General features: G+C 49.4%; 52 protein-coding genes, 1 tRNA gene and 1 pseudogene (1 of these 54 only partly in view). 28 read left to right on the forward strand and 26 right to left on the reverse strand.

What is annotated here, in order from left to right:
• Window positions 1–222 carry the 3' portion of an START-like domain-containing protein gene (locus GS398_RS02625; protein WP_160905172.1) on the forward strand. Its footprint begins 159 nt before the window's first position, so the window shows 222 of its 381 coding nt (coding positions 160–381); the start codon falls outside the window, past its left edge; its stop codon occupies window positions 220–222.
• 19 nt (window positions 223–241) lie between these two features.
• Here GS398_RS02625 and GS398_RS02630 read toward each other — a convergent pair whose 3' ends face one another.
• The 3 genes from GS398_RS02630 to GS398_RS02640 form a co-directional block, all read right to left on the reverse strand.
• The gene (locus tag GS398_RS02630) at window positions 242–1429 is read right to left on the reverse strand and encodes an acetyltransferase domain-containing protein (protein WP_160905173.1); all 1188 of its coding nucleotides are present in this window, start codon (window positions 1427–1429) and stop codon (window positions 242–244) included.
• A gap of 347 nt (window positions 1430–1776) precedes the next feature.
• Window positions 1777–2772, reverse strand: a complete 996-nt coding sequence (locus GS398_RS02635; protein WP_369410233.1) for an RHS repeat domain-containing protein — start codon at window positions 2770–2772, stop codon at window positions 1777–1779.
• 535 nt (window positions 2773–3307) lie between these two features.
• Window positions 3308–3381: transfer RNA gene (locus GS398_RS02640), tRNA-Asp, on the reverse strand.
• 197 nt (window positions 3382–3578) lie between these two features.
• On the opposite strand from GS398_RS02640, the gene GS398_RS02645 reads away from it, so the two are divergent.
• Genes GS398_RS02645 through GS398_RS02655 form a run of 3 tightly spaced genes read left to right on the forward strand, consistent with a single transcriptional unit; the run spans window position 3579 to window position 6196 of the window.
• On the forward strand, window positions 3579–4409 hold the full coding sequence (locus GS398_RS02645; protein ID WP_160905175.1) for a LiaF transmembrane domain-containing protein: 831 nt from the start codon (window positions 3579–3581) through the stop codon (window positions 4407–4409).
• Window positions 4410–4421: 12 nt separating this feature from the next.
• The gene (locus GS398_RS02650) at window positions 4422–5459 is read left to right on the forward strand and encodes a sensor histidine kinase (RefSeq protein WP_369410214.1); all 1038 of its coding nucleotides are present in this window, start codon (window positions 4422–4424) and stop codon (window positions 5457–5459) included.
• A complete protein-coding gene (locus tag GS398_RS02655; protein ID WP_160905176.1) occupies window positions 5456–6196 on the forward strand; it encodes a LytR/AlgR family response regulator transcription factor in 741 nt (246 codons plus the stop codon). Before GS398_RS02650 ends, GS398_RS02655 begins: the two co-directional genes overlap by 4 nt.
• An 18-nt stretch (window positions 6197–6214) precedes the next feature.
• On the opposite strand, the gene GS398_RS02660 is transcribed toward GS398_RS02655, so the two are convergent.
• The 4 genes from GS398_RS02660 to GS398_RS02675 all read right to left on the reverse strand — a co-directional run bounded on the left by GS398_RS02660 (window position 6215) and on the right by GS398_RS02675 (window position 9800).
• Window positions 6215–6703 (reverse strand): peroxiredoxin family protein, encoded by a 489-nt coding sequence (locus GS398_RS02660; protein WP_160905177.1) that lies wholly within the window; start codon window positions 6701–6703, stop codon window positions 6215–6217.
• A 149-nt stretch (window positions 6704–6852) separates the two neighbouring features.
• Window positions 6853–7485 (reverse strand): carbonic anhydrase, encoded by a 633-nt coding sequence (locus tag GS398_RS02665; RefSeq protein ID WP_160905178.1) that lies wholly within the window; start codon window positions 7483–7485, stop codon window positions 6853–6855.
• 303 nt (window positions 7486–7788) lie between these two features.
• The gene (locus tag GS398_RS02670) at window positions 7789–9384 is read right to left on the reverse strand and encodes a SulP family inorganic anion transporter (RefSeq protein WP_160905179.1); all 1596 of its coding nucleotides are present in this window, start codon (window positions 9382–9384) and stop codon (window positions 7789–7791) included.
• Between the two features lie 83 nt (window positions 9385–9467).
• Window positions 9468–9800, reverse strand: a complete 333-nt coding sequence (locus tag GS398_RS02675) for a hypothetical protein (protein ID WP_160905180.1) — start codon at window positions 9798–9800, stop codon at window positions 9468–9470.
• 173 nt (window positions 9801–9973) lie between these two features.
• Here GS398_RS02675 and GS398_RS02680 point away from each other — a divergent pair, with 173 nt between their 5' ends.
• Entirely contained in the window at window positions 9974–11515 is a 1542-nt protein-coding gene (locus tag GS398_RS02680) for an acyl-CoA carboxylase subunit beta (RefSeq protein ID WP_160905181.1), read from the forward strand.
• Window positions 11516–11638: 123 nt separating this feature from the next.
• Window positions 11639–12046 carry a GNAT family N-acetyltransferase gene (locus GS398_RS02685; RefSeq protein ID WP_202405935.1) on the forward strand — a complete coding sequence of 136 codons (408 nt, stop codon included), beginning with the start codon at window positions 11639–11641 and terminating at the stop codon, window positions 12044–12046.
• Here the strand turns inward: GS398_RS02685 and GS398_RS02690 are convergent.
• Window positions 12027–13004, reverse strand: coding sequence for a DUF6340 family protein (locus GS398_RS02690; protein WP_160905182.1), 978 nt, complete (start codon window positions 13002–13004; stop codon window positions 12027–12029). The genes GS398_RS02685 and GS398_RS02690 overlap by 20 nt on opposite strands.
• Before the next feature lie 197 nt (window positions 13005–13201).
• Between GS398_RS02690 and GS398_RS02695 the strand changes: the two are divergent.
• The 5 genes and pseudogenes from GS398_RS02695 to recA all read left to right on the forward strand — a co-directional run.
• Window positions 13202–13498: pseudogene (locus tag GS398_RS02695) on the forward strand (ORF6N domain-containing protein); the annotation flags it as partial.
• A 69-nt stretch (window positions 13499–13567) separates the two neighbouring features.
• A complete protein-coding gene (locus GS398_RS02700) occupies window positions 13568–14680 on the forward strand; it encodes a M42 family metallopeptidase (RefSeq protein ID WP_160905184.1) in 1113 nt (370 codons plus the stop codon).
• Window positions 14681–14874: 194 nt separating this feature from the next.
• Window positions 14875–15777 carry a nucleotidyltransferase family protein gene (locus GS398_RS02705; protein WP_160905185.1) on the forward strand — a complete coding sequence of 301 codons (903 nt, stop codon included), beginning with the start codon at window positions 14875–14877 and terminating at the stop codon, window positions 15775–15777.
• A 66-nt stretch (window positions 15778–15843) separates the two neighbouring features.
• Window positions 15844–18111, forward strand: a complete 2268-nt coding sequence (locus tag GS398_RS02710; RefSeq protein WP_237488066.1) for a glycoside hydrolase family 31 protein — start codon at window positions 15844–15846, stop codon at window positions 18109–18111.
• A gap of 146 nt (window positions 18112–18257) precedes the next feature.
• Window positions 18258–19265 carry a recombinase RecA gene (gene recA, locus GS398_RS02715; RefSeq protein ID WP_160905187.1) on the forward strand — a complete coding sequence of 336 codons (1008 nt, stop codon included), beginning with the start codon at window positions 18258–18260 and terminating at the stop codon, window positions 19263–19265.
• A gap of 97 nt (window positions 19266–19362) precedes the next feature.
• On the opposite strand, the gene prfA is transcribed toward recA, so the two are convergent.
• Window positions 19363–20436, reverse strand: a complete 1074-nt coding sequence (gene prfA, locus GS398_RS02720; protein WP_160905188.1) for a peptide chain release factor 1 — start codon at window positions 20434–20436, stop codon at window positions 19363–19365.
• A gap of 61 nt (window positions 20437–20497) precedes the next feature.
• Window positions 20498–21259, reverse strand: a complete 762-nt coding sequence (locus GS398_RS02725) for a UDP-2,3-diacylglucosamine diphosphatase (RefSeq protein ID WP_160905189.1) — start codon at window positions 21257–21259, stop codon at window positions 20498–20500.
• 57 nt (window positions 21260–21316) lie between these two features.
• Between GS398_RS02725 and GS398_RS02730 the strand changes: the two genes are divergently transcribed.
• Window positions 21317–23434 carry a prolyl oligopeptidase family serine peptidase gene (locus GS398_RS02730; protein ID WP_160905190.1) on the forward strand — a complete coding sequence of 706 codons (2118 nt, stop codon included), beginning with the start codon at window positions 21317–21319 and terminating at the stop codon, window positions 23432–23434.
• A gap of 6 nt (window positions 23435–23440) precedes the next feature.
• Window positions 23441–24466, forward strand: a complete 1026-nt coding sequence (locus tag GS398_RS02735; protein ID WP_160905191.1) for a dipeptide epimerase — start codon at window positions 23441–23443, stop codon at window positions 24464–24466.
• Here GS398_RS02735 and GS398_RS02740 read toward each other — a convergent pair.
• The gene (locus GS398_RS02740) at window positions 24463–24651 is read right to left on the reverse strand and encodes a DUF6358 family protein (protein WP_160905192.1); all 189 of its coding nucleotides are present in this window, start codon (window positions 24649–24651) and stop codon (window positions 24463–24465) included. The genes GS398_RS02735 and GS398_RS02740 overlap by 4 nt on opposite strands.
• A gap of 2 nt (window positions 24652–24653) precedes the next feature.
• The gene (locus GS398_RS02745) at window positions 24654–24971 is read right to left on the reverse strand and encodes a rhodanese-like domain-containing protein (RefSeq protein WP_160905193.1); all 318 of its coding nucleotides are present in this window, start codon (window positions 24969–24971) and stop codon (window positions 24654–24656) included.
• 123 nt (window positions 24972–25094) lie between these two features.
• Here GS398_RS02745 and GS398_RS02750 point away from each other — a divergent pair, with 123 nt between their 5' ends.
• The 5 genes from GS398_RS02750 (at window position 25095) to GS398_RS02770 (ending at window position 29060) form a co-directional block, all read left to right on the forward strand.
• A complete protein-coding gene (locus GS398_RS02750; RefSeq protein ID WP_160905194.1) occupies window positions 25095–26213 on the forward strand; it encodes a DUF4407 domain-containing protein in 1119 nt (372 codons plus the stop codon).
• 232 nt (window positions 26214–26445) lie between these two features.
• Window positions 26446–26895 carry a hypothetical protein gene (locus GS398_RS02755; protein ID WP_160905195.1) on the forward strand — a complete coding sequence of 150 codons (450 nt, stop codon included), beginning with the start codon at window positions 26446–26448 and terminating at the stop codon, window positions 26893–26895.
• 83 nt (window positions 26896–26978) lie between these two features.
• The gene (locus GS398_RS02760; protein ID WP_160905196.1) at window positions 26979–27548 is read left to right on the forward strand and encodes a hypothetical protein; all 570 of its coding nucleotides are present in this window, start codon (window positions 26979–26981) and stop codon (window positions 27546–27548) included.
• Complete coding sequence (locus GS398_RS02765; RefSeq protein ID WP_160905197.1) at window positions 27521–28294, forward strand: sensor histidine kinase; 774 nt, start codon at window positions 27521–27523, stop codon at window positions 28292–28294. The genes GS398_RS02760 and GS398_RS02765 overlap by 28 nt, the downstream gene beginning before the upstream one ends.
• A 49-nt stretch (window positions 28295–28343) precedes the next feature.
• Complete coding sequence (locus GS398_RS02770; protein ID WP_369410215.1) at window positions 28344–29060, forward strand: SAM-dependent methyltransferase; 717 nt, start codon at window positions 28344–28346, stop codon at window positions 29058–29060.
• 15 nt (window positions 29061–29075) lie between these two features.
• Here GS398_RS02770 and GS398_RS02775 read toward each other — a convergent pair whose 3' ends face one another.
• The 4 genes from GS398_RS02775 to GS398_RS02790 are packed head-to-tail and all read right to left on the reverse strand — an operon-like array spanning window position 29076 to window position 31792.
• Window positions 29076–29678 carry a MiaE family protein gene (locus GS398_RS02775; protein WP_202405936.1) on the reverse strand — a complete coding sequence of 201 codons (603 nt, stop codon included), beginning with the start codon at window positions 29676–29678 and terminating at the stop codon, window positions 29076–29078.
• Window positions 29679–29722: 44 nt separating this feature from the next.
• Window positions 29723–30295 (reverse strand): nicotinate (nicotinamide) nucleotide adenylyltransferase, encoded by a 573-nt coding sequence (nadD, locus tag GS398_RS02780; protein ID WP_160905198.1) that lies wholly within the window; start codon window positions 30293–30295, stop codon window positions 29723–29725.
• A 52-nt stretch (window positions 30296–30347) separates the two neighbouring features.
• Window positions 30348–30917 carry a guanylate kinase gene (gmk, locus tag GS398_RS02785; RefSeq protein WP_160905199.1) on the reverse strand — a complete coding sequence of 190 codons (570 nt, stop codon included), beginning with the start codon at window positions 30915–30917 and terminating at the stop codon, window positions 30348–30350.
• Complete coding sequence (locus GS398_RS02790; RefSeq protein WP_237488067.1) at window positions 30917–31792, reverse strand: YicC/YloC family endoribonuclease; 876 nt, start codon at window positions 31790–31792, stop codon at window positions 30917–30919. Before GS398_RS02790 ends, gmk begins: the two co-directional genes overlap by 1 nt.
• A 132-nt stretch (window positions 31793–31924) precedes the next feature.
• On the opposite strand from GS398_RS02790, the gene GS398_RS02795 reads away from it, so the two are divergent.
• Both GS398_RS02795 and GS398_RS02800 read left to right on the forward strand, forming a co-directional pair.
• Window positions 31925–33361 carry an LptF/LptG family permease gene (locus tag GS398_RS02795; RefSeq protein ID WP_160905200.1) on the forward strand — a complete coding sequence of 479 codons (1437 nt, stop codon included), beginning with the start codon at window positions 31925–31927 and terminating at the stop codon, window positions 33359–33361.
• 71 nt (window positions 33362–33432) lie between these two features.
• A complete protein-coding gene (locus tag GS398_RS02800; protein WP_160905201.1) occupies window positions 33433–34671 on the forward strand; it encodes a bifunctional 3,4-dihydroxy-2-butanone-4-phosphate synthase/GTP cyclohydrolase II in 1239 nt (412 codons plus the stop codon).
• Here the strand turns inward: GS398_RS02800 and GS398_RS02805 are convergent.
• Entirely contained in the window at window positions 34649–39058 is a 4410-nt protein-coding gene (locus GS398_RS02805; RefSeq protein ID WP_160905202.1) for a translocation/assembly module TamB domain-containing protein, read from the reverse strand. The genes GS398_RS02800 and GS398_RS02805 overlap by 23 nt on opposite strands.
• 112 nt (window positions 39059–39170) lie before the next feature.
• On the opposite strand from GS398_RS02805, the gene tsaD reads away from it, so the two are divergent.
• Together tsaD and GS398_RS02815 are read left to right on the forward strand one after the other, a co-directional pair.
• Complete coding sequence (tsaD, locus tag GS398_RS02810) at window positions 39171–40172, forward strand: tRNA (adenosine(37)-N6)-threonylcarbamoyltransferase complex transferase subunit TsaD (RefSeq protein ID WP_160905203.1); 1002 nt, start codon at window positions 39171–39173, stop codon at window positions 40170–40172.
• A gap of 9 nt (window positions 40173–40181) precedes the next feature.
• Window positions 40182–40409, forward strand: a complete 228-nt coding sequence (locus GS398_RS02815; protein ID WP_160905204.1) for a hypothetical protein — start codon at window positions 40182–40184, stop codon at window positions 40407–40409.
• A 9-nt stretch (window positions 40410–40418) separates the two neighbouring features.
• On the opposite strand, the gene GS398_RS02820 is transcribed toward GS398_RS02815, so the two are convergent.
• Both GS398_RS02820 and GS398_RS02825 read right to left on the reverse strand, forming a co-directional pair.
• Complete coding sequence (locus tag GS398_RS02820) at window positions 40419–41744, reverse strand: NADH-quinone oxidoreductase subunit E (RefSeq protein ID WP_160905205.1); 1326 nt, start codon at window positions 41742–41744, stop codon at window positions 40419–40421.
• The gene (locus GS398_RS02825; protein WP_369410216.1) at window positions 41741–42415 is read right to left on the reverse strand and encodes an RNA polymerase sigma factor; all 675 of its coding nucleotides are present in this window, start codon (window positions 42413–42415) and stop codon (window positions 41741–41743) included. The genes GS398_RS02820 and GS398_RS02825 overlap by 4 nt, the downstream gene beginning before the upstream one ends.
• A 134-nt stretch (window positions 42416–42549) precedes the next feature.
• Here GS398_RS02825 and GS398_RS02830 point away from each other — a divergent pair, with 134 nt between their 5' ends.
• Together GS398_RS02830 and GS398_RS02835 are read left to right on the forward strand one after the other, a co-directional pair.
• The gene (locus GS398_RS02830) at window positions 42550–42879 is read left to right on the forward strand and encodes a BlaI/MecI/CopY family transcriptional regulator (protein WP_202405937.1); all 330 of its coding nucleotides are present in this window, start codon (window positions 42550–42552) and stop codon (window positions 42877–42879) included.
• Entirely contained in the window at window positions 42872–43813 is a 942-nt protein-coding gene (locus GS398_RS02835; RefSeq protein WP_160905206.1) for a M56 family metallopeptidase, read from the forward strand. Before GS398_RS02830 ends, GS398_RS02835 begins: the two co-directional genes overlap by 8 nt.
• Here GS398_RS02835 and GS398_RS02840 read toward each other — a convergent pair.
• From GS398_RS02840 to GS398_RS02865, 6 genes are all read right to left on the reverse strand, one after another.
• Window positions 43796–45403 carry an ATP-dependent DNA ligase gene (locus GS398_RS02840; RefSeq protein ID WP_160905207.1) on the reverse strand — a complete coding sequence of 536 codons (1608 nt, stop codon included), beginning with the start codon at window positions 45401–45403 and terminating at the stop codon, window positions 43796–43798. The genes GS398_RS02835 and GS398_RS02840 overlap by 18 nt on opposite strands.
• Window positions 45400–46461 (reverse strand): ligase-associated DNA damage response exonuclease, encoded by a 1062-nt coding sequence (locus tag GS398_RS02845; RefSeq protein ID WP_160905208.1) that lies wholly within the window; start codon window positions 46459–46461, stop codon window positions 45400–45402. Before GS398_RS02845 ends, GS398_RS02840 begins: the two co-directional genes overlap by 4 nt.
• 73 nt (window positions 46462–46534) lie before the next feature.
• Window positions 46535–48718 (reverse strand): carboxy terminal-processing peptidase, encoded by a 2184-nt coding sequence (locus tag GS398_RS02850; protein WP_237488068.1) that lies wholly within the window; start codon window positions 48716–48718, stop codon window positions 46535–46537.
• Window positions 48719–48918: 200 nt separating this feature from the next.
• Window positions 48919–50016, reverse strand: coding sequence for a tetratricopeptide repeat protein (locus tag GS398_RS02855; protein ID WP_160905210.1), 1098 nt, complete (start codon window positions 50014–50016; stop codon window positions 48919–48921).
• Between the two features lie 122 nt (window positions 50017–50138).
• On the reverse strand, window positions 50139–51269 hold the full coding sequence (locus GS398_RS02860; protein ID WP_160905211.1) for a tetratricopeptide repeat protein: 1131 nt from the start codon (window positions 51267–51269) through the stop codon (window positions 50139–50141).
• Window positions 51270–51272: 3 nt separating this feature from the next.
• Entirely contained in the window at window positions 51273–51830 is a 558-nt protein-coding gene (locus GS398_RS02865) for a hypothetical protein (protein ID WP_160905212.1), read from the reverse strand.
• 386 nt (window positions 51831–52216) lie between these two features.
• Between GS398_RS02865 and GS398_RS02870 the strand changes: the two genes are divergently transcribed.
• The 4 genes from GS398_RS02870 (at window position 52217) to GS398_RS02885 (ending at window position 56933) form a co-directional block, all read left to right on the forward strand.
• Complete coding sequence (locus tag GS398_RS02870; RefSeq protein ID WP_160905213.1) at window positions 52217–55522, forward strand: vitamin B12-dependent ribonucleotide reductase; 3306 nt, start codon at window positions 52217–52219, stop codon at window positions 55520–55522.
• 215 nt (window positions 55523–55737) lie between these two features.
• A complete protein-coding gene (locus tag GS398_RS02875) occupies window positions 55738–56328 on the forward strand; it encodes a TetR/AcrR family transcriptional regulator (protein WP_160905214.1) in 591 nt (196 codons plus the stop codon).
• Between the two features lie 9 nt (window positions 56329–56337).
• Complete coding sequence (locus GS398_RS02880) at window positions 56338–56574, forward strand: hypothetical protein (RefSeq protein ID WP_160905215.1); 237 nt, start codon at window positions 56338–56340, stop codon at window positions 56572–56574.
• A 167-nt stretch (window positions 56575–56741) separates the two neighbouring features.
• Entirely contained in the window at window positions 56742–56933 is a 192-nt protein-coding gene (locus GS398_RS02885) for a hypothetical protein (protein ID WP_160905216.1), read from the forward strand.
• A 70-nt stretch (window positions 56934–57003) separates the two neighbouring features.
• Here GS398_RS02885 and GS398_RS02890 read toward each other — a convergent pair whose 3' ends face one another.
• Window positions 57004–57615, reverse strand: coding sequence for a C40 family peptidase (locus GS398_RS02890; protein WP_160905217.1), 612 nt, complete (start codon window positions 57613–57615; stop codon window positions 57004–57006).
• Window positions 57616–57671: the final 56 nt, after the last annotated feature.

Raw genomic sequence — 57671 nt, forward strand, 5'->3', positions numbered from 1 at the left:
CACAAGGCGAAACTGATCGCCATCAAAGAAAACAAGCTGGTAAAATTTAAGTTCCTCGATGACGAGCCGCAATGTTATTTCGAGCTCGAGATCGTACAGGACGAACTGACCAATGATGTAGCGCTTGCCATTACCGATTTCGCCGCCGAGGATGCCATTGAAGAGCGGAAACTGATCTGGGACAACCAGATCCAGTACCTGATCAGTGTGCTCGGCGCCTGATCCTTCGGCCCGAACGAATTTAGAGATAACTTAACCACCATTTCCGGTTTCGCTCTTTGTACCTGCCAAACCACCGGCATGGCCCATACAGGGCTGCAACCGCACAGGCCCAGATCAGGTATACCACCGGCAACTCATACCCGAATGCTGCCGGCCTGAAAAGAAACGGAATATTGGGGTCAGCCACCTGCCGGGTGGTGTAACCTGATGCGAAAAATAGTACCACCAGGATAAGATGCAGCAGGTAAAAGTGGAGCACGTAGTAAAAGAACGGGACCTTCCCGTATACAGACGCGACCGAAGCCAGTTTACTGCGCGTTTTTTCCAACCCCGACAAGATCATCAAGGCAGGCCCGAGCGTCATGCAAACATATAGCAGCGAGGGCGGATATTTGCTTGCATTGAGGAACGATAGTAAATTCTGCAGGAACGTGTCGTAGTGTTTCCAGGGCCGGGGATCGCCGTAGTGGTTTACTAACCGCAGCATGATGAACAACAACGTTAACCCGGTACCTGAGCCGAGCAGGATCCGGCGTCGCTTTGCGACATCAAAACCGGCCTGGAACAGGGGCCCAATGGCATATCCAACCATCATTACACCGGTCCATGGCAGGATAGTGTAAAACACCCCGATAAAGTGCGCGTTATCCCCGGCAGGTACCAGGGTGCCCCGGCTTGATAAAAACACCGTTAAGAACACAGCAGCCCCGCTATTGGGATCGGGATGCAGGTAGTCGGCCAGGTTATGTCCGAAAAAGAGAACAAGGCCCGTTGCCAATACCGCTTTATAGGAAAGCCGGCTTAGCAGTCCCAGGATGATCATGCTGGTGCCGATAGCCCAGATCACCTGCAGGATGATGATGTTAAAGAACGGATTAAAGGTAAGACCGAAGGTGATCACCACCACTTCAACAAAAATGAGCCAAAAACCCCTTTTGATAAGAAACAGGCTCGCTTCGTTACGACTTTTCTTCCGTGATGCCAGGAAGGCCGAGATCCCAGACAGGAATACGAATGTAGGTGCGCAAAAATGCGTGATCCAGCGCGTTAAGTACAAGGCAGGCGTAGTGGTTGCGGGGTTAAGCGGATCGGCAGAAAACGCCGTTACATGGAAAAAGTCCCGCGTGTGATCGAGGGCCATGATGATCATGACAATGCCCCGAAGGATGTCAATGGAGGAAACGCGGTAGGGTTTAGTCAGTTCCATATCAAAGGTAGGTTTAGCTAAGATACGAACTATCTTTGCTCTTTTTATAGTGAGATCGCAGTGTGATGATCCGTTTGCCACACAGGCGGGATGGGTTTCTCTAACCTGTTCCTCGGGCTCTCAAAATACTTTCCAGTCGCATACTGACAGCTTTAACTGGTTTTAATCTGCATCGCGTGGCGGGATAGGAGTTTAATGATTTATTTTGTTTACAAGTTTGCCTTCTAAGTAGGTTTCAATTTTTAATGTGTCTCCATTTTTATCCCGGTAAATCCAAGTACTGTCCCTCTTAAATAGTGATGAATCACAATTCTCGCAGTTTGCTTTATTCGCCTTCCAATATTTAATCACATTAATCTCGCCAGAGTTATAGAACCATTTTCCAAACTTAATGGTAACGGCATTTTCTGAATACGATCCAGAGGAGGCAATATGCGACTTAGACCCACCGGGCCATTAACAATTACCCAATCGCCATGCTGATTATCGAATTGGAATAATGTTACACCTGGTATAGCTGACATCTTGTTTTGTTGGTATGCGGCAAAGTCGTACTCGGTTATGCGTAGACCCTGACACTCGTTGGGATGTGCTTTTGCATAGTCGATAATTGCCTGGATCAATCCTTTCGCATAAGCGGATCCCATGCTGTGGGCGATGACTTTGATGCTTTCGGTAATAACACTCCCGGAGTGCTTTAGCCTCCGGATTATGTCTTTCACATCCGCCTTTCCTGCATCGTATCCTGCACTAATTCTGTCCTTTAAAAATAAGTTATTTCTTCCTTGGTCCGCATACTGTAAGTTTAAAAGGGAAAATGTATTACTCCACCCACCTAGACCGCCGTCATATAGGCGATATGATCTATCATTGAAGTGCTGTTGAACGCTTTTAAAAAAATCGATCCTTGAGTAATAGTCTTGAACTCCTCCGTCTACCCCATTATATTTATAGCCTCTCCAGTAATCTAATGTTCCTCCATCTCCTGTATTTTGCCCCGCAATAAAAATCACTAAATTACCGTCGGGGTCTACAGCGTTAACCGGAGTGTTGAGTGCATAATTGTAAGGAGACCAGTTAAAATACATCTCCGCCTTATTATCGATTCTTGTCCACCGCCCAATTACTGCATCATAGAGCCGTGCCCCAAAGTCATACATCTTTAAATCTAGCTCTACTTGCATTTCCTTCCCATTGTATTTGTACTGATTCAGCGGGCTAACAGTTACGCCGCCGGAATGATTCATCTCCATACCAAAGGCATAATAATCTGTGACCTCGCCAACAGTCCCATCCTGACGAACAATTGCCCTGGTATTGCCAAGATGGTCTTTTAGGAATATTCGTAGCTGCCTGAGATAACCCGTCCCTCAGCAGTATGAACGAGTCTATAGAAGTCCCAGAATACTCGATTGCGCCGACATAGTCACGCGTAGTAGTTCCGGCGTATATTTTCCGGAGCTTTCTTCCCGAAGCATCATAAATAGAGGACAAGGTGACCCCACTTTTAACCACTGTCTGCGGTAAATTTAACGAATTGGAAAAGGTTCAGAGAGATTTTCGATAACGAAGCTGCCATCGCTTTTTCTGGGAACTGGTGCAGATAGGGTTCGATACAACTCGGATCAAGCTGAATTTCTGGGGAGTAGTTTTGGCTCAGCTATCAGCATTCAGCCCGTAAGTATACCTTATAAGATAAGTAATTGACGTTGAGCTCTTCCTGAGTAGTATTCCAGGTTTGACAGCGTAATCAAAGCTGATTGCTGATAGCTAATAGCTCCCAAACTTTTAAGCCTGATCCCGCAACTCCTTGATAATGAGTAAGAACGTTCCTAATATATCAAAAAAACGGGGGAATTTTTCAATTCCCCCGCTCAGCGGTCCGGACGGGACTCGAACCCGCGACCCCATGCGTGACAGGCATGTATTCTAACCGGCTGAACTACCGAACCATTGTCCCTTTCGTTTCCGTTTGGGATTGCAAATATAGCGTCTTTAGCTTATTCCGCAACAAAAATTTGCAATTAAATTCCTGTCGTTCTTTTTTACCGCCAAAATCCCCCCTTTCACCGACATTCGGTTTCATCCCGCCAGTTTTCGCTTGGCTATGGAGGGTATAAGCGATACATTTGGTTATAACAAAATTGAGATGACTAATATTCAACATAAAAATTCCCGATCCGGCAAGATGTTTGCCGGGTTGATTCTCATTATATGGGGCTCCGTGTATATGCTGCGGCAGGTGGGCGTATTATTGCCGGGGTGGGTGCTGAGCTGGGGCACGTTCTGGATCGCCCTGGGGCTGTATACCGGTTCTAAAAGCCAGTTCAGGAAACCGGCGCCGATTATCATGATCGCGGTAGGCTGTTTACTGGTGCTCAACAGGATGGTGCCGAATATGGACCTCGACAACCTCATTTTCCCCGTGATACTGATCACGGCCGGCGGCTTTCTCATCATGGGCCGCAACAAAGAAGGCTGGAAGCACCAATTTAAAAAGAGCCCGGTCGATTGGGATACGCAAGCCCCGGCTCCGGGGGCGCAGCCTGGTGATTCCGGGCAGGATACCGAACATTTTGGCAGCAGCGAGTACGGGAACTCTTTCTCGGCTTTCGGAAAACAGAAGGGGGCATTTTCTACTGAAGACTATATCGATACCGTTTCCGTCTTCGGCGCGGTAAAAAAGAACATGGTTTCTAAGAACTTCAAAGGCGGCGAGATCGTCAATTTTATGGGTGGCGCCGAGATCAACCTGATCCAGGCGGATTTCCAGGGACGGATCGAGCTGGACGTAACACAGGTTTTTGGCGGATGCAAGATCATCGTGCCGCCGCACTGGCAGATCCACTCAGAAATGGCCGCTATTTTCGGGGGGGTTGAAGACAAACGACCGCTTCACCCCGACTCCGCTATCTCCGATAAAGTGCTGGTAATTAAAGGCACGTCGATATTTGGCGGGATCGACATCCGCAGCTTTTAACCGAACCTGTTTGTGGCAACCGCACTTCTATCCTCTCATCGTGTAAAGTTCATCTACCTGGTTTGCTGGGTAATATGGGCATGCATGCAAGCCGGGATCCTCTGGTGGCTGGGCGTCGACTGGGAGACGTCCATCATCGACGCCGCCGTAACCAACACGCTCCTGATGGCCGCAAGCGCACTCATCAGTAACAATCTCCAGTTTTACCAGCCGGAAAAAGGACGTTACCTGTATGTAGCCGTATGGTGCGTATTGCTGGCCGCTATCTGGGTGTTTGCCAGCCAGTGGACCGTAACGTATATCCTGCAGGGAAATGCTGAATACGTGAATATGTTCTTTAAATCGCTGCCGGTACGTTTCAGCTTTGGCTTCCTGATCATCGGCTGGGTGGCCATGCTCAGCATTATCTGGTACACGCGCCAGGACCAGCGGGAGGTAGAGCGACGCAAAGCGGATGCAGAAAAACTTTCCCGCGAAGCGGAATTGTACAAATTAAGACAACAATTACAACCACATTTCCTGTTTAACAGCCTGAACTCCATCAGCGCGCTGGTGGTGCGCAAACCGGAAGAGGCCCGGAAAATGGTACACCAGCTCTCCGACTTCCTCCGCGGCACACTGAAAAAAGAAGAAAATGAATGGGTAACACTCGACGAAGAACTCCAGCACCTGCAATTGTACCTGGATATTGAGAAGGTACGTTTCGGCCACCGGCTGGACACCGGGGTGGAGCAGGAAGAATCGTGCACGCATTTGCGTCTTCCGGCAATGCTGCTGCAGCCACTGGTAGAAAACGCCATCAAGTTTGGCCTCTATGATACCACCGGGATGGTAACGATCACGATACGAGCCGCCTGTGTAGATACCAACCTGGTGCTTACCATTACCAATCCTTATGATCCGGATACGGCTAACCCGCGCCGGGGTACGGGTTTTGGCCTTGGCGGTGTAAAAAGGCGGCTATATTTACTGTTTGCCAGGCACGACCTGCTGCAAACTCAGGGAGAAAAAAATATCTTTACCACGACGGTAAAAATCCCTCAACTATGATTAAAACTATCCTCATCGACGACGAGCCGCTTGCCCGTGAAGTAGTGAAAGAATATTTAGAAGCTTTTCCCCAGATTTCGGTGATCGCGGAATGTTCCGACGGTTTCGAAGGTGTAAAAGCGATCCAGCAGCTCCAGCCTGACCTGATCTTTCTCGACATCCAGATGCCGAAAATAAACGGTTTCGAAATGCTGGAACTGATAGAACATCGCCCTGCGGTGATCTTTACCACCGCATTTGACGAGTATGCCATCCGCGCCTTCGAGGCTTATGCGGTAGATTACCTGCTCAAACCCTTCGGACGGGAACGTTTCGAAAAATCGATCCATAAATGGCTCGACCAGCAACACATGGTGGAATCGAAACAGCACACGCAAACATTGATCAACGCGGTGTCGCAAACCTCAGAACAGGACCGCGTGGTGGTAAAAACGGGAAGCAAGATCACGATCATTCCCGTGCCCGACATCCTGTACCTGGAAGCCGACGACGATTACGTAAATATCCATACCGCTAACGGCTCGTACCTGAAGAACAAAACGATGGCCTATTTCGACCAGATCCTTGACCAACGGCAGTTTGTACGGATCCACCGGTCGTATATCCTGCGCGTTTCGGAAATTGTACGGCTCGATCCTTATGAAAAGGAAACTTATACCGCGGTTACACGTACCGGGAAAAAACTTCCCGTAAGCAAAACCGGCTATGCCAAATTAAAGCAGGTGTTAGGCATGTGAGCGGAGGTACCCCCCGGGCTATTTCAAGGCAGCTAACAGCTCATCGAGCTCCCGCTGGCCGTCCTTGTGCCAGACTAATTTTTGATCTGCGGAGAATATGTAAAGCCCCGGGAAACGTTCGGGGAAAAACGTTGGCACGAATGACTGTTCCGGATCGAGTAAGATGGTTACGCTCTTATTATTTTCCAGGTTACCGGCAAACCGTTTCATAAAACGTTCTACGGCAGGTTTCTTGTCCATGGAAACCAGGTAAAAGTGTACGTTCCTGAACTCGTCCAGCCGTTTGTTAATGGCGAGCATCTCCTGCTGGCAGTGTTCGCAGCCGGCGTCGAAAAATATCACCAGCGACTTTTTCCCTTTCTCAAAGTTCGCCTTACCAAAGCCGCTGGAGTCTGAAAGCTTGTAAAACTTAAATTTTGAGGGCATTTCGCTGTTTATAGCCAGCTGCGCGTGCGCACCTGCGGAAAGGGCGAGCACGAATAATAAAACCTGGATCTTCCTGAACATGGGTGAAATAGTTTGTACAAAGCTAAGGAATTTGGTGAGTTATCAGTAGTCGCCGGCACTCACCGCAAACCACAAAAGGCCCGGCTTGCGCCGGACCTTTGTGCTAAACTAAAATTTAAATCAACCGATGCAGGTATGAGGTGCAGCGGTTAGCTTAAAGCAAAAACTTTTCCCAGGTTCTCTGAGCTGTTGCACGATACCTTGAGGTCTTCGATGAGGCCTGTACTGATATCGACCACCCAGCCGTGAACCATAAGGTCTGTGCGCTCTTTCCAGGCATTCTGTATAATGGTGGTCTTACAAAGATTGAATACGCCTTCGATCACATTCAGCTCTACAAGCTTATTGGCACGCTCCCTGGGGTCTGAGATAAGGTCGAGCTGGTGCGCATGCAAACGGTACACATCCTTAATGTGCCGTAACCAGTTGTCGATCAGGCCGTGCTGGTTATTCCCCATTGCTGCGGCCACGCCGCCGCAACCGTAATGACCGGCCACGATCACGTGTTTCACTTTAAGCACGTTTACGGCATAATCGAGCACGCTGAGCATGTTCATATCAGAATGCACGCATACATTGGCGATGTTACGGTGCACGAAAACTTCTCCCGGGCGTGTGTTGGTTAGCTGGTTAGCGGGCACGCGGCTATCGGAACAGCCGATCCACAATACCTCGGGGCTCTGACCTTGTGCAAGTTTCGTAAAGTACTCGGGATCTACATCCAATTCTTTCTGCACGAAATCGCGGTTTCCCTGCAGCAGTTGTTCATAGGTTATACTCATGTTATTTGTTTCAGGTGATTTTATTTCAGGTGACTTTGTTTCGGACGATTTTATTCCTGGTGACATTTGGATACGAATTTAAAAAGGTTCAACATAGTGTTTAACAATGATTAATGCTAGCTCGCGGTTAGCCTTTTTATGATCGACCTGGCCTTTTTAGGGTATAAAAAACCTGTGAAAGCCGCAGCAACGCAGTCACCCAGGTAAAGAGGGCTTGTGTAATGCTAAAGTCGTTATTCAAAAGGAAAATCGAAAGCATAATGAAAGCTGAAAAATCATGTGCCTGTTTAAGGGAATTGCCGGTTAACCTTTATTCTTCTCATGATATACCATCTCGCGCAAAGCGGGAACATCGTAGTGGTCGCGAATGTTCACCAATTGCACGATGATGGCATTTGTATAGGCATTGTGTTTAAAATTGTGGATGATCTCCAGTACATCCCGGTCGATATACCGCGAATTCGTGCCATCAATGATCACGGTTGACTCCTTGGGCAGGTGGGTCAGCGTGTATTGGATGGCCGCTTTATTAAGGAAGGAAACTTCCTCCGCCAGGCGGATCGTGATACTGCCTTCTTCGGTGATCGTATAAAAGTAGGGATTGCGGAGGTTGGTACGCAGGATGAAGAATATCCCTACCGCCATGCCGATGCCCACACCGGTAAGCAGATCGGTAAGTACCACCGCGATCACCGTTACCAGGAAGGGAATGAACTGGTCGCGGCCATGTTTCCACATCTTTTTAAAGAGATCAATCCTTGCCAGCTTATAACCGGTGATGAGCAGGATGGCCGCCAGGCATGATAACGGGATCATATTGATCACCGATGGAATAAGGATCAGCGAAAGCAGCAGCCACGTACCATGTAAAATGGTGCTCATCTTGGTGCGGGCGCCGGAGTTCACGTTCGCCGAGGAGCGCACGATCACCGAAGTCATGGGTAAACCGCCCAGCAGGCCGCTTGTAATGTTACCCAGGCCCTGCGCAACCAGCTCGCGGTTTGTGGGCGAAATGCGTTTGATCGGGTCGATCTTATCCACCGCTTCGAGGCTCAGTAACGTTTCGAGACTGGCTACAATTGCGAGGGTAAAGGCAACCGTCCATACCTCCTTGTTACCGATCTGTGAAAAATCCGGCGAGCGGAAGAGATTGGTAAAATCGCTAAAAGAGCTCGCTTTCGGAATGTTTACCATCTGGTCTGCCTGCAGCGAAAGCCCGGTACCTTTAAAAACGATGGTTAGTACGATACCGATCAATACCACGATTAAGGGGGCCGGTATCCCGCTTAACTTCTTTACTTTGGGCCAGTAGATCATCACCAGCACCGAAAGAGCGCTGATAATGACCGCTCCGTAATTGATCCTGCTTAACGCCAGCTGAATGGCCGAAAACGTGTTATTCCCGGACTGCTGAAAGCTTTCGTCACCCTCAAAATCCGCGTCATATCCAACGGCATGCGGAAGTTGCTTTAAGATAAGGATGATCCCGATGGCAGCCAGCATACCTTCAATCACCGCAGAAGGAAAATAATTGCCGATCGTTCCTGCTTTAACCAGGCCGAGGATGATCTGCAGCACCCCCGCGATCAGCACGGACAGCAGGAAGGTCTCAAAGGTTCCCAGCTTCCCGATCGCCGTAAGCACGATCACGGTTAACCCGGCTGCAGGCCCGGTGGCGCTCAGCTGCGATCCGCTGGCCATGCCCACCACGATGCCACCGATAATGCCGGCCAGGAGACCCGAAAATAACGGGGCCCCCGATGCCAGGGCGATACCCAGGCATAGCGGCAATGCAACAAGAAATACAACGATACTGGATGGAATATCTTTTTTAAGGTTTTTCGGTAAAAAGTATTTCTTTAAATTCAAAGAAGAGGCAGACCATTGATTTGCGGCCATAAACAAGCGAATTAGATCAAATTAAACATACGGTTCCATGCAGGCGGCAAGAGGCTGTCTGCGATAATAGCTAAACGGGGTATTTAAACGTTTGGCGGGGGAGTGGGAACGGTAGGGTAAAATGTCTGCACGTGTTCGTCATCCTGAATGTCGGCCGGGGTGGAAGCCATAAACGTTAACGGGCTCACGAAGGTAAAGGAGAGCAGGTCGTTGCAATACTCCTTAAGAAGGGGCTCTTTCATCTTCTCAGAAGATTTCTCGGCGTTGTCTTCTATCTCGAGCTGCATGATCACCGCATTGATGACCTTGTTATCGTAATGCGCCAGGAAAAAAGGGATAGCAGAGATCAGCATCTTCGAAAAGAAGATCCCGATGAAGAAAATGCTGAACGCTTTTTGTACTACCTGTTTACGCATCGTTTACGATCTTTTCTGAAGTTATGTGCCTACTCCAGGACTGACCTTCGCAAAAGTAATTTTTTCGAACAGCTTTTAATAGGCGCAACTTAGTTTTTACAAAAAAATAACAAGTAATTTCGCGACAAGGATGCGATTAATGCTTCCTGGCTCATGATCAGCAACCCACTTCCGTGAATAAAAAAATAGCATTACTCCAGCAGAAACGCGACGAAGCACTAAAAGGCGGCGGCGAGCAGCGTATTGAAAGCCAGCACAAAAAAGGAAAGCTCACTGCCCGGGAGCGCCTCCATTTCCTGCTGGATGAAGGTTCATTCGAGGAGATCGGCATGCTGGTAACGCACCGGTCCGTTGATTTCGGTATGCAGAAAGAGCAATACCCCGGCGATGGCGTGGTAACCGGTTACGGCACCGTCAACGGGCGAACGGTATACGTATTTTCCCAGGACTTCACCGTTTTTGGCGGGTCCCTTTCTGAAACGCACGCCGAAAAGATCTGCCGCATTATGGACCTTGCCCTGCAAAACGGCGCACCCGTGATCGGGCTAAACGACTCGGGCGGCGCCCGGATACAGGAGGGCGTGGTATCGCTCGGCGGATACGCGGATATTTTTTATCGCAATACGCTGGCATCGGGCGTGGTCCCGCAGCTTTCGGCTATTATGGGGCCTTGTGCGGGCGGGGCGGTATATTCTCCGGCCATCACCGATTTTATCCTGATGGTGGAGCACACTTCCTACATGTTCGTAACCGGCCCGGGCGTGGTAAAAACAGTGACACATGAGCAGGTAACTTCCGAAGAACTGGGCGGCGCCGGCACCCATGCCACCAAATCAGGCGTGACCCACTTTGCCTGCGCGAACGAGATCCAGGCGCTCGATCGCCTGAAGCAGCTGCTGAGCTATATGCCTCAGAACTGTGAAGAAAGCGCTCCTTCGCTGCCTTATGAAGCTGCCGATGAGCGCCGCGAAAAATTGGACGATATCCTGCCCGAGAACGTTTCTCATCCCTACGACGTTCGCGAAGTGATTGGCGAAGTAATTGATGAAGGCACGTTCCTAGAAGTGCACAAAGATTTCGCCGAGAATATCGTGGTAGGGTTTGCAAGGCTGGCCGGGAAAAGCATCGGCATCGTAGCCAACCAGCCGGCTTTCCTGGCGGGCGTGCTCGACAACCACTCGTCGGTAAAAGGAGCCCGCTTTGTACGCTTTTGCGATAGCTTCAACATCCCGCTGCTGGTATTCGAAGACGTTCCCGGGTTTCTGCCCGGTACCGACCAGGAATGGAACGCTATTATTACCAACGGCGCCAAGCTGCTTTATGCATTTTGTGAAGCGACGGTGCCAAGGATCACCGTCATTACCCGCAAAGCTTACGGAGGTGCGTACGATGTAATGAATTCCAAACATATCGGCGCAGACATGAACTATGCGTGGCCTTCGGCGGAGATCGCCGTAATGGGTGCAAAAGGTGCTGCAGAGATCATTTTTAAGCGCGAAATTTCGGCCGCTGCCGACCCGCAGGCACGGTGGATCGAAAAAGAAAAAGAGTACTCCGATATTTTTGCCAATCCATACCGGGCGGCCGAACGTGGCTTTATCGACGAGGTGATCGAACCTTCGCAAACCCGTGCAAAACTTATACGGGCATTTAAGATGCTGGAAAATAAAGTGGTAAATAACCCCAGGAAAAAACATGGCAATATTCCCTTGTAGCTGCGGGATTAACAGGAAACGGGAAAATCCGTATCTTAGGGCGCTCTTATAATCGTGAATGTATTAGTTGTTCTGAACATCTACCCGTAACGTAGTGCTGCATTAACTCAAAAAAATCCCTGAATGATCTCTATACAACCCATCGAAGCAAAGCAGGCCTGGCCGATCCGGCATAAAGTAATGTATCCAGAAAAAGACTTTGATGATATTAAGCTTCCGCTTGATTCGGAGGGTTTACATTTCGGATTATTCGACCACGATCAGCTGATCAGCGTAGTTTCTTATTTCCCTGATGGCAACCAGGCGCAGTTCCGCAAGTTTGCTACGCTCGAAGAAAAACAGGGATCCGGTTATGGGGGAAAATTATTGCAGTTCATTATCGACTACAGCAAATCTGCGGGCATTAAAAGACTGTGGTGCAACGCGCGGAAAAACGCAGTTGGCTTCTACCAAAAATACGGGTTTACCGAAACCAACCGCACTTTTAACCAGGACGGTCACGAATTCGTGATCATTGAGCTTGGCTTATAAGCGCTTCGGGTGAGCGGCGCAAACCTAACATCACTTTAGCTTTCCGGTTATCTTTCTTTTTTAGCGACAGTTCCGCGAGGTCCATGGCAGAACTGGTGTTTCCCTGCATTTCGGCAAGTACGGCCATGTTGTAAAGCGACTTAGCGGCGAGGTCGTTATTCCCTGATCGCGCCAGCGGCTCCAGTAGGGCACGTGCGCGCTCATAATCCCCGGCCATAATGGCTTCCCCCGGTGCTTTCAGCGCGTCGGCAGCATATATTTCACGCAATATCGGGCGTGAGCCCCGTTTATAATAACCCGCGACATGACGGGCCGCGACTTTAGAAATATCCTGGATATCTGCCGCATTAGGCGTAATGGCGGGACCAAATGCCAGCAACGCGCTCACCACGCTCCTGCCGGAATGATACCGGCTGGCATTGCCGGTTAACTCCATAAATTTATTTTCGCGGATGTCGTACCAGGCCCAGGTACTTCTTGCGTAAACTGAGTAATGTGCCGTTTTGCTGGTAGATCCGTCCTGGTTCTTTACTTTTTCCACCTCATCCTGGTGAAAACCGGTAGTATAACTTTCCAATGACAGGACGTAATCTGCCTGGTATTTTTCTGCCAGTTTACTCAACTGGCCGGAGGTAAGAATGGTTGAGTCAGGCAGCAAATGAATATCGCGTGCCATCGTAACACTGTCGTATGCGCTGATCACGTTAACTTTCATACCAGCAAGCTCGTTCTCAACCGTCGCGAGCATCGCCAGGGAACCGCTGCGCACCGCGTTGGTTTTCTTAGCCCGTCTGAATTCGAGCTGGTAAGGATCGAAACGGTTAATGATCAGTATCGTGGCATGGGTGCTTTGTATATCGATCGCCGGGGGAACGGCCAGGGAATAATGAACATACCGTACACCGCAGGAAGTCAGCAATAACAGGAGCAGCATGGCAAAAACAAAAGTGCGTATCATATTCATGGATTATAGGTTAATTTTGCGTCCCTTTGGGTGAAGACGCAGGGGACACAAGATCAGTTGCAATGGAAAAGATATTTTAAACAGGGAGTTTGATAGCCTGGTATTCGGATTAAGGAGTTCAAAATTATGATCGATGCTGATCTTGCGGCGTTGTACGGAACGGAAACAAAAAATAAAGCAACAGCTTTAAAAGGAATATGGAAAGATTTCCGGCAGCCTTTATGTTCGAACTTACAAATGAAAAACAGCGGCTGGTCATAAATTGTGACCGGCTGGCAGGATCGAAACATTCAGGCACCAACCCGCTGGCATTTACCGGACAGGGAGTCGCGATGTTAAGATCTCCGAAAGCCGGCGAAATAACTATTGAAATTATGCGTGCATTTGTATATTACAGGCAGATTCTGCTGCTTAACAAAGAAATGCATCCGGAAGATAGCGGCAACGGACCGGAAGATCGACGAAGTATTCCGTTTCCTGCCCGATAAAACAGAAACAAAAAAGGCCGGGGGCGATGGAGCCTCCAGGATATAAAATAAGCAACACTAAGTAGTAACATGGAAGAAGAAAATAAGTCCAGGCACCAACCTGTAGTCACCGAAGAATCCGTTAAGTTTCTCGAAAAATATATCAACAACGCTTCTCCTACCGGTTTCGAGTGGGAAGGTCAGCGCTTATGGCTCGAATACCTGAAGCCTTATATCGACACCCATTACACCGATAACTACGGTACCGCTGTTGGCATTATCAATCCCGATGCACCTTATAAAGTAGTTATCGAGGCACATGCCGATGAGATCTCCTGGTTTGTAAATTATATCACCAAAGACGGATTGATCTATGTGATCCGCAACGGGGGGTCTGACCACCAGATCGCGCCGTCCAAACGGGTGAATATCCATACAGACAAAGGCATTGTAAAGGCCGTATTCGGGTGGCCGGCCATCCACACGCGCAGCGGCGAGAAAGAGGAAGCGCCCACATTGAAGAATATTTTCCTCGATTGTGGCTGTACCTCAAAAGAAGAAGTCGAGGCGCTGGGAATTCATGTTGGCTGCGTGATCACTTACGAGGACGAATTTATGATCCTGAACGACCGCTATTATGTAGGCCGTGCGCTCGATAACCGGGTGGGCGGCTTTATGATCGCCGAAGTAGCGCGCCTTCTGAAAGAAAACAATAAAACGCTTCCCTTTGGACTCTACATTGTGAATGCCGTACAGGAAGAAATTGGTTTACGCGGGGCCGAAATGATCGCGCACCGCATTAAACCGAATGTAGCCATTGTAACTGATGTTACGCACGACACGCAAACACCAATGATCAACAAGATCACGGCCGGCGATCTTGCCTGCGGAAAAGGCCCCGTAGTTTCGTATGCGCCCGCCGTACAAACCAACCTGAACAAACTGCTCATTAACGCTGCACAGGAGAATAATATTCCGTTCCAGCGGCAGGCGTCGTCCCGTTCCACCGGCACGGATACCGATGCGTTCGCCTATTCCAACGAGGGTGTAGCTTCCGCCCTGATCTCGCTGCCGCTGCGGTATATGCATACAACCGTTGAAATGATCCATAAAGAAGATGTAGATAACGTGATCAGGCTGATCTACGAATCGCTGTCAGATATTGAAGCCGGCCAGGATTTCAGGGCTTTTCAACAGATTTGATCTTTAACAAAATAACCCGCTGCAACTTGCGTTATATAGTCTCATAGGATTCTGAAAAGCGGCCGGGACACTCATTGTTCAGGCCGCTTTTTTACTTTTCTGGCACAATTATTTAGCCACCTACTGATCCGCTATACTACGTATAACGTATAACGCCGAACTACAACGTAAAAGCTTTTTACTAATTTAGTGCTATGAAACCAACCCTACTTATCCTGGCTGCCGGAATGGCCAGCCGTTACGGAAGCATGAAACAAGTTGACGGCTTTGGCCCTAATGGTGAAACGATCATCGACTACTCCATCTACGATGCCATCCGTGCAGGATTTGGCAAAGTAAGTTTTATCATCCGCGAAGAATTTCTCGACAATTTTAAAGGCATTTTCGAGCCGAAACTGCAGGGAAAGATCGAAACGGATTATGTTTTCCAGCGTTTCGACCTGAAGCCGTTCGGAATCGATAAAACCGTAGAACGTGCCAAGCCATGGGGAACCGCCCACGCCGTGCTCGCCGCACGCAACCAGGTAAAAGAACCTTTTTGCGTAATTAATGCCGACGATTTCTACGGCTATGACTCGTTCGAGAAAATGGCGAAGTTCCTTACCACGGAAGCCTCAGGAGACACCTATTCACTGGTAGGTTACCAGATCGATAAAACATTATCTGATTACGGCTCTGTTTCCCGCGGCGTTTGCAAAGTGAACGATGCGGGCGACATGGTAGAGATCAACGAACGTACCGAAGTATATTTCACTGCCGGCGGTGGTGTGGCTTATAAAGAAAACGGGGAAGAACACCCACTGCCAAATGATACCCGCGTATCCATGAATTTCTGGGGATTCACCCCGGAGGTTTTCGCGCAAAGCGAAGATATGTTCAAACGCTTCGTTGATGCCAATGAGCATAACCCGAAGGCTGAATTCTTTATCCCGCTGGTGGCCGATGAGCTCATTAAAACCGGGACCGCCTCTTTTAAAGTGATTCCGACCGCGTCTAAATGGTTCGGGGTAACTTATAAAGAAGATAAACCGATCGTGCAGGCCAGTATCAGCAAACTGGTGGCAGACGGCGTATACCCTGAAAACCTCTGGTCATAATCGCCGCACTTTATTCCCGATATGAAAAAAGCCAGCACTAAAGCTGGTTTTTTTTGTTTTACGGGCATGACAGAACTTACCGGAAACGCCACGCATATAGCAGCAGAAGAAAATAAGCTCATAATAGAAACCTATGGCGCAAAAGCGGAGATCAGCATTTACGGCCCGGAGATCATACGGATCAGGATCTCAAAACGGAACGCCGCGCCCCGCGAATCCTTTGCGGTGATCCGGGAACCGGCGGCGTTAAGCCCCTGCCATGAAGAAGCGGATGCAATCACACTCGAAACAGGCGCGTTAACATTGCGCATCGACCGGTTCCCGCTCCGGTTCAGCTTTTTCAACAAAAACGGGCAGTTGCTGGGCGCCGACGACCCACGGTTCGGCACCACCTGGCAGGGCGATCGCGTGATCACCTACCGGAAACTCTTCCCCGGGGAAAAGTTCATTGGCCTCGGAGAGAAAACCGGGAATCTTAACAGGCGCGGAAGTAATTATGTGAACTGGAACACCGACGCCGCGCTGCACACCCCCGAAACGGATCCCTTATACAAAACGTTCCCCTTCTTTATCGGCATCCACGACGGGCTTACTTACGGCTTGTTTTTCGATAACCCGCATAAAAGCTACTTCGATTTCGGCGCTACTACCGACGACCAGATGAGCTGGTTCGGCGCCGACGGAGGCGAGATGAACTATTATTTCTTCGGATCGGCAAGCGTCGCCAAGATCCTGGAAGATTATACCTGGCTAACCGGCCGCATGGAAATGCCCCCGCTCTGGAGCCTCGGCTACCAGCAATGCCGCTGGAGCTATATGTCGGCGGCAGAAGTACTCGACGTGGCACGCAAACTCCGGGAACGGCAAATTCCGGCAGATGTAATGTATTGCGACATCGACTACATGGACAATTACAAGATCTTTACCTGGAACAAAGACACCTTCGCCGACCCCAAAGCAATGATCGATGAACTGGCGTCAATGGGCTTTAAGCTCGTAACGATCGTAGATCCGGGCATCAAGATAGAAGAAGGTTATCTTCAATACGACGAAGGCATCAGGGAGAAATTTTTCGCCGCCTACCCCAATGGCGAAGAGTACGTGGCAAGCGTATGGCCCGGCCGCTGTCATTTTCCCGATTTCTACCGCGAAGACGTGCGCGAATGGTGGGGACGCTCGTTCGCTGCCCTGACAGATCCTGGTGTCGCCGGATTCTGGAACGACATGAACGAACCTGCCGCCTGGGGCCAGAACATTCCATGGCTGGTGCAATTCGGGAAGTTCACGCTTCCCGAGGTGAGAAATGCGTACGGGCTCGAAATGTCTAAAGCTACCTACCTGGGCACCCGGAAATTACTTGGAAACAAACGCCCGTTCGTATTAACAAGAGCGGCATATTCAGGCATTCAAAGATACTCCGCGGTATGGACAGGCGACAATGCCGCTACCGACGAGCACCTGCTGCTTGGCGCGAGGCTTGTAAACAGTCTCGGTTTAACCGGCCTGTCGTTTATCGGCGTGGACATCGGCGGTTTTATGGGCGACCCCACTCCCGGGCTGATGGTCCGCTGGAACTCACTCGGCCCGTACATCCCCATGTTCCGGAACCACTCCGCGATCATGTCGAAAAATCGCGAGCCCTGGCTTTGGGGCGAGGAAAACGAACGGATCATCCGCAAAGACATCGAACAACGATACCGGCTGATACCTTATATATATGCTTGTTTTTACCAATCACATACCACCGGGATGCCGCTGGCACGCACACTGGCGATCGATCATACCCACCTGGAACCGGTGTATGATCCCCGGTTCCAAAACCAGTTCCTGTTCGGCCCTTCCCTCCTGGTAGCTCCTGTAGTAAGTACGGTGGAAGAAACAGAGGTTTATCTTCCTCCAGGGACCTGGTACCGGCTCAGTACCGGTGAACGATTCGCCGGCGACCAGGTAATCATGGCCGCCGCTCCCCTGGCCGACCTCCCCGTATTTGCAAAAGCCGGCGCCATTATCCCCATGCAGCGGGTGATACAAAGCACCTCCTTCGCCGGCGATGGCGTGCTCGAACTGCATGTATGGCATGGCCATGAACCGTCAGAATTTTTATATTATGAAGACGACGGAGACTCTTATAATTACCTCGATAGCGACTATTACCGCAGGCTGCTGAAATTTGACCCGGAAAGCAACCGCATTATCCTGGGACAAGCGAAAGGCAGGTTCGCCTCACGCTACCGGGAGATCCTCTTGCTGTTGCACGGATTTGGGACACATACACCAACAACTTTCACGGTGAAGAATGACCGGCAGCAGATCTTGGTTACAATTACCAAATAATTTCTTTTAATGATATTATTTTTCTTTTAATTACCTATTGACGTTGTTTAAATTATATTTACCTTAGCAACAGGATGTTAAATATTAATAATATTTTTAGTATTTAAAATAAAATACTAAGTTTGTAAAAATATAAAGCTAAAAAAATGAGCAATACGGATAAACTCAAAGCATTACAGCTTACGCTCGATAAGCTCGAAAAATCATATGGCAAAGGAACGGTGATGAAGCTGGGCGATACGGCAGTGGAGCCGATCGAATCTATTTCTACCGGCTCTATCGGCCTTGATATCGCTTTGGGAATCGGCGGCTTACCAAAAGGCCGCGTGATCGAGATCTATGGCCCGGAATCATCGGGTAAAACGACCCTGGCCACGCACGCCATTGCCGAGGCTCAGAAAAAAGGCGGGATCGCTGCGTTTATCGACGCAGAACATGCTTTTGATAAATATTATGCCAGGAAACTGGGTGTAGATATAGAAAATCTCCTGATCTCGCAGCCGGATAACGGCGAACAGGCACTGGAAATAGCCGACAACCTGATCCGTTCAGGGGCGATCGATATTATCGTGATCGACTCCGTAGCTGCGCTGGTTCCAAAGGGGGAAATTGAAGGCGAAATGGGCGACTCGAAAATGGGCCTGCAGGCACGCCTGATGTCACAGGCACTTCGGAAACTTACCGGGACGATCTCCAAAACCGGTTGCTGCTGTATCTTTATCAACCAGTTGCGCGATAAGATCGGTGTAATGTTCGGTAACCCTGAAACCACTACAGGTGGTAATGCACTCAAGTTTTATGCTTCCGTGCGTTTGGATATCCGCCGTATTTCGCAGATCAAGGATACCGACGAAGTATCCGGAAACCGGGTAAAAGTGAAGATCGTTAAAAATAAAGTGGCGCCACCTTTCCGCATTGCGGAATTCGACGTCATGTTCGGTGAAGGGATCTCCAAAGCAGGTGAGATCATCGACCTAGGTGTCGACTTTGACATCATCAAGAAATCAGGTTCCTGGTTTAGCTATGGCGACACCCGTCTCGGACAGGGAAGAGATGCCGTAAAACAATTGCTGCGGGATAACCCCGAGCTTATGGAAGAGCTGGAGGGAAAGATCAAGGCAACCGTTACCGCCGAGAAGCTGGAAGAAAAGTAAGCATGAGGGTAAAGGTTTGAGGTCGGAGGTTAAGTTTAAGGTTTTTCGTATAGCTAAAGCGTTATACTTCAGACCTTTAAACTCAACCTTTGCCTACTTAAACAGCCGCCCCTTCCTTCATCTTTTCCGCGTTCTCTGCAAATTGCAGCGCATCGATCAATTCCTGGATGTCTCCATCCATAATGGCGTTCAAATTATACATGGTTAAACCGATCCTGTGCTCCGTAACACGGCCTTGCGGATAATTATAGGTACGGATCTTTGCGGAACGGTCGCCTGTAGACACCATCGTTTTACGTTTCGCAGCGATATCTCCGTTATGTTTCTGCAGCTCAAGATCATATAACCGGCTCCGAAGCATCTCCATAGCGCGTTCGCGGTTACCGAACTGCGAGCGCTCGATCTGGCAAACCACCACCATCCCGGTAGGTTTATGGGTAAGCTGGACTTTGGTCTCTACCTTATTTACGTTCTGACCACCTGCACCACCCGATCGTGATGTCTGCATTTCCACATCCGCAGGATTCAGGTAAAAATCCACTTCTTCTGCTTCCGGTAAAACTGCTACCGTAGCGGCCGAGGTATGTACACGTCCCTGGGTTTCGGTGTCGGGCACTCGCTGAACGCGATGTACGCCCGATTCGAATTTTAACTGACCATATACGTCTTCCCCACTCACGTTCATGATCACTTCCTTGTATCCGCCGGCTGTGCCTTCGGTCACGTCGGCCACTTCTACCTTCCAGCCTTTTTTCTCGAAGAAACGGGTATACATGCGGTAAAGATCGCCGGCAAACAGCGCGGCTTCGTCGCCGCCGGTACCGCCCCGGATCTCCAGCACGGCGTTCTTCGCATCCTGCGGATCCTTCGGAATCAGCATCAGGCGGATCTTATCCTCGAGACTTTCCTGTTGTTCGAGCAACTCGTCGAGGTCCATCCTGGCCATTTCCCGCAGCTCGTCGTCTTTTTCGGTTGCCAGGATCTGCTTATTGGTATCGATGTTACTCATCACATTGTGGTAGATCTTATACTCATCCACAATACGGCCCAGGTCTTTATAATCCTTGCTCAACTGGGCATAACGCTTCATATCGCTCATGGTCGAAGGATTGCTGAGTTCCCGTTCAACTTCTTCCCAGCGCTGCTTGATCGCTTCTAATTTATCTAACATACTCTATTGTAACGCGGTAAGCGCTTATTGAAAACACAAAAATACGATTTTGGATTGAAAGCTATTGAACCGGTGAGGGCTCAAAGTACTTTAGGGTAACGGTTTCACCGTCGAACACCGCATAAGACCGGCAATTAAGCCATTCTCCCAGGTTAATATAACGGCTCCCGGAAATAGAAAGATCGATCGGGAGATGCCGGTGCCCGAAAATAAAGTAATCGAAATGCTCCTTTTTAAGCAACTCCCGGCTGTAAATGGCCAGCCATTCGTAATCGTCGCCGAAATAAGCGGTATGCTTTGGAAGTTGCGAAGCGCGACTTTTCCTGGACCACTTTGTAGCGATGGCGATACCAAGGTTGGGGTGGATCCGCGCGAACAGCCATTGACAGAAGCCGCTCCTGAAGATCTTCTTCAAAATTTTGTACCTGGTGTCGCCAGGGCCGAGGCCATCGCCATGGTGGATATAGAACTTCTTCCCATTACGGGTGATCACCAACTCGTCAGACACAACCGTTACTCCCAGCTCTTCGGGGAAGTAGTCGAACATCCACATGTCGTGGTTTCCTTTAAAAAAGGTAACCTTAATCCCGGAATCGACCAATGCGGCGATCTTTCCCAGGAACCGTGAAAAGCCGCGGGGTACCGCATGCTTGTATTCGAACCAAAAATCGAACACATCTCCTACCAGGTAGATCTCCGCGGCATTGACGCTGATCTCGTCCAGCCACCTGATCACCGCATCTTCGCGGATCCGGCTGGCCGCATTATTGGGTGTCCCAAAGTGAAAATCAGAAGCAAAATAGATATGTTTGCGCTCGGGCATGGTCGCAAATGTACAACTATTCCTTATCTTGGGATGCACGATAACAAGACGCAAAACATGAGAAAATTATTGTCACTCACCTGCCTTGTCCTGTTTGCCGAAATCGGCATTGCACAAGTTATTTCTCCTGAAATGAAGTACCCCGAAACAAAAAAAGTGGAGGTTACCGATACCTATTTCGGCACCGTTGTCCCCGACCCTTACCGCTGGCTCGAAGACGACATGGCCGCGGACACAAAAGCCTGGGTAAAAGCGCAAAACGAGGTAACACAAAAATATTTCGCGGGCATCCCGTTCCGCGATAAGATCAGGGACCGGCTGCAAACCCTGTGGAACTATGAAAAATACAGCGCACCGTTCAAGGAAGGCGGATATACCTATTTTTATAAGAACAACGGCTTACAGAACCAATCGGTACTCTACCGGCAAAAGGATGGCGGCACGCCGGAAGTATTTCTCGACCCTAACGCTTTCTCGAAAGATGGCACCATCTCCCTTGCCGGGATCAGCTTTACAGCAGATGGAAGCATGGCGGCTTACCAGGTCTCGGAGGGCGGTTCGGACTGGACAAAAGCGCTGGTCCTCAACACTGCCGACAAGAAACTGGTGGGAGATACCCTGATCGACATCAAGTTTTCCGGCATCGCCTGGAAAGGCAATGAAGGCTTCTATTACAGCAGCTATGACAAACCGAAGGGCAGCCAGCTCTCGGCGATGACGCAGTATCACAAGCTGTATTACCATAAACTTGGCACTTCTCAAAAAGAAGACAAACTCATATTTGGCGGCGAAGCCACTCCACGCAGGTACGTCAGCGCCTACCTGACGGAAGACCAGCTTTACCTGGTGATTGCTGCCGCTAACTCGACGACCGGTAACGAACTATATATCCAGGACCTCGACCGGGAAAACAGCAAAATCGTCCCCGTTGTGAGCAACGCCGACCAGGAACACAGCATACTTGACAACCGCGGCTCGAAACTATTTATCTACACCAACCTGAAAGCGCCGAACCACAAGATCGTAACAGTTGATGCCGCCGATCCCCGGCCTGAAAACTGGAAGGACTTCATCCCCGAAACGGAGAACGTAATGGACGCGACCACCGGAGGCGGCAAGATCTTCGCTACTTACCTGAAAGACGCCACCTCGATGGTAAAACAGTTTAACATAAATGGCCAGGAAGAGCGCACTATCGCCTTACCGGGCGTAGGCTCGGCTGGCGGCTTTGGCGCCAAGCGCGAAGCGAAAGAGGTGTATTACACGTTTACCTCCTATATCTACCCGTCGACTATTTTTAAGTTCGATATCGCTACCGGCAAGTCGGACGTATTTAAGAAGTCCGGCGTACAGTTCGACCCTTCTAAATATGAGTCTAAGCAAGTGTTTTACCAATCGAAGGATGGCACGAAAGTCCCGATGATCATCACCTACAGGAAAGGCATCACGCTCAACGGGAAAAATCCGACCATGTTGTATGGATACGGAGGCTTCAGCATTAGCCTGACACCTTCCTTCAGCACTTCCAACATCATCCTGCTTGAGCAGGGCGGAATTTACGCGGTCGCTAATCTCCGCGGGGGCGGCGAATACGGGGAAAAATGGCACCTCGCGGGTACCAAACTGCAAAAACAGAACGTATTCGACGACTTTATTGCGGCCGCAGAATACCTGATTACAAACAAATACACCTCGAAAGACTTCCTGGCGATCTCCGGGGGCTCTAATGGAGGGCTGCTGGTAGGCGCAGTAATGTCGCAACGCCCGGATCTCTTTAAGGTTGCTTTCCCCGCCGTGGGCGTGATGGATATGCTCCGTTACAATAAATTCACTGCCGGCGCCGGATGGGCGTATGATTATGGTACTGCGGAAGATTCGAAAGAAATGTTCGAGTACCTGTACAAATATTCTCCTTACCATGCGTTTAAACCGGGAACGGCTTACCCGGCAACCATGGTCACTACCGGCGACCACGACGACCGCGTGGTGCCTGCACACTCCTTCAAATACGCCGCACGCTTGCAGGAGTTCCACCGGGGTGACGCCCCGGCACTTATCCGCATAGAGACGAAAGCAGGACATGGCGCAGGAAAATCCACTACCCAGGTAATTGAAGAGCAAAGCGACAAATGGGCATTCATGTTCAAAAACATGGGATTGAGCTGGAGGCCGTAGCGATACATGAAGCTGTCGTTTTCTCCTTTCGAGCTGGAGCTCAAGTATCCGTTTACCATCTCACGGTTCTCCAGAACCTCTACCCCGATCATGCTGGTAAAGCTTTCTCACGAAGGCTGTACCGGACTCGGGGAGGCATCTATGGTCCCCTATATGGGTGAGAACATGGAAACTGCCACCGGCTTTTTAAACAAGATCGATCTCTCCGCGATCAAATACCCGTTCGATCACGCGGAAATAAATGCCTACCTGGACAGTATCGCCCCCGGCAATCCCGCGGTAAAGGCTGCCGTTGATATTGCCTGTTACGACCTTCGCGGAAAGCTGGAGAACAAACCATGCTACACTTACTTCGATGCCGATCCGGCCAATATGCCCGTAACCTCCATCACCATTGGCATTGACACCCCGGAACTCGTGCTAAAAAAAGTGCACGATGCCGAAGCCGGCAAGGTGATCAAGATCAAATTAGGGCGCGATAATGACGAAGAGCTCATCCGCACCATCCGGCAGGCAACAGACAAGCCGCTGTACGCGGACGCCAACCAGGGCTGGATGGATCCTCAGGAAGGTCTCGACAAGGTTTACTGGTTACAGGAGCAGGGCGTTGTATTGATCGAGCAGCCGATGGCCCGGGATAACCGGGACGGTAACGCATGGATCACGGCGAGAAGCCCGATACCGATCATTGGCGACGAAGCCGTACAAAGGCTGGGAGACGTGACCGCTGCCAGCGGCATCTACCATGGCATTAACATGAAGCTCATGAAAAGCGGCGGTTTATATGAAGGACATTTAATGATTAAAAAGGCCACCGAACTTGGCATGCAGGTTTTGATCGGCTGTATGAGCGAGACAAGCATCGGGACCCTCGCGGGGGCAGCGCTCGCACCCTTGTGCCACTGGGCCGACCTCGACGGCCCGTTCCTTACCAGCAATAATCCATATCCCGCCCCGCCGTTCAGCGAAGGAAAATGGGAATTGTCCGCTGCCCCGGGCTTGGGAGTTGCAGAGAACTCGCCAAAAACTTAGCGGCTTTTGGTGAGTTCCTTGATCTTCTTTATCAGCCTGATCTTCAGGTAAACAACAATAACCATCACGAATATCGATCCGAGGAGTAACCCGTATCGCTGGTGATTAAACGACCAGATGGCGCTCATCACCATTAGAAACAACGCGATGTTATACGCGATATTAAGTAGGATCTTATAGCCCATTCCTAATATACCTGCATACCCGGATCGAATTCCGCAGCCCAGGCCAGGATCCCTCCTTTAAGGTTGTATAAATTCCCGTAACCCAACTGGTGCTCCAGCTGGTTAACGGCAGCTGCGCTGCGCGCCCCGCTACGGCATTGGATAATAACGGGCTTGTCGGTTGCGATCCGGTCCGACTCGACCAGGATCCCGACAAGCGGAATATTCTCACCATTCAGGTTTGACATCTCGTATTCAAAGGGCTCACGTACATCGATCAGCTGGAAATCTTCACCGCTTTCGATCATTTGCTTCAGCTCAAGAACTGTTTTTTCTTTCATCTTTTGGGATTTAGAGTGGTCAAAGATAGAAAAAACCTGAAAGCGCTAAGTATTTTTATATGAGCCTGTAACAAGTTTCCCGCATGGCCGTTTTATTATAGATTTGTACATCTCCTGCACATTATGAACAAGATAACCCAGTTTTTTTGGTTTTGCTCCGGGGCTCATACCGGTACATTAAAAAGATTCCCCACCGAACAAAATAAATACGTCGGTATCGGCGCCACCATATTTTTTACCGCCTTATTTGCTTCCCTTTCGGGAGGATACGCCATGTACTTCGTATTTTCAGGCAGCCCTTTCGCAGTTGTTTTCGCTATTTTATTCGGGATTTTATGGGGCCTGGCTATTTTTAACATGGACCGGTACATTGTATCCAGTATCAATAAAAGCGGGTCGACCAACCGGCAGGTGCTGCAGGCTACGCCACGGATCATCCTGGCGATCATGATCGGCGTAGTTATTTCGCGGCCGCTGGAGCTGAAGCTGTTCGACAAAGAGATCAGGCAAAAATTGAAAAGCAGTTATCTTAATAGTCAACGGTCCAAGATCGATACGCTGAATAAAACATTTGCCAGGAAATATACCCTCGAGCTTGAGAAGATCGCCGGCCTGAAGGCAGAACAAGACTCACTTATCAAAGAAATTAAAGATTCGCGCTTTGTATTGAACCAGGAAATATTTGGTGATAAGACCAACCAGACCTCCGGACAGACGGGATTCGGCACCTATGCCAAGCAAAAAGAAAGCGTACTCAAACAGAAAGAAGAACGATTGGCTTTCGTGAGAGCTGAGCTCCAAAAAATGGACGACTTTATCAACAACCGCAAAGACTTCGACGGGCTCTCCAGCCAGCGGATGTTTAGCGGGAAGCAGCTCGACAGTCTTTCAAATGTGGCCGGCTTCGCCGATAGGAACTGGGCGCTCGGACAGTTATCCTTTAAAGAAGACGGCACCCGCGACCTCGATACTTACCTGGCTATTTCATTTATCGGTTTTCTTTTCATCCTGTTCGAGTGCCTCCCGGTATTTGTGAAACTGATGAGCAACCGCGGACCGTATGACATCGCCCTTCAAAATGTAGAAGATTCTGTGATACACGGCTCCTACAAAGACCGTGATTATGATATCTCGGTTACAGACGGTATCTACGAAACGCGCGTAGACACGGAGATCGATAAACAAAAACAGATCATCAGGGGTAAATCAGCCAAAGAGCTGCAGGGATATCCCTGGGATTAACAGGATCATCCCGCGTTTAAAAACCGGGTTTCCGCCTACCACCCGAAGCAAGGCCTGCTTATAATGTGCCCGGCAAACCCTCTTTGCCAAGATTTTTTTTTAAATCATTTTCACCAATCCTTTTTATTAAAAAAAATCTAAATTGGTAACGCACTTAGGGATATAAAATTATCGTCAAACTGTGCATCTTTTTGGATTTTGTAGAATCTCTAAACTAAATTATTATCTAAATATGAGCTCATCAGGAAGACCCGTTAAGGCCGCGTTGGCCCGGGGCTGTATGGAACAATACGAAGTATTGTATACAGGAAAAGACTACACGCAGATCACCAGCGCATTTACCAAAAGCGTCAGATTCGACGGCCCTAGCCTAACAGCATGGATGTCTTCGCTGTCGGCGACAGACTATAACAACATCCGTGTATGCTTCGGGGTTTATACCAATGAATTTCAAAAAGAATACGCTGCAAATTTAAAGGAAACAAGCATCGGCCGATTAACAGCATTTCTATGCGCGTATAATGATGATACACCCGCAAAATATGTGTCTGCTGCGAAACGCGATGGAGATCCGGACGACGGAGATCCGAATGACGGTGATCCGAATGACGGAGACCCGGACGACGGTGATCCCGATGACGGAGACGTCGATCCGTTTAACATGGGCAGCCTGGAGCCTTGATCGCGCCAGCCATTCATCACTACGCAGAGGCGCTCGGTTTAATTTCAGCCGTGGTTTCCTATCCACGGCTGAAGTCATCTTTTATGAAGTGGTTCTGCCCATGTCTGTTGATCGTATTTACCGTAGAACTTGTACAGTACTACCTGCACTATATTTATAACTTCTCCCCGTATTATATTTATAACAGTTATGTGCCGTTACTTCATTTGTTCTATGTATTTATCTTTTATAAGTTCGCTACGATAAAAACCAACAAAGCCGTCATCCTTACCGGGGCCGGGATATTCAGCATCGTCTACTTTTTCTACCTGTTTACTGTCGGTTACCGCGATATTCCTATGGGTATCATCCTGGTATACAGCAGTCTTTTTTTAGTGCTAAATGCCTGCCTCTTTTTATATGAGTACCTGATGCATGACGGCCCTACGGAAAACAACCGGTGGAGCTCCGGGTTATGGATTGCCGTTGGTGTAATAATATTTTATTGTGGAATAGTGATCAGTTATTCTTTACGCAGCTATAGCATCGCCCATCAGGTTATGCTGCACGGAAAACTACTTCATGTTACCTTGCCGCGTTACCTGTGCATGGTATTATATTTGTGCCTTTCTATATCGTTTTTTAAATGGAAGGGTCATCCAAAGAGTTCCTAGTTACTGTTGTGGCGGCCAGTGCGATGATTATCATGCTGGCTGTTTTCACCATCCTCTTTCTCCTCCTGTTTGTAAAAAAGAAGCGCAGCCTCCAGCGCGAAAACGAGCTCATGCAGATCGCTTACGAGCAAACCCTCCTTCAAACGCGCGTAGAGATCCAGGAACAGACCTTAAAGCACATCAGCCAGGAGATCCACGACAATATCGGCCAGGTATTGAGCGTAGTTTCTTTAAAGCTGAACACCCTGACCAATTTCGATCCGCAAAAGATCGCCGATACCGATAAACTCATAAACAAAGCGATCGCCGACCTGCGCGGGCTAAGCAAGAGCTTCAACCCGGACAGGATACAGCAGGTGGGGCTATTAAAAGCCATAGAGAATGAGTTCGACCAGCTGGAAAAAACAGGCCGCTATCATACCCGGATCGATTTTGATGCCGACGTTCCAACGCTTTCGCCGGAGAAGACCCTGATCCTGTACCGCATGTTCCAGGAGATCGTGAACAACATTATTAAACATGCAAAAGCGACGGAGATCACCGTCCTGTTTTCAGAAGACGCATCGGGGCACCTGATCACGGTAAGCGACAACGGCCAGGGGTTCGACCAGGACACCACTCCCGCCAATGGCATCGGCATTCAGAACATTAACCAGCGCGCCAAACTAATCCAGGGTACCGCACGTATCAGCAGTGCACCCGGCGCCGGAACATCCGTGCAGATCTCGCTGAAGAAAGAGAAATAACCTGCCGGCTGGTATTGATAATAAGTAAATAAAAAAGTTCAACTTTGCAATGATGAGCCCTGGAACACTTTATCTCCTCCCTGTACCTTTAGCAGAAAATTCTGTAGCGCAAGTTGTTCCGCCGCTCCACCACGACCTTGTTTCGCGACTAACCGTTTACATTGCCGAGAACAGTAAAACGGCACGTCATTGGATTAAGGCCATCGCTCCCGGGGTAACGCAGGCTGCCCTCACTATCCACGAATATGGCAAGCATACCGATAAAACCAGTCTTGCACATTATTTTGCAGAGCTCGCGAAGGGCGAAGATGTCGGGCTTATGAGCGAAGCCGGCTGTCCCGCTATTGCGGATCCCGGGGCGGACATCGTTGCCGAGGCACATCGGCGCAACATCCGTGTATGTCCGCTGGTCGGCCCCAGCTCTATCCTGCTGGCATTAATGGCTTCCGGGTTTAACGGGCAAAGTTTCGCGTTTCATGGCTACCTTCCCATTGGGAAAGAACCCCGGGCAAAACGCCTGAAAGAGTTGGAAAGCAACGCATCGCGCTATGATCAAACGCAACTATTTATCGAAACCCCTTACCGGAACAACCAATTGCTCGAAGAGATCGTTCGTACCTGTAATCCGCAAACACGCTTATCGGTAGCGGCAGACCTGACGGCTAAGGAAGAAACCATCATTTCGGCAACCATTGCCAAATGGAAGACAAAAAAAACGGACCTGCATAAAAGACCGGCGATATTCTGCTTGTACAAGGCGGGATAGGAACGTCAAACTCTTCTAGCCGTGTATCGTTTCCTTTTTCCCGTAACTGGCAATCACCTCACCCTCGTACACCAGGAAATCCTTCCACCGTTTCTCTACATCTACCAGGCCTGCATACTTACGCGCAAATCCCAGGAACATGGTGTAATGCGTAGCTTCGCTTACCATCAGCTCATGGTAGAAAACGGAGAGTTCCTCATCGTTGATGTTCTCTGAAAGCACCTTAAACCGTTCGCAGCTGCGGGCTTCGATCATAGCCGAAAAAAGCAGCCGGTCTACCAGTTGTGCATTACGGCCCCCTCCTTTTAATATAAACCTGGCAAGCTCGTTTACATAATTGTCCTTTCGTTCTTTTCCCAATACAAAGCCACGTTTCACGATAATATCGTGCACGCGCTTAAAGTGGTCCATTTCCTCCTGCACCAGCAGGGCCATTTGCTGCACCAGGTCGGAGAGGTCGGGGTTTTGAACGATCAGCGTGATGGCATTGCTGGCGGCTTTTTGTTCACAAAAGGCGTGATCTGTCAGGATCTCCCGGATGTTGCTTTCCACAACATTCTTCACCCAGAGGGGATCCGTGGGAAGCTGCAGGCGAAGTATGGTTTGTTCAGACGACATGTACAAAAGTAGTGATCAGTTGGCAGTTGTTCAGTAACGGGTCCTTACCGGTATAGGTTCTTGCTTTCGATAAAGTCCAGGACTTTATCGGGGACAAAGAACCGCACGTCTTTTTTTTCCTTTACCGCTTTGCGGATGAAGGTGGCCGACAGCTCCATCAGCGGCGTTTCGGTAACGGTAACGGAAGGATGAGCTATCCACTCGCTCTCTCCGAAACCGGGACGCGGGTATACGTGAATATGATAATCCCTCAGGATCAGCTCATAATTCTTCCACTTTTTGAGCGAAACCAGGTTGTCGGCGCCCATGATCAGGCTAAAAACGTGGCCGGGGTACCGCTCTTTTAAATGGGTAAGCGTATCGATCGTATAAGACGGCTGCGGAAGCTTTAACTCAATATCGCTTACGCGGATGTTGCCAGCGTGTTCAAAGGCCAGCTTAGCCATTTCGAGCCGGTCGTACATATTGATCAGTTCTGACCGCTCCTTGAGCGGGTTATGCGGCGATACCACCAGCCATACCTGGTCGAGGTCCGTATGATTGGCCATATAACTGGCGATAATCGCATGGCCGGTGTGAATGGGATTAAAGGAACCGAAGAATAAACCGATTTTCATAGTTGCTGTCAGCTCCAGCCATCAACCGCCGGGCTGATGGGTTTTCGCAATACTATCCCAGGAACGTCGTTACCAGTTCTTCCGCTTCTTTACAAGCTACGTCCAGGTCGTGGTTCCTGAGTATGGTGTCAAATTTTTCCGCGTAGGTAAGCTCTTTCCTGGCTTTCTCAAAACGTTCCCGGAGCTTGGCTTCGCTGTCGGTGCCCCGCGACCGAAGCCGTTCGGTAAGCACCTCGAATGAAGGAGGCTGCACAAAGATCGCCAGCGCGTCGCCATCGTATTTCTTCTTAAGGTGCATGCCGCCTTCTACGTCTATGTCAAAGATCACATGTTTTCCGCCGTGCCAGATCCGCTCGATCTCGGAGCGCAGGGTACCATAAAAAGTACCGGAATATACCTCCTCGAACTCTACGAATTCCTTTTGCGCGATACGATGCAGGAACTCCTCTTTCGAAATAAAATAATAGTCTTTTTCGTCCACCTCTTCTCCGCGCGGAGGACGCGTCGTCGCCGAAATAGAAAACGACAATTTATCGGGAAACTTACTCAGCAAATGTTTCACGATAGTGGTTTTACCCGCGCCGGAAGGAGCCGAAAATATGATGAGCTTACCGTTGTTCATTATAACACGTTCAGCAATTGTTCTTTAATTTTTTCAAGCTCTTCCTTCATGCCCACTACAAGCTGCTGGATCTGAGCGTCATTGGCTTTTGAGCCCATGGTATTTATCTCCCGGCCGATCTCCTGTGAAATAAAGCCTAGTTTCTTCCCGTTTGCATCGGGCAATTTGAGTGTCGACAGGAAATAATTACAATGGCTGGTAAGCCGGATCTTTTCCTCGGTGATGTCCAGCTTATCGATATAATAGATCAGCTCCTGCTCAAACCGGTTGTGATCCACGTTTTCCTTACCCACATACTCCTGCATCAGCAGGCGGATGCGTTCCCGGATCAGCGGAATGCGTTTCGGCTCCTGCTCCTCCACCTCTTTCTGCAGCCCAAGGATCCGGTTGATCCGGTACTCAAGGTCCTTCTGCAGCACTGCGCCTTCATCGCTCCTGAACTGCTGGAAGCTTTTAATCGCCGCCTCAATCGTGTCATTTAATTGCTTCCATTCCTCGTCAGATACGGCTTCCTCCTCGTAATGGATCACCTCCGGGAAGTTAAGCGCCACCTGGAAAAGGTTCGACGCCTGGTCACCCAGCTCATCGGCCACTGCCTTTAATTGTGTGTAATAGCTTTTTAAAAGACCGGTATTAATAGAGGTCGTTTTTATTTCCTTATCGGGATATTCTGCCGTTACCACGAAGCTTACCTTGCCGCGCTCGATCTGCTTGCTGCATTCATTACGGATCAGCAATTCTTTATCAGAAAATGCGCGGGGAAGTTTCAGCGAAAGCTCGAGGAACTTGCTGTTTAGTGATTTGATCTCGACCGTATATTTTACCTGTGCAAAATCATTGGCCGAAAGGCCGTATCCCGTCATGGATTTGATCATGGCGCAAAGATAAGATTTTCCGGCATTAAGATGGCTGTGGCGGCCAGGTACGATCTCCGGATATAATTCGTTAATTTTGCAAGTCAGGCGTATAACGTACAACGTCAAACGTCAAACCCAAAAGTCGTCTTAGTGAAAAAAATTCACCTGCTCGTTATCAAGGCCTTTATCAGGCCGTTCGTCGTTACTTTTTTCATCGTAATGTTCGTATTACTGATGTTGTTCCTGTTTAAATACATCGACGATCTTATCGGAAAAGGGTTTGAATGGCACGTGATCGTGCGGCTGCTCTGGTATGCTTCGGCCACGAACGTTGCGATGGCATTACCGCTGGCTATGCTGCTTTCCTCGATCATGACATTTGGCAGCCTCGGCGAAAACTATGAGCTTGTGGCCATCAAATCTGCCGGGATCTCGCTGCAACGCGCCATGATGCCGCTGCTGGTGTTGATCAGCCTGCTGAGTATCTCGGCTTTTTTCTTTTCAGATTACATGCTGCCGAAAGCGAACCTTAAGATGGGCAGTCTATTATACGACGTGCGTAATCAGAAAGCGGCATTTCTTATCCAGGAAGGCGTTTTTAACAACAGCTTTGCAGGATACAGCATCCGCGTAAAAAAGAAAGATCCCGCGAAACAGATGCTGTACGACATCTTAATTTACGACCATAACAGCACCAACGGCAATATCAGCACCCTGATGGCGAAGAAGGGAAAAATGTACACGACAGAGGATAACCAATATCTGGTATTGAAACTAATGGACGGGGTGCGCTACGAAGAAAAATCGGGTGAGGTGAACTACAACCCGCGGCAGCGTTTTATCCGTGAAAAGTTTAAGGAAACAGAGCAGAAGTTCGACCTTAGTGTTTTCACGATGCAGCACACCGACGAAGGCGCTTTTAAAACCAATTACATGATGCTGAACCAGAAAGAGCTGCGGCATTTCCGCGACTCCGCTCAAAAAAACCTCGACAGCAGCTACCGCACCGTTTACCAGTTGCTCAGGCCCGGTTATGTGCTCTTTAACTCGCAGCAAGACCGCCTGAAAAAAGTAATGCAAAAACAGATCAGGCCCTATAAACAATCGGTGGCCGAGCTCGTTCCCGCAGATCTGCGTTCGGCGGCCATCCAGAACGCATCAGGTGAAGCAGCCAGCGTTGCCGGCACCCTGGCGCAAAAGAAGGTAGAGACCGAGGATTTCAGGACCCAGATCAGGCGATACATCATTGAATACCAGCGCAAATTTACCCTGGCTATGTCCTGTCTGATCCTCTTTTCTATCGGCGCGCCGCTGGGTGCCATCATCCGCAAGGGCGGACTGGGGCTCCCGGTTGTAATGTCGATCATCTTTTTCCTTATTTATCACATTATTTCCACCATAGCCGAGAAATCCGCTAAAGAAGGCTCTATACAGCCCGTCCTTGGGATGTGGCTGGCCATTATTATCCTGGCGCCGCTTGGGGTCTTTCTCACTTATAAAGCGACGGTAGATTCCGCCTTATTTAACGTGGAGGTGTATAAACAGTTTTTCCAGGGCCTGTTCAAGAATAAAAAGGCGAAAGTTTAACCTGCTTCTTTACCCTCAGATTATAATCGGCCGCAACCTATTCGTGCTGCAGTCCGTAATTTTGTATTAACATGAACACTATCTTAAATACGATCGTCGAGGCCATCGAAGAGGTAAAAGCGGGAAAGGTGATTATCGTTGTTGACGATGAGGACCGCGAAAATGAAGGAGACTTTATGGTGGCTGCCCGTTTTGCAACCCCCGAGGTGATCAACTTTATGGCGACACATGGCCGTGGCCTGATCTGCGCACCGCTTACAGAACAACGTTGCGACGAATTGCAGCTCGGCCTGATGGTAGGCCACAATACCGCTACCCACGAAACTAACTTCACGGTTTCCGTGGACCTGATCGGCAATGGCTGCACTACCGGCATTTCGGCGTCAGACCGCTCGAAAACCATCATGGCGCTGATCGATCCGGCTACAAAGCCGGAGGACCTGGGCCGCCCGGGACATATATTTCCGCTCCGTTCCAAAGACGGCGGCGTTTTACGACGCACCGGCCATACAGAGGCCACTACCGACCTTGCGAGTCTCGCCGGCCTCGAACCCGCAGGCGTTATCGTGGAGATCATGAACGAAGACGGCGAAATGGCCCGCGTTCCCGACCTTATCAAAATTGCAAAGCAGTTCGATCTTAAGATCGTGTCGATTAAAGACCTGATCGCTTACCGCCTGCGTACCGAAACGCTGATCAAACAGGAAGTATCGGTTAAACTTCCCACGCAGTGGGGCGACTTTGAGATGATCGCGTTTACACAGATCGATACCGGCGAGCATCACCTCGCACTTATCAAAGGAGAGTGGGAACCCGGGGAGCCGGTACTGGTACGTGTACACAGCTCCTGCATTACGGGCGATATCTTCGGCTCCTGCCGCTGCGATTGCGGCCCGCAGCTCCATAAAGCGATGGAAATGATCGAGAAGGAAGGACGCGGCGTAATTATTTACATGAACCAGGAAGGACGCGGCATTGGCCTCATCAATAAGCTGCACGCCTACAACCTGCAGGAAAACGGCATGGACACCGTAGATGCAAACTTAAAACTGGGCTTTAAAATGGACCAGCGCGATTATGGTATCGGTGCGCAGATCCTCCGCAGCATCGGCGTCACCAAAATGAACCTGATGTCTAATAATCCGACCAAACGCGCGGGCCTTACCGGTTACGGCCTGGAAGTGGTGAACGTGGTGCCTATAGAGATAAAATCCAACAAACATAACGAACTATACCTGAAAACAAAGAGGGATAAAATGGGTCACCTGATCATGAACGAAGGTCCTGCTAGCGGATACTCTCCTTCTTAGGACCGGTTTTGGCTTTCGGGTCGGGAATAGCATCGGCAGGTAGTGCAGGTTGCGCTTTCTTCCTTTGTTCCTCTTTTTCACGCTGCTCGCGCCTGCGTTTCCCGGAGAGTATCTCCAGCAGTTCCCCGAAATTATCGAACTCCTGGCGGTACACTAAACCGATGGCGCTGATGTAATCGTCGTCGCCGTTCAGGTTCTGGTTAAACACGTTCCTGGTATTTATCCTGTTCGACAAACGTGCTATCAGGCTTCCGTCTTTGCGGATCAGGTACTGCATTTCGAGATCGCGGTTCACATCGTTGCCGTTAATAATGGTAAGGTCTGAGCTAAGGTTTTTCCGGCCGTCTGTCACGCCGCCCGTCAGTATGAGCCGCTCATTGAACAGCTTAAAGGTAGCGCTTGCCTCGTTTAACGACCGGATGTTAAAATCCACGAAAGTGAGCCCGAGCGATTGTGCCAGAAAATTGTTAAACTGGTTAAATATCAGCTCGGTGGCCACGTTAACGCCGGTATTCTGGAGCGCGTTCCTGCTAAAGTCGTTACCCGCGCCGGAAGTAAAGCTCCGCCTCACGATAAAGCTCAATGCCTGTGTATTCACATTATTCACATCGCTTAAATAGCTCTGCAGCTCGTCTTTAACAGAAGCATCGGTTGGGAAATTAAGATCGAACGTGGCATCCGGGTGCAGCAGGCTCCCGTTCAGGTTCATAATAGCCTCTGCGATGATCCGGCGGCTGTCGCCTTGCTGGCCCGCAGCCTCATACAGCGGCTGGATATCGGGGCGGTCCCGGTAAACCGCCTTCAGGTTGATCGACGCATCGCTTGGATTGCCTGTCCATTTGATCGATCCCCCGCTGCTGATCTCAAATACCTTATTGATATAGTCGCGCGGCGTAAAAATGAACTTCCCTTCCGAGATCAGGTAGTTACCGTTCATCTCAAAATCGCCTGCACTGCTGATATTCAGGTCAATAGTACCCTCTCCCCTGCCGGTGAGTTTGCCCAGGTCGGTGTAAATATTCGCTTCCGAGTTTTCGTCCACTTCCAGGGTAAAGTTCATGGTAAGCCCGTAAAACCGGGTCGCCTTTTTTGGACCGAGTGTCGAATCTTTTGCCACGAAAGTGATCAGGTCGTTGTCCACCACCTTCTCCGCGGAGTTAAGCGGGATATTAAAAACGGTTCCGGGATCGGTACGGGCATTAATATCGATACGCATATTGTTGGTCGGCCCGTTAAAGTTGAAGGTACCTGTGCCATAAGCCAACCCGTAATAAAGCGGGTTATCGCGTGCCGATGTGTTAAGCGCAAGGAAATTGTTGGCTTTAAGTACCACATGGATCTCCGGCGAGCCGGGATTGTGCATATCTACAGTTCCGTTGGCAATCGCCTCGTGGTTGCGCGGGTCTTTCAGCACCAGGTTGGTCATCTTGATCACGCTGTTGGATACGGTAACGTTGTCGTTGATGTGATAAGGCGTCTTAAGGTAGATCACCGTCATACCCGCATCGTTCATGGTGAGCGTACCGTTGATGAGCGGCTTCTTAAGCACACCGGTCAGCTTAAGGTCCGCAGAAACGGTACCTTTTAGATTGGAAACCAGGGTCTTGAGAAAAGGCTCGAAAATGATCAGCTCGGTATGATCCATGGAAACATTCATATCAAGGCTGTTCTCCTCAGACCTGGCATTATAGGTGCCATCGACCGTCAGGGTTTTCTTGCCGTCCTTGCTGATCACGGTATTGGCCTTTACTACCCGGCTATCATTGTCGTAACCCGCATTAAAAACAAGGTCGCCTACCTGCGTATTGTTAAATACGAGCGAATCGATGGTCAGTTTAGCCTCCACTACCGGGTTTCTGGTTACCGACGCCAGTACGGCTTTTCCGTTCAGCTCTCCGCGAAGGTTCGCCCCAAACCCCGTGGTGAGCGGGTTAAAAGTGGTCAGTTTAAACTTGTTAAATTCTACGGTAAGCTCGTCATCGGGACTATTGGAGATGATCCCATTGATGGAAACCAGCTGGTTGTCCCTAAAAAGCTGGAAACCGGAAATGGTTGTTTTACCTTTTTCGTACCCGATGCGCACTTTCTCCTGTACTTTCCAGTTTTCGCGGTTGATGATCACGTCCGATGGCAATACGCTGAACGTGGCCGTTGTATCCTTACCAAATTCCACCAGGCCGTTTAAGTCGAGCTGGTTTACCGCGTCCTTGTCAGAAAGCTTGATGTTGAGGCTAAGGCTGTCATTCTTTAAGATGTTAGCGATGTTGATGTTTTTTACATACAAACTATCATTGAAATTAATCCTGTCAGACGATACCAGGATGTTCAGCGCATCAGTGGTGTTCGTTTGATCGACGATCAGCTCATTGATCTTGATATTCTTGTACTGTACCAGTTTCGCAAAACCATTCAGCGTAACCACGTTATCCCGCGAGACAAATTTCCCGTTCAGCGTGGCGCCTTCGGGAATTTTCAGGTCCGGAACAAAAAGCAGGCTAAGCGGCTCGAAATATTTCAGCTTAACAGAAAGCTCGAAATCCTGGTCTGCGGGTTTTTTATCCATCGGCCGGAGCGAGGGTATGTATTTCCGTGCTGCTGCCACGAAATAGGCCGGCAGGGTGTTCAGATCATACTGTCCCTTGATACCGGCATCCATAATATCCGACCTGATGAACAGTGAACGGGCATTGCCGATCCCTTCCGCAACGAGGTAAACGGAATCTACGGTAAAAGAGTGCTTCGTATTGGTTAAACGGATTTTCTTGAGGTCGAGGTTTCCCTGGATATTGTCGAGGTTACTTCCGGAGAAATTCGTCCTGAAATCGGCATCGATCTGCAGCGTGTCTTTCGTAAAGTTGAGCTTGTGAAGGTTTGCGCCGCGAATGGTGGCCACGAAATTAAATGCCGGAAGCTTTGGATTCAGGTCGAAGCCGCCTTTAAAATCAAGTTTGAGGTTGCGGTCGTTTATCTTTACGGTCCCCTTAAACAATTTACGATCGAACAAGCCCTTCACCATGAGGTTGTTGTAGCGATAACCCTTAAAATCGACATACCTCACCTTACCGTCGAGCTCTTCGTGCAGCTCATCATAATTAAAATGGCTGCCTTTTACGCTGGCGGCAAGTGTTACCCCTCCTAGCTGTTTGTTATCCAGTAACTCGCCGATATTGAAGTCGTAAGCTTTGATGGTGCCGGTATAAACAGGCTTGCCGGCGATCTTCATGTTCACGTCGGATACCACGCGGCCAAGCGACGTTTTAAACTCTCCATCGGCAATAAAATCCCTCGGGAAACCGGTAAACCTGCCTTTGAAATAGATATTGCCAAACTTTTTTACGATGGCCGGGAGTTCCTGGCGTTTCCCGGTAACCCCTTTAATGATCAGTTCGGCGTCCTTTTTATTGGTGTATACCTGTTCAAATTGAAGGTCGAGAAAGGTTTCGCTAACCACGGGCAGGCCGGTGATGTTGAAATTTCCTTTCATGTACGTGGCCTGGCCGGCTTTTACGGAAAAATCCCGTGCTTTAATATTATCTACGTACCCGCTTATGCGGCCGTCAACTTCCAGTTTAAGTCCCGCTGATTTAATGCCTGGCACAAAATAAGCCAGGTCGCGCGGATCGATGGATGAACGGCGCAGCTGGGCATTCAGGTAAACTTTCTTTACAAAGTCACCAAAGTCCCCGAAACGAGAAAATTTCAGCTGCACATAATCCGTTAGTTTCGTGTTTCCGGACACAAATACCAGGTCTTTAAACTCCATTTGATTCGTGTCGATGGTAGCATTGGCTGTTAACGTCTTCAGGAAGAAACCGCTTTTCTCACGAAAAGTGAGGTTTTCTATCCGTGCTTTGGCCAGGTGATTCTTAGTATCGAGGTCGAGAATATTCGCATAGAAGCTCGAGAGCGAAATATCGCTGAAGTTAATGGCATCCTTTACTACTTTCTTAGACCGGAAATCCCGGAACTTAAAAGCGATATTATTCAGCGTGATGCGTTTAAAGGTTACGTTATAAGGCTCGCCCCTGGGTTTTGGCTTTGGCTTTTTGGTGGTATCCGACTTAAAGTAGTTCACCACAAAATCGAAGTTGGTGGAGGTATCGCTTAGTTTCTTGAGGTAGAACTTTCCGTTATCCATTTGTATCGCTTCAACCGCCACGATCTTTTTCTTTGGCGAAAAGAGGCTAAGGTCTACCGTTAATCTGGGCGAGGAAATGAGCGTATCTTTCTGGTGATCTTCAATCAGTACGTTTTCGAGCACGATGGCATTAAAGAACTCCACGTGAAGCCGGCCTACTTCTACGCGGGTATTCCATTCCTTCGAGAAATATTTCGCCGCTTTGTGGGCGATGTACGTTTGTACAGGCTCGAACTGAAGCAGAAGCACCAATTCTGCCGCCAGCTGGAGAATTGCTATTACAACCCATAAACCAATTTTGAGTGCTTTTTTGATAACTTTGCTTACTTACGTGAACACAACAAAAACTAAACGCTGCGGTTTGTCAATAATTTTAGGAATCGAATCATCTTGTGATGAAACTTCTGCTGCAATATGCGCTGATGGCGACATATTGTCGAATCTCATTGCAAACCAGCTTGTCCATCAGAATTATGGCGGAGTGGTACCCGAGCTTGCATCAAGGGCGCATCAGCAAAATATAATCCCGGTTGTTAGAGAAGCCTTGTCTGTAGCAAAAGTACATAAAAATGAGGTCTCGGCGGTAGCTTTTACCCGCGGGCCCGGTTTGCTCGGGTCATTGTTAGTGGGTACCGCATTTGCGAAAGCCTTTGCGTTGGCCGGCGGGATTCCGCTCATCGAGGTAAACCATATGCAGGCGCATATCCTCGCCCATTTTATCGACGATCCGAAACCAGTTTTCCCCTTTTTATGTCTCACTGTTTCTGGCGGTCACACCCAGATCGTGCTGGTGAAGGACTACTTTGATATGGAAATAGTCGGCGAAACAACCGACGATGCCGCTGGGGAAGCCTTCGACAAAACCGCCAAGCTGCTCAACCTGCCCTACCCTGGCGGTCCCCTCATCGACCGGTACGCCAAACAAGGCGACCCGATGGCTTTCCGGTTCCCCGAGCCCCAGATCCCGGGGCTGAACTTCAGCTTTAGCGGCCTGAAAACATCGATCCTGTACTTTATACGCGACCATCAGCAAAAAGACCCCGATTTTATCGCGCAGCACCTCGCAGATATCTGCGCTTCCGTACAACACCGCATTGTAACCATCCTGCTTAATAAGCTGAAAAAAGCGGCGAAACAATATAACGTGCGCGATGTAGCTATCGCAGGGGGAGTGTCGGCCAATTCAGGTCTCCGGAACGCGCTTACCGCCATGGCCGACCAGGAAGGCTGGAACGTATTTATTCCCAAATTTGAATACTGTACCGATAACGCGGCCATGATCGCGATAGCCGGTTATCATAAGTTTCTGAAACAGGAGTTTGTTGGCCAGGATGTTGCACCCCTAGCCAGGATGATCTTATAATAAATTGTTATGGCCGAAATTATTCTTGGAGCCGTTGTGATCTTCATCATATTCTCCCAGCAGATCATCGCCGGATTAATGGCTAAAAGCATGGGTAGAAGCTTCTGGTTCTGGTTTGGGATCGCCTTCCTATTGCCCGTGATCGCCGTGATCATTCTAGCGATGAAGGAAGACAAAAACCCCGGTGGCAACCACGAGCTGGCGGATCATGTGAAGAAACGGAATGAAGCAAGGTAACGGATCGCGCTATTTCTTCCCGTGCCGGCCCGTGATTTCAGAAACGCTTACGTTAAACGTAACCGCAGCCCCGGAGGAAAGCAGCTTCACATTCCCAAACCCGATGTCCGTTAACGGCACCTTTACATAAGGCTGGAGCGATACGCTGGCAACAGGACTAAGTGTATGTGTATACGCGATTGCGAGATTTCCTACTCCAAACAAGTGGCGGTTCTGATCCCGCACCTGGTACGACTTAGGATATTTTGGGTAAGGATGTGCGTACTCGATGTTATAAGTTTCCTTCATCATAAAGTATGATGAAGCGCCTGCGCTAAGCTGCAGGGCGTTTTTACCTATGTTTAAGAACCTGAAATTCAGGTTAACGGGTACATCTAACACCCGGCAGTCGGCATCCACGGTCCCTGGAACGGCGGGAATGTAGCCGATATCCGGCTTGTAACTGCTCAGCGGCGCATCGTAAAGCTTCTTCGCAATCAGTACGCCGGTAGTAAAGCTAAGCGATCGCGTAAGGCTGATCGTTGCTGTGATGCCGCCACCGATCCCGTTCCTCGTATTTTTAAAGTTATCTACTGCGTTCAGGTCAGACAGCCCAACGAGGCTCAGGCTAACTCCGGGCCGGAACTTAGGGTTCGACCGCCTGGCAGCCCTGTTTCCCGATGAATCGGGGTTTGCAGCGGCAGGCGTCACCTGTGCAAATACCGGCGGACTGGCAGGTTTTGCGGGCGAATCCGCAGTGGCAGGCGGTATTACAGGGTTCCTGGCAGGCGACGCGTCAGCGATCACCGCAGCCGGCTCTTCCTTATTTAAAGGAATAGTTGCTGGATTAGTTAACGCAGGAGGATCGTTCTTCATCCCCTTACCGGCCGCGACGGCAGGCGACGAAACAACGGTCCCGGTTCCTTTAACAATGGCGTCACCGTTCTTTTCGCTATTCCGGGCACCTCCCTGTCTTGCGGAAGCCGTACCAGCCAATGCCGGCACCTTGTCGGCTGCGATCGTCTCCTCCCTCGAGAGAGATGTACCAGGCTGAACCGGGTCCCCCTTCCCGGGAGTACCTGATGTTTTATCTTGCTTCGGTGATACCGGCTGCGTTTTTACTACGGTATCCGCTTTATTTACCGGAGCGTCTTGTAATGCCCACCATCCCAAGGCCGCCAATAGCATGGCGGCGGCGCCGCCAATAGCGATACCCCTGTAAAAGTAATTCCGCCGGTTGCCTTTATCCAGCAGTTGCTGCATAGCAATCCAATCCTGTTCCTCGTAAGAGATCTCAGGTTCGGCTAACTTCTGCCGGAACAGCTCATCTATTTCTTTACCGTTTAAATCTTTCATGGTTCGAGGCCCCCGTTCACTATACTGCCCACTTCAGAAAATTTTTTTTGGATGGATACGATCTTTCCACCCTCCTCTGCGCCGTCTCTTACTTCACGTTCCACCGGCACACAATGCTGAAGCGCTTTCTGCAATTTCTGCCTCGCCTTAAACAAGTTCGACTTAGACGTCCCCACCGAGATGCTCAATATCTGGCCGATCTCTTCATGGCTATATCCATCAATTGCAAAGAGGTTGAAAACAGTCCGGTAGGAGGCCGGTAATTGCTGAACTATTTTCAACAAGTCCTGGTAATTCATCGACTGGTACACGTTCGGCTCCTGCGCCACATCCTCAGCTATGGTGAGCTCCTGTGTGTGCGAGTGCCGCAACTCTGCCCGATAGTGATCAATCGCCGTGTTAGACATGATCTTCCCCAGCCACGAATGAAACGGCCAGGCATAATCATACTTGTGTATGTTCTTGAAAACTTTTAAAAAACCGTCGTTCAGGATTTCCGACGCATCGTACCGATTGCTTGCATAACGCAAACATTTACCCATAGCAAAGCCGTAAAAGCGCTTGTAGAGCTTTTGCTGGCTCTCAAGTTCTTTTCGTATACAGCCATTTATCAGCGACTTAAGCTCCTGTTCGTCAAAGCGGGTGATCACGTTTAGCTTTTGTACTAACACGAATCTAATGGTTTAAAGGTTGCCTGCTCCAGGAAAAAAGTTTTTCTTTTTTAAGTTGAAGCAGAAAGTAAGCTTAAAGCGGTTCGAACAGTCAGGTATGCTAACCGGCGCAGACCCGCTTTATCTTTTCTGCCTTGCCTCCCGACTTTTCTTCATTAAACCTGATCGATGCCTATCCCGAACCCCGGCCCGCGGCAACCACCGTTGCTACGTTGTTAAAACGAATGCAGGATAAGGGATTTGTTGCGTACACCCAATATGGCAACTCGCGCGAATATTACGCCCTGGTAAAAAAGGCCGATTACTTTTCCACGCACATGAGCGGCATTATCAGGAACTTTTTTGGCAATTCGGTGCTCAGGTTCGCCTCTTTCTTTACCGAATCCGGCAACCTCACCGAAGCCGAATTGCGGGAACTGCGGAATATTGTTGATAAAGAGATCGAAAAAAAGAAAAATGACTGAATATTCAATGATCGGGTACCTTACCCGGATGGTCGCCTGTTCCGCGTTGCTGCTGGCGGCCTACCACCTTTTTCTCCAAAAGGAGAAGATGCACCGGTTCAACCGCTTTTATTTACTGGCGGCTATCGTCGTGCCGTTTGTTATTCCGCTGATCTCTACCGGCACGGTTACCGTAGCGCCTCAAACGACCGGGCAGGTGGTTTACCCTGCATCAGGTGCTGCAACGCCGGTATTGGCAACCGCAAAAGCCGTTACCGGAACCCGCGAGTTATTTCCCGCTGCCATCACCACTGTGTATGGCATCGTCCTCATTTTACTGCTTGCCCGGATGGGAGTAAATTTCTATTTCATTTTCTCCCCGGTACACAGCTGTGAGGTTGTTCCGTACCGGGGTGCGAAACTGGTGCTGGTAAAAAAAGCGATCAGCCCCTATAGTTTCTCCAATTACATATTCATTAACGAACAGCAATATCACCGGAGGGAAATAGAAGCGGAACTTTTTACGCATGAACTTGCGCACGCGACGCAGAAACATTCGGCGGATATTATTTTCGTAGAACTGGTCCAATGCATCGCCTGGTTCAATCCTTTTTTGCAGCTGTACAGGAAAGCGATCAGGCTTAACCATGAATTCCTGGCAGATGAGGCCGTATTAAGCACACACCAGAATATTTCCTCCTACCAGCAACTGCTGCTCAGCAAAGTATTGCTCAACACCAACCTGGCCCTTGCCAGCAGCTTCAATTTTTTAATCACCAAAAAAAGACTCGTTATGATGACACAACACACTCCCAAAAGCCGCGCGTTCCTGAAAGCGGCCGCATTGATACCGGTAATGATCGCCGCGATCATGTTATTCAGCACAAAAACGGAGGCCGGAAGCGGTCTCCGCAGGAAGCTAAACAGTGCTATACGATCAGAGCATTGCCTTTAAACTTTCGATCGTATCGGCTTCTTCCATCTTTTTATCCTGCCGCCACCGTAAGATCCGGGGAAACCGCAAGGCTACCCCGGATTTATGCCGTGTAGATTGGTTGATCCCTTCGAACCCGATCTCGAACACCAGCTCCGGTTTTACCGTACGTACAGGTCCGAACTTTTCGATCGTATTCCTTTTTATGAAGTGGTCTACCTGGCCGATCTCCTTATCGGTCAGCCCCGAATACGCTTTGGCGAAGGGTACCAGCTTATCGCCGTCCCAAACTGCAAACGTATAATCGGTATAGAGGTCGGCACGTCGCCCATGTCCTTTTTGCGCGTAGACCATTACCGCATCTACCGATAACGGATCTACTTTCCACTTCCACCAATCGCCGCGCTTCCGGCCCACCTGGTACACCGAGCTGCGTTTTTTAAGCATGAAACCTTCTGCGTGATACTCCCTCGACTGCATTCGCAATGCGTATAGCTCCTCCCACCCGGAGAAATTAACCACCGGCGAGATCATAAACGCTTCCGGGTGCCGCGTTGCCAGCTGAAGATCTTCGAGAATTTTCCTCCGCGAGGTCAGCGGAAGGCCCCTGGTATCTTCGCCCTGGTACTCGAGGCAATCGTATGCGATAAATACCATCGGGCTTTCGGCCAAAATTTTCTTAGAAAGATTCTTTCTCCCGATCCTGGTCTGCAGCACGTTAAACGGTAAAGGATGGCCTTCAGAATAACAAATCGCTTCGCCGTCGAGTACTGTTCCATCCGGCAGGTCCGCTAAAAAATCATGCAGCTCGGGAAATTTTTCGGTGGCAAGCTCCTCTCCGCGGGTCCAGATAAAACTTTCGCCGCGGCGGATGGCCTGCGCGCGAATACCGTCCCATTTCCACTCCGCTTGCCAGTCTGCGGGATCGCCCAACGTTTCGCCGATCTGTGCGGCAGATTTCACCTGGTCTGATGTCTCCTGTATCGCATACGCGAGATAAAACGGATATGGGCGTGAAAAATCGTCGGAAGCATCCTGCTCCTGCATTAACTGCGGGTAACTGAAGGTAAGCGGGTCCCAGTTCCCCATGATGCGGTGTGTGAGTGTAGCGGTGTCTAGTCCCGAGAGGTCGGCAAGCGCCTTGATAATCAGGTTTTGCGATACGCCGACGCGGAAACTACCGGTAAGCACCTTATTAAAAACGAATCGTTCCTGCTGGTCCATGGATGCCCACGACGCCCGGAGCCAGGTGCGGCGCTCTTCTTCGTCGAGGTTACCGAGGTGATTGATCTCTTCGATCCATTCTGCCAGTGATTTATCCTGCGAAGAAGTATTACCAGGCAGCAGCAGCGCGATCGTTTCCCCCAGGTCGCCTACCACGTGGTAGCTTTCCTCGAACAGCCATCCCGGGATCCCGGCCATTTCCATTGCCCACGTACGTACCAGGGTCGAGTTGATCTGTCGTTTCGGCTTCCTGCCGGTAAATAACGCCAGCGTATGGATCTTGTCCTGGTCGCTCACCGCCACAAAATAATCTTTCAGGATGCGTACTTTCTCGTTCGTTTTGTTGGTTTCGTCGAGATCGGCAAAAAGTTGGGCAAATGCTTTCATAAGCTGTCTCCTTCCGCTAATGCCGCATTTTCACTTTCTGCGGCGAGGGCTTCAGCTTGCGCTTCGCCGCCTTCATCGTCGCCGTATAACGTATGAGCTTCGTGGGCATCGTAGCCGTTCTCAGATAAATAGCGGGCAAACGTCGCCGTGTAACCATGGGTCAGGTAAACGGTTTCGCATTCAGTAGCAGCGATTGCCGTGATCAGCCCTTCCCAGTCGGCATGGTCCGAAAGCACGAAGCCTCGATCAGCCGCCCGCCGCCTTTTTGCGCCCCGAAGGGCCATCCACCCGGAACAATAACCAAAATCATAAGGCATAAAACGCCGCATCCACGGGGTACCTGCCGACGAAGGCGGGGCAATGATAATGGCGTTGCGAAAAGCTTCTTTCGGGGTGTCGGGGGTAATACGGGTAGCCGCATTTAGCTGTACGCCGTTACGCCGAAGCGCTTCATGTGTGTTATCGATGGTGCCGTGTGTAAAAACCCCGCCTATCGATAAATCCAGGTGCTGGAGGATCCGCTGTGCTTTGCCCAGGGAATAGCCGACGATAACGGTCGCTTTACCCTCAGCCGCATTTTGCCGCCACCATTGATTAATGTTATTATGTATTTCCTGCTGCGGTTTCCAGTGATATACCGGCATCCCAAAGGTGCATTCGGAGATAAAGGAGTGACATTTAACCGGCTCAAACGGTTCACAAACCCCATCGTTTTCCAGCTTATAATCACCGGAGACCACCCATACCTCTCCCTTATACTCTATACGTACCTGCGCAGAGCCGATAATATGTCCTGCCGGATGCAGCGAGATCTTCACCCCGTTCTTTACAACGGTTTCGCCATACCCGATCGTGCGCAAGCTGATCTCTCCCAGCCGGTAATACAGTACTTCCCGCGAAAGGTGATGCGCCAGGTATTGTTTGCTTCCCCAACGGGCGTGGTCGGAGTGTGCGTGGGTGATCACGGCATCGTCTACCGGTTTCCACGGATCTATATAAAATTTCCCGGGAGGGCAGTAGATGCCGTTGTCATTAAATTCGAGCAGGGGCTTGCGCATTGCGTTCCTTAATAAAATAAAAAAGCGTATGAAGCAAATCTTCATACGCTTAATAAATACTTAATAACGAACGCTATTGTTTTACAATCGGTTTTTTGAGGGTGTATTGGTCGCCGGCACTCAGCTTAATAAAATCGGCCATTACCTGCAGGCTTTCATCCTGTACAAAATCGATCGGGTCTGCTTTCACCTTTGGATCACCTTTTTTAACCGGGGGCAATCCTTTTGCTGCGCGGCGCTGGTTGTCGCGTGCCAGGGCTTTGGCTTCCTGTTCATCACGTTCCTTTCTCAGCTGTGCTTCGTTAAGGGTAACATCATTTTCGTCGTCGCGCTTATTAAATTCGGCGATATCATCCACCAGGTATTTATATTCCGGCGATGCTTTCATCCGTTTATCGTGCAGGCTAGCCAGCACCGGCCTGATCTGCCGAAGATCGGCAAACGGTGTGAACTTGCTTGTTTTTATCGAATCCCATGGAAGTGCGGAAGGCTCAGAACTTTCACCATATTTTTCCGCGGAATAGATCATGGGGAACTGGATATCCGGGAAAACGCCCTTATGCTGGGTACTGTTGCCGGTTACCCGGTAAAATTTAGCCATGGTAAGGTTGATCTGTCCAAATTTTGGGGTATTATCCAGCATGGTTACCGTTCCGCCATTAGGTTTCTGAACGTTATGTACGGGACCTTTTTCTCCTGCAGCGGCAGCCATCAGCATCATTTTGTCTGATGTAGAGATCACGCGCGACATATCGATGGCGGACTGTACCGTTCCTTTTCCATAAGTCTGCGTTCCCATGATAATTCCCCGTCCGTAATCCTGGATCGCACCGGCAAAGATCTCCGAAGCTGAAGCGCTGAAGCGGTCCACCATCACACCGAGCGGTCCTTCCCAGGCGATGCCCGGGTCCTCGTCTTCGTCCACCTCTACTTTACGTGCATCACGGGTTTGTACCACCGGACCCGATTTAATGAATAGCCCCGTAAGCTGGATAGCCTCAGGAAGCGAGCCGCCGCCATTCCGGCGAAGGTCGATCACCACGGCGTCAACCTTGTCGCGTTTAAGCGTATCGAGCAGGCGGCGCACGTCGCGGGTAGTACTTTTATAATCGGGGTCGCCTTTTTGATAGGCTTTAAAGTCCATGTAAAAATCGGGGATGGTGATCACACCGATCTTAAAGGCCTTTCCTCCGCTGGTAACGGTTTTAATGGTTTTTTTTGCCGACTGGTCTTCGAGTACCACGCGGTCTCTAACCAGCTCCACTATTTTCGGGGTCGAGCTCAGGTCCTGTCCTGCAGGGATAATTTTCAATCGTACCACTGTCCCCTTAGGGCCTTTGATCTTGGTAACGGCATTGTCTATCCGCCAGCCGATCACATCCACAAATTCCCCGTCTTTACCCTGTGCGATCCCGATAATCCGGTCGTTGGCATGTAGTGTCTTGGCTTTGTAAGCCGGACCGCCGTTAATGATCTCGGCAATCTTCACCAGTTCATTGTCCATGGTAAGACGTGCGCCGATCCCTTCAAAATTCTTAGCCATTTCCTCGTTAAATTCCTGCGCTTTCAGCGGCGGGAAGTAATTGGTATGCGGGTCGATGGATTCGGTAAAGGCGTCCATCATGATGGCGAAAGCATCCTGGTTATTCGTTTTCGAGGCCTGCGACAATAGGTTCTCATAACGTGCTTTCAGGGTTTGTTTGTTCTTTGCAGCGTCAGAACCGGCTATTTTCAAATTAAGCAGGTCGTAGCGTATGCGGTTGGTCCACATCGCATCCGCTTCTGCGGCAGAGGCGAACCAAGGCATTTTACTACGATCGTAAGCATAGGTACCGCCACCGTTATAATCGTAATCCTTATCGATCTGGGCGATAGAGTACCTGATACGCTCGTTGTACCGTGCCTGGAAAGTGTTGAACATCTGGAACAACGTGCTCAGGTCGCCTTTGCGCAAGTCATCGTCAAGAGTAGTACGATATCTTTCAAAAGCTTTTACGTCCGAAGCAAGCAGGTAGTTATGTCCCTGGTCGAGATTTTTAAGATACCTGTCGAAGATCACCGACGAAAGCGAATCGTTCAGCGGCACGTTTTTATAATGATATTTTTCAAAGAGATCCACGAGATTCTTTACTATTACTTCCTGCTGGAGATCAGCCTTAAGGTTATTTGATCCCGGAACATCGGCCACTACCCGTGGGTTGGCCTTACATGCCAATGCGGCAAGGATAAACAGGGCCAGAACTTTATTTTTTAACATTTCCTTGAACGATTTAAAATCCATTAGATAAGAACACTAGCGAAATTGATACCAGTTTTTAAATTAAACAAAAAAGAGGCAGTTAAATTACTGCCTCTCTTGTAACAAGTTTATACCCAAATTTAATGTTAAATGTTCGTGGGAAGTGTTAAATATTGTTAAACACGTAACCATTACCCGCTATTTTAACATTAACGTGATTATTGCACATTGCTCAGCAGCGTTGTCCGCAAGCGGCTATATTCCTCTATGGCAGATCCAGCAGCCGTATAATCGCCCATTTTCCGGTAGATCTCTCCCATGTCGCCCTTTATTTCTACCAAACGGGCGAGGCAGTTATTCCGGAAAGCCAGCGATTCCGCTTCCTTAAAGTCAATAAGCGCATGAAAGCTATCGCCTTCCTGGTTTTTTATTGCGGCTAACTGGGCGAGGAAGGTTACATGGGCCTCTACATCATTCAATGTAAGCGACAGCGTGTTTCCTTGCAAACAGTACCATTTCGCTTCAGAATAACGGCCCTGGAGGTAATACACCCTCGAAAGTGCGTTAAAACAGCTCATTCTTCCTGGTTTGTTTCCCCTGAACATGGGCAATGCTTTCCAAAGAAGCAGTTTTTCAGCCTCAGCATAATTTTTCTGTGCGCATTTCAGTGTCGCAATGGTCACGTAGGCCGATGCTGCGGGGATATGTTTACCGGCCGCCTGGTTTGCTGCCGCGATGCTGGTGTAATAGTCTACGGCATCACCAGTCCGTCCCGAAAGACGCGCAAGTTCCGCCAGGGCGACAAGCACCGGGTTCGCCGTACGCAGGGATTTATCAAACGGTTGATCCCGGATGGCAAGCGACTGCCGGAGTAACGTGAATGACTTTTCGAGGTTTCCTTTAACCGCATAATAAACCGCAAGCGCGTTAAATACCAGCGCCTGGTTTTTGGTATCTGCGGCGTATCCCAGTGAACCCGACAGTTGTTCTATATCCTGAAGGTTGCCCTCGTTTACCGTGGTGTAAATCTCGATATTGGCCAGCAGCGTACGAAGTTGTTTCATTTCCTCGAACGAGCGAACCGTTACCTGTTCCGCCACACGGTTCCTGAAACGTTCGTCGATCGTCATTCTGCGCACCTTCTCCAGGTCTACCGGCGGCGGAGGCGGGGGCAGGATATACGCTTCCGGACCGATCTTTACCGGTGCCAGGTGCTTGGATGATGTAACGGCACTTAACGAATCCGTGTTAGCCAGTACGGCGCTTTGTATTCCCGACAGCGGGAGTGCCGCCAGGATAAATAGTTTTTTAATCATTTCCCTTCTAAAAACTCACGGAAGCCCTTAAATAAGACCCCTCTTATAAAACCCAGCTCAATCCGATGAAAATACGAAGGAATTTTTGAATTCTAAAATCACCATCCCGCCTTCCACTGCACCTATTTACGTTTAAACTTCAGGATTAGTATAATAGCGGCAACGATCAACACAAAAATGACAATATATGGCCATATAAGCTTTACCGGCATTGGATGAGCCACCTTACCCGGCTTTTTGTTTTCCACAATCGCAGGCGGCTCGTTTTCGAAGTTATTAACATAATGCAAAGCCCCGGCAGCCTGCTTTTTTTCCAGCCTGTCCGCCAAACGCTTCCAGTAAGCGGCTAGCGAGCGTTCTTTTTCCGCCGCAACGGTTTCACCTGTCTTACCATAAAGTGTGCTGCGCTCGTCATGCACCGAACTCAGCAAGCTCAACAAACCGCCCGAAGTGGCGAGCGATTGAGCCTCGCTAAAATCACGTTGCGCCAGTTGGTAATCCCCGATGCGTGTTTTAATTTTTCCAAGCTTTACGAGTGATTCCACAATGGCCGGGGTATTACTAAGCGACCTGCCAAGTGTGTTCGCCTGTATAAAAAACCATTTGGCCTCCGAATTCCGGTTCATGGTATCGTAAAGATCGCCGAGAACGTTGAAACAGCCCACGCGCGCAGGAGTATTTCCTGCAGAGCGGAAAAGGGGCAACGCTTGTTTAAGGATCAGTTTTTCCGCTTCGCGGGAGCGGTTTAAGCGGTTCAATATCGCGGAAAGCTGCATATATGCCTGGGCGAGACTGCTCGTTGAACCGGCATGACTAAACATTGCGACCGCGTCGCGCCCGTATTCCAACGCTTCCGGGTAGGATCTCCGGCGAAAGAACACCATGGAAAGGCCCGCAAATAGCTCCCCTTTAAGCACCTTGCTGGCCGCTGACGTGTCAAGCAGCGCTAACGCATCCCTGAAACTTGAATCGGCGCGGCCTAACAGGCTGTTTTTAAGGCAAAAGTCACCGGTTACGATCTTAACCTCGGCCAGGCCGCGTTTGCTGCCTGAGTGCCTGCTCAATGTGCGTGCGGCCGCAAGTTCCAGGAACATAGAGTCAGGTTTCGACCGGTAAAAAAATTGCCGTGCTTTCCCGATATGAATATTGATGCTGCTGTCTGCTGCGGAGACGGTTTCGGAGGCCAGTCCGTATGCGCATGATCCCGGCAAGCAGGCAAGAAGTATGGCCAACCCCCTTATAAAGATCTTCATGACCTAGCGATCAGCGGCAAGGGTTGCCTGGGGTTTGAATAACTCTGCATTGGCGGTCTTCGGTGAAGTGCTCAATTTCAGGATATTTTTCCTGATCTGCGTCAATGTGGTGGTAAATTTCATTCTGGCGGCGAGGGCAGCTGCCAATTTATAATCGCTGAGCGCCAGCTTGTCGTCGTTAATAGCTTCTTTTACCTTCGCCAGTTCCAGGAGCGAGAACAACTCGCCCGAGCCATAACCGATCTTTTTAGCGGTTGTATTCGACTGGATGAAGAACCATTTAGACTGGGTATATTTCTTTTGCTGGTAATAGCTCCGTCCCAGAACCATAAAGGCGTGAAAGGTATTATATGAATCCCCGTAATGAGAGATCACCGGTAACCCGGCCGTAACGATCACCCTTTCGGCAGCCAGTGGATTGCCTTTCCGGAGACTGTCTGCCGCTATGGTAACGCACACCCCGATAAGCCGGTTAAACTGCCTGATGTTTTCTTGTCTTGTAATTCCAAGATATAGCATTTGCGAGATGTCGGTAGAGTCAGGCAAGCTGTCCGCATGCATTACCCGGCGTTCATGTTCGCTTATTGATACAATACCGCAGGGTATAGCATACGCTTTACTTAAAAAGACACAAAACGAAAGAGAAATAGCACAACAAATCCTTATCAGGGTGGTTAACATATGTTGTTTAAAGCAATTGCCGTTCCGTTATTACAAAAGTGTATAAGAAAGTGCCAAAAAAAGGTATTTCAGTTAGTTTTCCACAGTGCTACCCCTTTAAAATCAATTTCGTTTTGGCTATACAGCACATATGTACTATTTACACTAACTAAATGTGGAAAACTCGAATTCGTCGGCATTACCCCGGGCGATAACTTTGGTTAAAAACCCCCTAACTTTTTGGGGACATCTATTTCTCTGTTACACAACTACATAAAAAGCACACCATGGGAAAGACACCACTAACAAAATCCGCGAAAGGAGCCGGGGAGGGATTGCGGTTCCAGCGTCTCTTCACCAAAGACGACGTAAATGTTTATGATCTTTTTAAATACGAGAAACGGTCATCAGTGATACGTAACCCTGCCGGGGATGCCGTATTTGAAATGAAAGATGTGGAGGTTCCCGCTTCGTGGAGCCAGGTGGCTACTGATATTCTGGCCCAAAAATATTTCCGGAAAGCCGGTGTCCCGCTGGCCGATGGAACAACAGGTTCAGAGAAAAGCATTAAACAGGTCGCCCATAGGATGGCGGATTGCTGGAAACAATGGGGAAGCCGATACGGCTACTTCGCTTCCGCGCAGGATGCTGATATATTTTACGACGAACTGGTGTATACCATCGTCGGCCAGCTGGCGGCTCCTAATTCGCCACAATGGTTCAATACAGGTTTACACAGCGCCTATGGTATAACCGGTAAACCACAGGGTCATTACTTTGTAGATCCCGGAACGGAGAAATTAGAAAAATCCACTTCTGCGTACGAGCGCCCTCAGCCGCATGCCTGCTTCATCCTTTCGGTAAGCGATGACCTGGTCAATGATGGCGGTATCATGGACCTTTGGGTACGTGAGGCCCGGATCTTTAAGTACGGTTCGGGTGTAGGTACAAATTTCAGCGCCATCCGCGGCGAAAGCGAGAAACTGTCAGGCGGCGGTCATTCGTCGGGGCTGATGTCGTTCCTCAAGATCGGCGACCGTGCAGCAGGCGCGATCAAGTCCGGCGGAACTACCCGCCGTGCCGCTAAAATGGTTTGCCTTGACCTGGAACACCCTGAAATTGAAGGATTTGTTAACTGGAAAGTAGAAGAAGAGAAAAAAGTAGCGGCGCTGATAGCCGCCGGCTATTCTTCCGATTACGAAGGCGAAGCTTACCGCACTGTTGCCGGCCAAAACTCCAATAACTCCGTACGTATCCCTAACAGCTTTTTCCACGCTTTACAGGAAGGAAAGTCATGGGACCTCATCGGCCGTACCACCGGCAAAGTGGTTAAATCCATTTCTTCCGAGAAATTATGGCAGGACATCGCTTTTGCGGCCTGGGCCTGCGCAGATCCCGGGGTACAGTACGATACCACCATCAACGAATGGCATACCTGCCCCGAAGGCGGACGCATCAATGCTTCGAACCCATGCTCAGAATATATGTTCCTGGATAATACCGCCTGTAACCTGGCCTCTGTTAACCTGGCACATTTCTTTAATCCTGACACGCTGGTATTCGATGTAAAAGCTTTTGAACATGCCTGCCGCATATGGACCGTTGTATTGGAAATTTCGGTGTTGATGGCACAGTTCCCGTCAAAAGAAGTGGCACAGCTTTCTTATGATTACCGTACGCTTGGCCTCGGATACGCAAATCTCGGCGCTATGCTAATGGTTGCCGGAATTCCTTACGATTCGAACAAAGCCCGGGCGATCGGTGGCGCCATCACCGCTGTAATGACCGGGACAGCCTACGCGACATCCGCCGAAATGGCGAAAGAGCTCGGCGCATTTAAACGGTTCGAAGACAACAAACAACACATGCTGCGCGTAATGCGCAATCACCGCTACGCCGCTTACAACGCCAATGAGTACGAAGGGCTCGAAATTGCGCCTCCCGGCATCGATCCTAAATATTGCCCCGACTACCTGCTTTCCGCTGCCTGCAACGCATGGGATAAAGCAGTAGAAATGGGCGAAATGTACGGTTATCGCAATGCGCAGACTACCGTTATCGCGCCAACTGGCACCATTGGCCTGGTCATGGATTGCGATACTACCGGCATCGAACCCGATTTTGCATTGGTGAAATTTAAAAAGCTCTCAGGTGGCGGATATTTTAAAATCATCAACCAGGGCGTACCCTCTGCATTACGCAACCAGGGTTACAAGGAGCACGAGATAGAGGCCATTGTGAACTATGCCAAAGGCGCCGCAACGCTGAAAGGCGCTCCGCACATTAACTTTGATAGCCTCGCATCAAAAGGATTCAGCCAGGACGAGCTCGAAAAGATCGACAAATCCCTGCTTGCCGCATTCGAGATCGGGTTTGTATTTAACCAGTGGACATTAGGCGAAGACTGCCTGAAACGCCTCGGGTTTAAACCTGAACAATATAACGCCCCTGATTTCAACCTCTTACGCGCTGTTGGCTTTACACGCCAGCAGATCGCAGAAGCCAATGAGTATATCTGCGGCACCATGACCATCGAAGGCGCGCCTTACCTTAAAAAAGAACATTACCCGATATTCGATTGCGCCAACCGCTGCGGAAGCAAAGGTCAGCGTTATATCCACGCACACGGCCACATTAAAATGATGGCAGCCGCACAACCCTTCCTGTCGGGAGCTATTTCCAAAACCATTAACCTTCCCAATGAGGCAACTGTTGAAGAGATAAAGGATTGTTACGAACTTTCCTGGAAGTTGGCTCTTAAAGCAAATGCGCTCTACCGCGACGGGTGTAAACTATCACAGCCGCTCTCTACCAAATCATCAGACACCAAAGAAGACAAGCTCGATAGCGTGGAAGAAGTGCTTGGTGAAGCAGCAAATGTAAAGCTCAGCGATCTTACCGCAGAGCAGGTACTGGAAGCCGCCCGCGCCATCCTGGAAAAATCTACCGACACTAAATTTAAGCGCCAGTTGTCATCGGTGGTCGAACGTAAAGTACTGCCCGCTAAACGCCGCGGCTTTACCCAGAAAGCGAACGTTGGCGGACAAACCGTCTTTGTCCGCACCGGCGAATACGAAGACGGAACTTTGGGAGAGATCTTCGTGGACATGCATAAAGAAGGCGCCACCTTCCGCTCGTTAATGAACTGCTTCGCCATCGCGGTTTCTGTAGGCCTGCAGTATGGTGTTCCGCTCGAGGAATTCGTTGATAAATTCACCTTTACCCGGTTCGAACCATCCGGAATGGTAATGGGTCACGATAATATCAAGACCTCAACCTCCATCATCGACTATATTTTCCGCATGCTTGGCTACGAATACCTGCAACGGACCGACCTTGTCCATGTACTCACCGAGCAGCCGGCAGCACTCGAAAATCCGCAATTCGATGAAGAAGACGTAAATACAGATCATACCAATGTATATCTACCGGAGTCCAAACCCACAGGCAGCGTGAAACTGAAACCCGTACTGGATATCTCCGGCGGCGGGCAAAGTGATGCGCCCGCCTGCGGCAACTGCGGCCACATTATGGTAAGATCCGGCACCTGTTACAAATGTTTAAATTGCGGGACGCAAGGCGGTTGTTCCTAATCGGAACAGCTGCAATACAATGCAAGAGCTCCTTAACAGGGGCTTTTGTCGTTTATAGGCCAGAGCTGATAGCCGATAGCTATTGGTGTTGGCTTGACGTGGCTCGAAGCAGTCACCAGATCCCAGGCATCTGAAGACTATCCGGTAAAAACCGTTATCACCAGCTTTTTTCTATTTGTTTTTTTAATGAACGAACATTCATTTATATTTGCTTTATGCGAAATCGTGACGATCAGAAAGAACAGGCAATCCGTGAAAAGGTGATTGAATTGACCGCACAGGAAGGTTTCGACGGGCTGAGCATGCATAAACTCGCCCGCGCCGCGGGCGTATCTCCTGCCACCATTTACATCTACTTCAAAGACCGGGAAGACATGCTTCTGCAGGTTTTCACAGAAGTAAGTGACCAGATGTATAAGGCTACCATAGAGAGCTTCGATCCGGATATGCCGTTTGCCGAAGGGTTACGCGTACAGTGGATCAACCGGGCACATTACTTCATTAACCACCCGATGGAAATGCAGTTTCTCGAACAGATGCGTCATTCGCCGCTAAACGAAAAGGCGATGGCACAAAACGCCTCTATGTTTAAGGAATCCATGCAAAAGTTTGTCCACCAGGCGATCGACCGGAAGGAATTGATCCAACTGCCTTTCGAAGTATACTGGTCGATTGCGTTTGCGCCTATGTACCAATTGGTTAAGTACCACGCCCAAGGAAATAGCTCTGCCAGTGAACGGTTTGAGCTGACCGAAAACATTTTGGAACAGGCCCTCCGGCTGGTAATAAAAGCGCTGACACCTTAATAAACGATCATGAACCCTTTTGTTGTCCCTATAGAAGAGATCAGGATATTTAAGACAAATATCAGGTATAAAAAAGACCTGCAGGCTATTGCAAAATTGTTCGCTGCTACTGGTTGCGCTATGCGCTGGAACGTAGACCTCAAAGAGCCCGACCGGATCCTCCGCGTTGAGCGCTGCCACTTAGCATCCTGTGAATTGATCGCACTTATTCAACAGGCAGGTTTTTCCTGCGAAGAGATTTTCTAAATCACCTGTTTACGGCACCCGGTTATGTACTGACGTGGGATGATACCTGTATGGTGATGTTCTGTTTCCTGAATAAATTGTAGCATAACGAAAACATCTTACATAACTATAGCCGTTCAATCGGTTTTGGCAGGCTTCTTGCCATGTTTATGAAAAACACAACTACCATGAACTTGAAAAGATTATTCGGCACCATACTCACTATCCTCGGCATAGTTGGGTTGATCTATGCAGCTATCGGTTTTGTTAACGGCAGTTCAGCTGCTAAACCCTTAATAGTGTACGGAATACTAGGCGTAATATTCTTCTTTACCGGAATCGGCCTGGTAAGATCTACACAGGACGTGGCGAAGGCATAAAAGATGACCGCATAAAAAAGCCGTTTCTAAGGAGAATCGGCTTTTGTTATTAAGGTATCGGGTTTGCTGTTTAATCTTCGTTAAGCTTTTCGCGCAACGATTCGAGCAGACGGCCCCCTTTATAATAGTAGCGGCGCCAATAAGGCTCATCGAGGTTACTGATCATTACTCCCCGGCTAACGGAAGAGTGAGCGAACTTGTTATTGCCGATATACACGCCGATATGCGAGATCGAACGGCTCTTTATTTTGAAGAAAACGAGATCTCCTTCTTTTAATTCATTTTTGTCAACGGGATTCACCATGCTGAAGATATTCCGGGAATTATTACCGATAACCGTGTTGAATACCTTATTATATAGCTGGTAAGCGAACCCGGAACAATCCACCCCGCGCTTGGTATCTCCGCCAAGTCGGTAGGGAGTGCCTATCCACTCATAAATGAACTGGAAAAGCTTTACATCGGATGTTTTGGATACCGCCACACCCATGATCTGGGAGAAATAATCTTTGGCTAAGTTATCAGGGTCTTCAACTTCTTTAGGAGTTGTTTCAGGAACCGGGGCAGACACAACCCTGGTTACTTTACTGGACTTGATTCTTGAATGCCGCTTTTTAGTTTGCGCCTGGGCAGACACAAAAAAACATAATAGCAGCATGGCCGCCAATACTTTTTTACCCATATTTTTAAACTCGTTTACCAGTTAAAAAACTAAGACAATAAACGCCTCATCATGTG

Source organism: Hufsiella ginkgonis, from assembly GCF_009834915.1.
Lineage (GTDB): Bacteria > Bacteroidota > Bacteroidia > Sphingobacteriales > Sphingobacteriaceae > Hufsiella > Hufsiella ginkgonis.

Bases quoted from the DNA above. Each gene is read 5' to 3' on its own strand.
- GS398_RS02630 (WP_160905173.1), bottom strand. From the start codon at position 1,429: ATGGAACTGACTAAACCCTACCGCGTTTCCTCCATTGACATCCTTCGG.
- GS398_RS02645 (WP_160905175.1), top strand. From the start codon at position 3,579: ATGACTAATATTCAACATAAAAATTCCCGATCCGGCAAGATGTTTGCC.
- GS398_RS02655 (WP_160905176.1), top strand. From the start codon at position 5,456: ATGATTAAAACTATCCTCATCGACGACGAGCCGCTTGCCCGTGAAGTA.
- GS398_RS02660 (WP_160905177.1), bottom strand. From the start codon at position 6,703: ATGTTCAGGAAGATCCAGGTTTTATTATTCGTGCTCGCCCTTTCCGCA.
- GS398_RS02665 (WP_160905178.1), bottom strand. From the start codon at position 7,485: ATGAGTATAACCTATGAACAACTGCTGCAGGGAAACCGCGATTTCGTG.
- GS398_RS02670 (WP_160905179.1), bottom strand. From the start codon at position 9,384: ATGGCCGCAAATCAATGGTCTGCCTCTTCTTTGAATTTAAAGAAATAC.
- GS398_RS02675 (WP_160905180.1), bottom strand. From the start codon at position 9,800: ATGCGTAAACAGGTAGTACAAAAAGCGTTCAGCATTTTCTTCATCGGG.
- GS398_RS02685 (WP_202405935.1), top strand. From the start codon at position 11,639: ATGATCTCTATACAACCCATCGAAGCAAAGCAGGCCTGGCCGATCCGG.
- GS398_RS02690 (WP_160905182.1), bottom strand. From the start codon at position 13,004: ATGATACGCACTTTTGTTTTTGCCATGCTGCTCCTGTTATTGCTGACT.
- GS398_RS02700 (WP_160905184.1), top strand. From the start codon at position 13,568: ATGGAAGAAGAAAATAAGTCCAGGCACCAACCTGTAGTCACCGAAGAA.
- GS398_RS02705 (WP_160905185.1), top strand. From the start codon at position 14,875: ATGAAACCAACCCTACTTATCCTGGCTGCCGGAATGGCCAGCCGTTAC.
- GS398_RS02710 (WP_237488066.1), top strand. From the start codon at position 15,844: ATGACAGAACTTACCGGAAACGCCACGCATATAGCAGCAGAAGAAAAT.
- recA (WP_160905187.1), top strand. From the start codon at position 18,258: ATGAGCAATACGGATAAACTCAAAGCATTACAGCTTACGCTCGATAAG.
- prfA (WP_160905188.1), bottom strand. From the start codon at position 20,436: ATGTTAGATAAATTAGAAGCGATCAAGCAGCGCTGGGAAGAAGTTGAA.
- GS398_RS02725 (WP_160905189.1), bottom strand. From the start codon at position 21,259: ATGCCCGAGCGCAAACATATCTATTTTGCTTCTGATTTTCACTTTGGG.
- GS398_RS02730 (WP_160905190.1), top strand. From the start codon at position 21,317: ATGAGAAAATTATTGTCACTCACCTGCCTTGTCCTGTTTGCCGAAATC.
- GS398_RS02735 (WP_160905191.1), top strand. From the start codon at position 23,441: ATGAAGCTGTCGTTTTCTCCTTTCGAGCTGGAGCTCAAGTATCCGTTT.
- GS398_RS02740 (WP_160905192.1), bottom strand. From the start codon at position 24,651: ATGGGCTATAAGATCCTACTTAATATCGCGTATAACATCGCGTTGTTT.
- GS398_RS02745 (WP_160905193.1), bottom strand. From the start codon at position 24,971: ATGAAAGAAAAAACAGTTCTTGAGCTGAAGCAAATGATCGAAAGCGGT.
- GS398_RS02750 (WP_160905194.1), top strand. From the start codon at position 25,095: ATGAACAAGATAACCCAGTTTTTTTGGTTTTGCTCCGGGGCTCATACC.
- GS398_RS02755 (WP_160905195.1), top strand. From the start codon at position 26,446: ATGAGCTCATCAGGAAGACCCGTTAAGGCCGCGTTGGCCCGGGGCTGT.
- GS398_RS02760 (WP_160905196.1), top strand. From the start codon at position 26,979: ATGAAGTGGTTCTGCCCATGTCTGTTGATCGTATTTACCGTAGAACTT.
- GS398_RS02765 (WP_160905197.1), top strand. From the start codon at position 27,521: ATGGAAGGGTCATCCAAAGAGTTCCTAGTTACTGTTGTGGCGGCCAGT.
- GS398_RS02770 (WP_369410215.1), top strand. From the start codon at position 28,344: ATGATGAGCCCTGGAACACTTTATCTCCTCCCTGTACCTTTAGCAGAA.
- GS398_RS02775 (WP_202405936.1), bottom strand. From the start codon at position 29,678: ATGTCGTCTGAACAAACCATACTTCGCCTGCAGCTTCCCACGGATCCC.
- nadD (WP_160905198.1), bottom strand. From the start codon at position 30,295: ATGAAAATCGGTTTATTCTTCGGTTCCTTTAATCCCATTCACACCGGC.
- gmk (WP_160905199.1), bottom strand. From the start codon at position 30,917: ATGAACAACGGTAAGCTCATCATATTTTCGGCTCCTTCCGGCGCGGGT.
- GS398_RS02790 (WP_237488067.1), bottom strand. From the start codon at position 31,792: ATGATCAAATCCATGACGGGATACGGCCTTTCGGCCAATGATTTTGCA.
- GS398_RS02800 (WP_160905201.1), top strand. From the start codon at position 33,433: ATGAACACTATCTTAAATACGATCGTCGAGGCCATCGAAGAGGTAAAA.
- GS398_RS02815 (WP_160905204.1), top strand. From the start codon at position 40,182: ATGGCCGAAATTATTCTTGGAGCCGTTGTGATCTTCATCATATTCTCC.
- GS398_RS02820 (WP_160905205.1), bottom strand. From the start codon at position 41,744: ATGAAAGATTTAAACGGTAAAGAAATAGATGAGCTGTTCCGGCAGAAG.
- GS398_RS02835 (WP_160905206.1), top strand. From the start codon at position 42,872: ATGACTGAATATTCAATGATCGGGTACCTTACCCGGATGGTCGCCTGT.
- GS398_RS02840 (WP_160905207.1), bottom strand. From the start codon at position 45,403: ATGAAAGCATTTGCCCAACTTTTTGCCGATCTCGACGAAACCAACAAA.
- GS398_RS02845 (WP_160905208.1), bottom strand. From the start codon at position 46,461: ATGCGCAAGCCCCTGCTCGAATTTAATGACAACGGCATCTACTGCCCT.
- GS398_RS02850 (WP_237488068.1), bottom strand. From the start codon at position 48,718: ATGTTAAAAAATAAAGTTCTGGCCCTGTTTATCCTTGCCGCATTGGCA.
- GS398_RS02855 (WP_160905210.1), bottom strand. From the start codon at position 50,016: ATGATTAAAAAACTATTTATCCTGGCGGCACTCCCGCTGTCGGGAATA.
- GS398_RS02860 (WP_160905211.1), bottom strand. From the start codon at position 51,269: ATGAAGATCTTTATAAGGGGGTTGGCCATACTTCTTGCCTGCTTGCCG.
- GS398_RS02865 (WP_160905212.1), bottom strand. From the start codon at position 51,830: ATGCATGCGGACAGCTTGCCTGACTCTACCGACATCTCGCAAATGCTA.
- GS398_RS02870 (WP_160905213.1), top strand. From the start codon at position 52,217: ATGGGAAAGACACCACTAACAAAATCCGCGAAAGGAGCCGGGGAGGGA.
- GS398_RS02875 (WP_160905214.1), top strand. From the start codon at position 55,738: ATGCGAAATCGTGACGATCAGAAAGAACAGGCAATCCGTGAAAAGGTG.
- GS398_RS02880 (WP_160905215.1), top strand. From the start codon at position 56,338: ATGAACCCTTTTGTTGTCCCTATAGAAGAGATCAGGATATTTAAGACA.
- GS398_RS02885 (WP_160905216.1), top strand. From the start codon at position 56,742: ATGAACTTGAAAAGATTATTCGGCACCATACTCACTATCCTCGGCATA.
- GS398_RS02890 (WP_160905217.1), bottom strand. From the start codon at position 57,615: ATGGGTAAAAAAGTATTGGCGGCCATGCTGCTATTATGTTTTTTTGTG.